Source organism: Candidatus Kuenenia sp., assembly GCF_039794105.1.
Lineage (GTDB): Bacteria > Planctomycetota > Brocadiia > Brocadiales > Brocadiaceae > Kuenenia.
Window position 1 is genome coordinate 1 of the sequence record NZ_JBDIWA010000019.1, and the last position, 56,066, is coordinate 56,066.

Below are 56,066 nucleotides of genomic sequence, written 5' to 3' on the forward strand. Positions count from 1 at the left end.
CATCAGTCTTCTTCTCAATGTCTTTCTCTTCCTCTTCTGCGATTACTGGGCTAATGAATGCTGTGTTTAATCCAAAATAACTAAACATTAACGCCCCTGAAATAACAACACCAATACCTATCTTCTTAAACATTTCGCCATCCTCCTTCAATTTACATCTTTTTTAACAATCTTCCGGAAACACTCCCGAAACAGACTTTTTTCTCAACGCAATACCTACGCAATGCGTTTGCCATTGAAAATTAAAACAATATAATTTTTTTATACTAGCAGTAATAAATTTATAACCTTCAAAGATAAAAGTAGTTATGACTGATAAAATTAACAACGGCATGAGAAGCAGTGATAAAAACAAATCCGGGCAATTTACAAATAGTGTATGCAAATCAATACACCGTATAGTTGATATTTCATAAACTATTAATGCTTAGAGTTGTTATGCTTGTTTTCCACTGTATGCAAATACATACAGCAGATTCTCGTATTAAATTTAGTATTGCATAAGGGATGTGATGCGGCGGTATCACTATTTAATTCATATAGTGAGTACATATTGCGATGGGCTAAGAAATACGTGCGCTTTCACACTATGGATTAACGCGATGATTTAAATGATGGTGAAAAAAAGAGTGAAGACTTTCTCGCCTGTATTGCGGTAAATAAAAACGCGGCTTAATCAACCAGGAACGCGGCTTAATCAACCAGGAACCCGGCTGAATGTTTCTTTTAACTTTGGACGGTTCTAGAGTCATAACACTACGTACTGCAATTATTCTTCAGATGCCTCCAAAGCGTTTAATTCCAACCCCTCAATCTCCTGCAACGTCTTCCCCGCAATACCCTGCAGGTCGCCGTACATGCCAACGGTAGACTGCATCACGCGCCCGATCTGTTCCTCGCGCTTGGCCCATTGCTTCGTAATGACCTTCTTCTCTTTTTCGAGGTCTTCCTGCATAGATGAGAACGCCTCAACGATGGCCTGTACACGCTGTCGGAATCTAGGGCCGGTGAGGTACCGGTAGACCATTTCCATCTTGGTTTGCTGCCCTTCCATAGTCTGCCGGGCTGATGAGACCTCGATGAGGGTGTGGCGGAGCGTGACAGCTACGGGAATTGCCGCCCTGGGGTGCGTTACCCATACGCCGTCAATCAATTCGAATGTCGCCGCGCCCTTCGGGAGCGCCTGGCTGACAATTACGGCAACCTCTGCCTTTGCTGCCCGCTGGTCTTCACGAAGCTTGATAAGCCAGCCGTCGCTCCAGCTCTTTGTCCTTTTGGACTCCCACAAGATAGTACCACAGGATTGGCCGAGGTGGCCAATGACCCGATGCAACACATCGCCGCCATGCTCGCCCTTCGGAACGGGTTCTATCGTATCGCGCGGGAATTTCGAGATCAATAGCGCTTCAAGCTCAAGCTCCTGGACTTCTCCCTGAAGTTGCTGCGACCCCTGATCGGCCTTGCGCTTAAGTTCTTCTATCTGCTTTTGCATTGAGGCGATAGTCTGCTCTTTCTCCAACACCTTGAATTTAAGTTGGTCTTCCGCCTCTTTGTGCGCTTGTTCACGTACCGTGGCAAGCCCTTCCTGTATGCGCTTCTCCACCGTCAAGTCAAATTCTCGTTTTTCGTCATCAAGTTCCCGCTGCCTTCTCAAGACTTCAGCCTGCGCCTTCTGCGCCTCGGCAAGTTTCTCGTCCCTCTGTTTGAGCACTTCCTGAAGATCGGCAAGTTCCTTTCGTTTTTGCTCAAAGTCGGCAGCAAGTGCAAGTTTGGCCTTCCTGGATTCTTCGGCGACTATCCTGTCGCGCTCCTGGCGCAGTTTCTCTGCGACCTGTCCGTCAATAGCCTCTTTTGCCCTGGCAATCTCTTTTTCACGCTCACAAAGCAAGGTTTCGCGCTTGGCGATGTCAGCGTCTTTTTGTGCCAGACGTTGCTCATACTCGCGACGAGCGGACTCGACGATCGGCGCCGCAAGCGATTCTGTCAGCTTAATCGCAGTCTGGCATTTCGGACAAGTAATCATTGGCTCTGTCACACATCTCTCCTTTAGAATATCAACAAACCGATAACACTGTAGGGGCGAAGCATTTGCAATAACTGGCATACATGCATTCATGTCCAAATATGCAAATGATTCGCCCCTACACCCTACACGGGAGCATTCCCGTTTTTTTGTGACTTCCGCCATGTTTTAATGAAACATTAACCCTGACAGCGTTGTTTTACCCCCAATCACATAATCGGTTACAAAAAATCGGGAATGCTTACTCATGTATTTTGTTATTGCTGGAATTTTTCAAAAAACTAAAGTGTTACCCTTTTTTTGAATGTTTTTGATTTTCGTTGTCCTCATATTGAAAATCTATAAATGTAACTTTATCTTCCAACACACAACCCTTCTGCAGAGGCTGGCATGGTTTCTTTAACCGAATACATTCATTATTTTTTTGGTGAGGACACGTCCAACTCATTTTTTCTGCAACTCCAAATGCGCATGCGCATGTACATGTTGTACCTACCACGCGAATAACTTTAACCCCTTTTAAAATACAAAGCAGATACGAATTATCTATCCCTTTAAAGTATCTGCTGAATATGTTCTAATACAACTTCTAAATCAAATGGCTTATTGATGATAAAATTTGCTTTTATTTTATTATCTGGAAAAGTATCTGCGGTATTCAGGAATCCGGTAATTATACCTACCTTCGGTTTTTCTTCTAATATTTCTATTGCATCCATTATCTCCCATCCCGAAACCCCGGGCATCCCAAGATCACAAAGGACAAGGTCATATTTGTATTGTTTGAATTTATCTAATGCCTCTGCGCCATTATTACAATATTCAACAACATACCCTTCCTCTGTAAGAAAATTGCACAATACTTTTCCTATAACCAATTCATCCTCAATCACCAATATCTTATTTCCTCCACCAGACTCCAACACCGCATCGCCGACTGTGTCCGCATCATCAATCATCAATACATTATCTTCCATCATCCCTTTTTTTGTCTCGATTATTTGTGCTTCTTCTGTCGTATTAACCTCTTTTTTTGATGGAAACGACAATAGGAAAACACTTCCCATTCCCACCGTGCTGGAGACGTGTATCACCCCACCATGCCTTTTAACCATTCCGTAAACAACACTCAAACCTAAACCTGTGCCCTTTTCCTTGCTCGTGAAGAAAGGATCAAAGATTTTCGATATCACCTCTTCAGTCATACCGACCCCCGTGTCGGAAATACTCAAATGTACGTTATCTTCATCCTCCCAGGCATTAAAACAAATGGTGCCTCCTTTGGGCATGGCATCCAATGCATTATTGATAATATTCAATACTACTTCCCGTAATTCTGAAGGATTGCCTTTTATATCACTGACTATTTTAAGTCCATCTGTGTTCATGCTATACTTTATCCCTGCCCCCTGAGCCATATCCTGCCATCTGGGCCTGAGAAATTTCACAACATGTTTTGTCAGTTCAGACAGATCAACCGATACATAGCCGGGGAAATCTTCGTTCTTTTTGGTAAATTCATTTAATCTTCTAACAATCTCAGCCCCGTCTTTTACGTATTTGTGAACTATCTTAAGAGAGTCCAGCAGCATCTTCCGGCCTTTATTCTGTCTCATTAACATCTGTATATTGCCGTCAATAGCCGCAAGGATATTATTCACCTCATGTGCAACACCGGAAGTAATTGTTCCCAGTGCCTGCATTTTTTTAGAATGTAAAAGCTCTTTCTCCATGCGTTTTCGTGCAGTAATATCCTGAAAAGTAACAACTGCTCCGATATTTTTATTATTTTTCCGTATCGGGTATGACCTATACTCGACAGGAAAAAACGATCCATCGGCACGCCATGCAATATCATCGATAACGTGAATACTTTCACCTTTCTGATACGCCTGAAAAACACTACATTCCTCTATAGGGAACGGCGTGCCGTCCCGGCGGGAATGATGAATCATTTTATGCATTTGATTCCCGACAAGCTGATGCGGGCTCTCATATCCAAGCAATTTAGTACATGCAATATTTGCAAACGTGCATATACCATGCTCATCTATCCCATAAATACCTTCCCCTGTGGAATCAAGCAACAATTGAATTTTTTCATTACTTTCCTCAAGCGCCGCTATCGCCCTTTTACGTTCCGTAATGTCTTCCACAATTATCATGTAAAAATCAGGTTTCTCACCTATCTTCCACATGGGCGATACCGTCATATTCACCCACACAACAGACCCGTCCCACTGAAAAAACCGCGATTCCATAATAAATTCACGAATCTTGCCGTCGATTAATTTTTGTATATTTACTAAAGTTGCCTGCCGGTCATCGGGATGGGCAAGCGGCGCACTACAAATAATATCATTGTATTTTTTATTGACTAAAATATAATTGCCCGTCTTTACTTCCTGAAGCGCAACACCAACCGCAGCCTGGTCAAACATTACGCGAAAACGCTTTTCACTTTCCCGCAGGGCAGATTCAGTCTTTTTCCGTTCTTTCGATTCCATTGCCAGTTTAATATTCTGTTTTCCCAGCTTTCCCGCATATTCCCTGGCATCCTGTTTGAGAAGTGCATTCATTTTTTTAAGTTCGATCTCCATTTCCTTGCGCTGTGTAATATCCGTCGAAATCCCGCACAGCCCGTAAGGGACGCCATTTGAAGCATATAATGGAAATTTTATTGATAGATAGGTGTGAGGGGCGTCATCCTGGAGAACAATTTCTTCAAATTCCATAGGAGTTTTCGACTCAAGCATTTTTTGATCGTTCTTATGTAATGCCTCCGCCATCTCCCGTGGGAATATATCGTAAACTGTTTTCCCTTTTATCGTATCCCCGGTAATGTGAAACAGCTTTTCATAGTGCTTATTAATAAACAGGTGCTTACCCTCAATATCTTTTATGTAAATACACGCTGCGGCATTATCAAACACTGCCTGTAATTGACTCTGACTTTGTTGCAGTTCATTTTCCGCCTGAAGCCGTTTAATGATTTCATCTTCCAGGCTTTTGTTTGCCCTTTTCAAATCCTCTGTCACCTCAATCATGTACTCATTTGTCATATCCAGTTCAGCCCGGATGGCGGCAGACATTTCTCTTTCGATGAGGTATTTTTTGTGGTAATCAATACTATTTTTATGAAACGGTTTGATGTTTATGCCAGATTCATCATTATTAATGCTTATTCCATTTGAATTCGGTGCGTGCAGACTATTTTTAAATATATTGCCCTCTATTTCAAATGGCAGCATAATCTGCTTTACCACGGGATTGATGGCGAGAAATGATTTTGCGGTATTTTTACGAATTGACTCTTTGGAAAAGATGATAATCGCATAGACATTGCCTGAAGTAAATTTTCCGCCAAACCCGAAAACTGATTTTATGGAATGTGTATTCACAAAATTTGCTTGTTCCTGAATTGACGTCATGTCTCCAGCATCTTCAATATAATATAATCCATAATTTTTATGTTGGTCATTTTTGAGAAAATCTACTCCCGCATTTACTTCACAAAAAGGATGTTCTCCTATTTGCGTTAAAAGCGCAGCGATCATAGGGTATTTATGAGACAATTGCGGATCATCCATGGGAAAGGCAATATGATTCCAGGATTTTTTTCTATCACACCACGCTTCCAAATCACCCCATGTCCCTAGTAAAGTCAAATACCTGTTTTGTGAAGTTATTGATTCCGCTGTTGCCTTGTTTTTTATATAAGACAGAACATCATCCGGAAGTTCCTGATAAGAACATGATTTAAAAATGCGTACTAGTGCAAAAGAACTGCTTCCGTTATCGGTAACAAATGAATGGTAAAAAAGCCTTGTTGCCTCCAGAACAGATTCTTCCATAAATGCATGTCCACTACATTTATCTTTAATGTTTTTGGAGAATCTCTTTATTTCAATTACCGATAATTGACCGAGATTTATATGCATACAATTGCCCGCTTTCAAACTAATATATTTAATTTTTATTGCAAATCATTACATGATAGTAATACTAACACTACTTATTATATATAATATATCAAAATATTTAATTGTAAATTCTGAAAATGAAAGAAACAACCCTGTCAGGGTTAATATACATGCTCGCAAATACAGGACGTATGTTGATGTTAATGTAGAGACGCATTGCATGCGTCTCTCTGTTATGTCTGTAAGTTCTCTTGTATCAACATTCTCTTTACGCTCAACAGTTTCCAGACGCATGCAATGCGTCTCTACAAAAATATGGCAACGAATTTTCTATGAAAACTATTTCGGTTTGAAAGATGTTTGCATAATGACTTGTAATCCTTTCATATATTTCTTTTAAATCAACCGTTGTATTCAATAGGCTTTGCAGGGATGCGACCTTTATCCCGTCAATTCCGCATGGGATTATATATTCAAAAGGAGACAGGTCATTATTAACGTTGAGTGAGAAACCATGCATCGTATAACCCGTGGCAATCCTGACGCCGATAAAACCTATCTTGGCATTATCCGCCCAAACGCCGGTATATTCTTTTCTCCTGTTTACCGTTATCCCATAATCAGATACGACTTGGATCATTACCTCTTCAAGCATCCTCAGATATTCATAATAATCATTCGTATAAGAACGCATTTTTAAGATAGGGTATCCTACTACCTGGCCAGGGCCATGATACGTGGCAAGACCGCCCCTGTCTGTCTTGTAAACAGCAATGCCGATTTTCTCATAGCGCATTTTATTTGAAATAAGATTGGATTCTTTATATCTGCGTCCATAGGTGAATGTGGGAGGATGCTGAAGAAGAAGCAGGCAATCTTCTATTTTTTCAGAGATCCTTAGCTCTAACAGTGTTTTTTGCAACTCCCAGGCTTCACCATATTCCACCATATCCGCCAGGAGGATTAGGTTTTTTCTGTTCATAGAGAGATACTCCCCACGTCTCCAAAATATTCTTTACCTTATGAAGAAATGCATCGGCATGGGCGCCATCCATTACCCGATGGTCAAATGAAAGACTAAGATACACCATTGACCGGACGGCAATGGCGTCAGCATCACCGAGGATAACCGGCCTTTTTACCACAGCCCCAACTCCCAGTATTGCAGACTGGGGTTGCAATATCAATGGAGTCCCAAACAGGCTGCCATTGACGCCGTAATTTGTAATAGTGAATGTCCCGCCCTGGACGTCATCCGGTTTCAATTTTTTTGAGCGGGCATTTACTGCTATTTCCTGAATTTCCCGTGCTAATTGAAACATATCTTTTTTATCCGCATCCTTAATAACGGGAACAACCAGGCCATCCTCAAGGGCAACGGCAATGCCCAGATTAATATAATTCTTCTGCAAAATGCCGTTATCCGTCCACGATGAATTCAAGGCGGCATGTTCTTTTAAAGCCTGTACTACCGCAAATGCAATAAAAGGGAGATAGGTAAGATGTATGCCTTCCCTTTTCATCGCTTCTCTGTTCAGTTCGCGGTATTTTGTCACAGGCGTCATATCCACTTCAAATACGGTAGTTACAAGCGCCGCTGTTTGTCTGCTGAGCGCCATCCTTTCCGCCGTAATTTTGCGTTTTGGATGCAACGGAATAAGCGTCTCCCGCTCCGCTTCTTTGACGATTTTTTCTTTTGAAGCAGTAATCTCCTGCCTTGAAGAGATATATTCCATTATATCCTTTTTGGTTACCCTGCCAAATTCGCCCGAACCTTTTATTTCAGGCAAGCTGACGTTATATTCCTTTGCCAGTTTTTTTACTAAAGGAGAATATCTTTTTTCATGCATATCACGTTCACCGGCAATTGCCGCCGTTTCAGATATTTCAACCCTCTCTTTCTCTTCCTGCTCTTTCCTCACTGTTCCGGCCTGCGCCTTTATTTCGCCCTCTTCAATTTGAGCAATAACGGTTTGAACCGCCAGGACAGCGCCTTCTTTGTAAAGAATCTTCTTTATGATACCGGCAGACGGCGAAGGTATTTCGGTATCAATTTTATCCGTGCTGATTTCTACCAGCGGCTGTTCTTTTTCAACGTAATCACCCTCGTGAACCAGCCATTTAAGAATAGTGCCTTCCGCTACGCTTTCTCCCATTTGCGGCATGATTATATCAATAGTCATATACACTTCTCCGAATTAATAACGTATTATTTTATCTATCGCGTTTACCACATCTTTTGTTTGCGGGATAAATGCTTCTTCCATTAAAGGGCTGTAGGGTACCGGGGTATCCGGGGCAGCAATGCGAATGACCGGGGCATCCAAATCATCAAAACAATATTCGGAAATCAATGCAGATACTTCGGCGCCAACGCCGCCCGTCTTTGTCTGTTCATGCAGAATAATCACCTTGTTTGTCTTCTTAACGGACTCGTAAATTGTTTTTTTATCCAGTGGCAGGAGTGTTCTCAAATCGATAATTTCAACAGAAACACTGTTCGCCTTCACTTCGTTTGCCGCTTCAATAGCCGTATGCACCATGGCTCCATACGTAATAACCGATACATCCGTGCCTTCCTGAACCACCTTTGCCATGCCGATCGGCACGATGTAATCGTCTTCCGGAACCGTATCTTTTATCCGCCGGTAAAGGTACTTATGCTCGCAATAGAGCACGGGGTCATTGTCACGGATGGCAGCCTTCAATAAACCCTTTGCGTCGTACACACTCGATGGCGCCACAATTTTTAATCCAGGTACATTAAAAAAATATCCCTCAATACTCTGTGAGTGAAATGCCCCGCCATGTATATTGCCGCCATAAGGCGCACGAACAACCATAGGCACGGCGGAACCCATGCGATAATGGAATTTTGCCGCCACGTTTATCAACTGGTCAAAAGCGCAGGAAATAAAATCAGCAAACTGCATTTCAACAATCGGCCGCATCCCGACAAGGGCTGCGCCAATTGCGGCTCCGGTAAACCCTGATTCCGATAAAGGGGTATCCAGCGCCCGCCACTCTCCGTATTTCTCATAAAACCCTTCCGTAGCCCGAAACGCCCCGCCATATACCCCTACGTCTTCACCCAATACAAACACGCCCGGATCGCGGGACATCTCTTCATCCATGGCTTCCCTTATTGCTTCAAGATAGGTAATTTGCCCCATCCATGCCTCCTTTTTGACTTTTACATAGTATTTTATATTTGTGTTAGATACACTGATTCATTTTCTTTCCCTGCAAGCTACTCGTCATAACCGTTTGCCTGACCACACAACCCTGCCGACAATCACAATATCACCATTCTCTATCTGAGCCGTTTTTGCTTCAATGGGTTTATAAGCAGCATTGTCGCACAACAGACGAAGACTACCGCCGGGAAGGCGCTGCACCCGTTTAATGAACGCTGCCGCACCTTCGGTACGCAAAAGATACAATCCATCCCGGTCCAGCACATTATTTTTTTTGTCAACGATGACAACATCGCCGTTTTTTAACATAGGTTCCATGGAATCATCTTTTACATAAAATAAATAAAGATTCGCTTTATTAGCGCCGAATTCAGACATTAACCAATCGTTTTTAAACGCCATAAATCCCGCTGTATGTTCCGGTTCTTTTGCCTTTTCCTCCGAAAATATTTTGGCGTTATATATAGGGATACTCACATAATCACTCGTTTTTTCCTGCTCTCCTTTAATAAGCCAGTCAATGGATACCTGGTGTAAGAGGCAAAAACGGACGAGCAATTCGGAGGGAATTTCATTTTGTCTTTTGAAGGAAAGAAATGCCTGTGCTGTTATTTCAAGGCTTCTTGCCAAATCATCTTCCGATTTGGTATTCAGCACTTCCTTAAGCCGCTCTGTAACCTCTGAAAATTTTATATTGTACATTTTTCAGTTTCCAAAAATTTAATACAGCATCCTAAGCTGGCATAGCCAGAACTAAAAAAAGCACGAAATACGAAAGGGGAACCACAGATTACACAGATTAAAAACTTGACTATTCCTATCTTGTTTCTACCGGCGTAGCATAAACACCTTTCAGGCCGTCTGCGGGGTCGGGATACGGGCTCTCTTCTGCAAATGCCTCCGCTTCATCTATTTCCTTTTTTACCCTGGCGTCAATGCCGTCAAGTTCTTCTTTACCTGCGATATTCTTTTCCGTCAAATACCTTTCCATATTTGCGATAGGGTCCTTCTTCTTCCACTCTTCCAGCAATTCCCCTGGTACATATTTGGCGCTATCATGTTCCGAATGACCATGCATACGCATGGTTTTACACTCTATAAACGTAGGACCTCCGCCATTCCTCGCAACTTCATATGCCTCCTTTGCAGCCATGTAGACCTCAACAACATTGTTACCATCCACAATTTTGCCGGGCATGCCGTATGCAGCAGCACGTTCCGCGACGTCTTTGATATTCATTTGAAGCCTCAGCGGCGTCGAATATGCGTACTGATTGTTATTGCAGAAGAAAACAATGGGCAATTTTCTTACCGAAGCAAAGTTCATACCCTCGTGAAAATCACCGCGGCTTGTGCCCCCATCACCGGTACACGCAGCCACAACCTTCTTCTCTCCGCGTATTTTAAAGGCAAGGGCTACACCGGTGCCTACGGGATAATTGTCCGCCAAATGGCTTGGGAACCCGACAACGCCATACTTCATATCACCTATATGCACATTGCCTTCTTTTCCACCGGTAACACCGGTCTTTTTCCCGAAATACTGCGCAATAATGCGTTTCGCAGAAATACCCCGTATCAGGAATACTCCCATGTCCCTGAAATAAGGGGCGGCAATATCATCCTTTTCAAGCGCATATCCGTATCCTACAGAAACCGCCTCTGTGCCGTTGCTCGTCCATGCCCCTCCCATAATTTTCCCCTGATGGTAGAGAGAGGTTACACGATCCTCCAGCCTCCTCGTTAATTTAAGGTAATAGTACATCTGCAATAGATCGTCTTTTTTTATTTCCATATATGCCTCTGCTTTATATGATAAAAATGGTAAAGTTAGCTCAGTCTACAGTCTCCAGTCGGCAGTCCACAATCCACAATCTGCAATTTGCCGATTGTAGACTGCCGACTGCCGACTGTAGATTGCCGATTTCTAAGGTATAATAAAAAAAACCCTGGCCCCTTATATACCGCCGGTAATTGCTCTGTCTATTTCCTTCTGCGCCTTCAGTTCCGCCACATGATGTTGTAGTTCTTCAATATGTGATTTCTCCCATTCTGCAAGTTCAAGCAGCAATTTTTTTGTCGCAGGTTTTGTTGCTTTTAATGAAGCGTTATAATAATATTCATATGATTCCTCTTCTCTTTTTATCGCCTCAGTCAGGATATTCATAATCAATCCCACTTCCAATGGTTGTTTGCTCTCCACAAATTACTCCTTTCTGTTTTAATGAAATTGGTCATTGGTCAACCTCCGACTGTCGACGGTAGATTACCGGTGGAGGAAGAGACAATTATAAGCTTGTGACAATTTTTTAATCTGTGCAATCTGTGAAATCTGTGGTTCCTCTTTCGTATTTCGCGTTTCGCGATTGAAGCGCATTATGTTCCGGGTTTTAACGCACTTAAAGGTTTCAGGCTGGACAAGCATGGATTTTTCACATTCCTGTGCTGAATCAGCGCCTTAAAAACCTCTCCCATGCCTTCAGGCAGAAAGAGGTTTTTTACTTTCAAAACAGTTTCAAGATCGTTCCTCATGTTATTTAACTTCTCCAGTATACCCAAAGCAATTAAATAATGAGATTGCTTGACCAATCCTGTCGCATCTAGCCCCACCCCCTTCCCAACGTCCATCAGGAAAGAAAAGTCAACAGAAGCGGTAATATCCTGTTCTCCCACTCGTTCATAATAATCCTGGTTAACATTGTGCCGGTAATAGCACCTCAATGTGCCTCCCGTTGTGTTGTCCCGATATAGCCGCTGCGCGGTGTCTCCATAATCAATCGTTAGCACAAAACCGCAGTTTAATTTCTGCGCAACGTGATTCAGATAATCACGGGCGGCCAGGTTTATTTCAAGCGCCCTGCCCTCTCTTAATGGCACTTCAGCATTGATGCAATAGTCTTTTAATGCGTGATTACAGACATCACCAACAATTTCATAAAAATCGTCACCATTGTACCCAACATATATCTCTTTTACTTCACCTTCTTTTACTAATAACCGGTGTACAGGCAACGCATCGATAAATTCGTTTGACAAAAAACAGCCCTGAACAGCGTCAAATGAAAACCCATCCTCTCCGTATGAGTGCCACGAAAGTTTTTCGTCAAAAACAGGGTCTCCGCAAAAAAGTTCCTGCTGTTTTTCCCGAAGATAGGGATTCGATTCAACAATAAAGTACTGTATGTTTTTGTAAAACCCGGGATACTCATTTTTTATATAATGCATAATATCAAAACATAACCAACCGGCATTCGCTCCCATTTCCACAACAGTAAATGGAGCACACCCCAATATCCTCCACATCTCTTCCAACTGGACTGCGACAAGTTCTCCAAACATCCGGTGAACAGCGGGACTTGTATAAAAATCCCCTGATTTACCAATTGACACGGCATTCGAGTTGTAATAACCGTATTCAGGGCAATACAATGCCATCTGCATAAATTCGGCAAAGGGAATGTTCCCCTTATTTTTAATACGTTCGATGATTAAGTCCCTGAGGATAGTCATTAAGTCAGTCAGTATATAGCTAAAAGCATCTATTTCCCTAAGCTGGCATAGCCAGAATCAAACAAGCGAGATATAAAAAATACGAAATGCGAAACAAATCCAAGACATACAACAATATGAAGCACGAAATCCGAAAGATGCATTTGTTTAGAATTTCAAATCATTTTGTCATTAGAATTTGCTTCGGATTTCGAATTTCGAGTTTCGGATTTCACAATTAGATATTTTGCCAAAAAGTGCAAAGAAATTACTGCTAAGCACCAAAACGTCCTATAATCAAATACGATGCGCCAACTCCCGAATGTATCGCTTTACCCCTTCAATGCCGGAATAAGAAACTCCCAGTTCCTTTGATTGCGTACTGTCGATCGTATGAATAGATTTTTTTGTCGTGCCACTGATAATTGACCGTGAACCGCAAATTTCCCTGGCAATTTGGGCAACGTTCATATAGTCAATATACATGTCCATCAGATTATATATCTTTCCCGAGGCATCTTTATTGCCAGCCGCCAATTCAATTGCACGGACAACATCTTCAACGTAAACTATTTTTCCCCCGCCGGACACTTCCACATCGCGGCCATGCTTAATATCTTTTACAATATTATACCAGGCGGAATGTGCAAGGTGCGGCGCAATCCCATAAATGCCTACAGGCCTGAATATTGTTATGTCAAAATATTTTGAAAGAAAATAAGAATGGCAAAATGCCTCCACAGACGCCTTGTAGGCCCCATAATTAGACTCCGGCAGCAAAGGGTGCAATTCATCAAGACGGATATAGGGATAAATAAATCCATAAACAGCACAGGAGCTGATAAAGATACATTGTTTCACCCCCTCGCATTTCGCAGCGTCAAGCAGCTCTATGCTCCCCAAAAGGTTCGTTTCCACAAATCGTTTTATATCCTTATTGCCCGCTTCATGAAATGACGCCCCATTTCTTTCGTACGCCATATGAACAACAATATCCGCACCGTACACAAATTTCTTCAACGTTTCTTTATCGTCTAAATTCCCCTGCACATATGTAATGTTTTTTTGAAAATCCTGAAGATGCAACAGATTCGTTGTATTTCGAACAAGCGCCAGGATTTGTATACCCTTCTCAAAAAACCGCTTTGCAAGATAATACCCCAAAAACCCCGTTAAACCCGTTACCGCTATTTTCATATTTATGCCCCTTTTATCGTTTGACTTTATAGAGCAAAACGCCGCCATCGCCACTATTACACTTCCTGACTATCAGATACCATTCCCCTTTATTATATTCGATATGAATTTCATGCCAATATAAAAATACTTAGGGTTTAAGGTTCTGGGTTCTGGGTTCTGGGTTTAACCATTTAACCATTTAACCTTGTTCACGGTTTAGGGTTGATAGCTCACGTATAAAAGCCGTTAAACAGTGAACCGGAAACATCACGTAAATTCTTAGAAGAATGGGGAATACGGCACGGTCTGCAATCGGCAATTTACAGTCGGCAAATTGTGTATTGCAGATTGCAGATTGCAGATTGAGGATTAAGGATTGTGAACTGGAGGTTGAATAGGTGGTTGTCCTTTTGTGTCAATAGCAGCATCCGCCAGGCGAATATACCACTTTTTCGAAAACAGGTCGTAGGAAATCAGGCAGGAAAGGTTATTGTTGACAATTGCATAATATTGTTTTTTAACCTTGCCCTGAATATTCTTGTCCATCCATTCACTTACAATGCCGGTTACATAGAAGATCTTTCCCCGTAAGGTGAAGCGATAGGGGACAACACAACTGATTGTCAGGTCGTTTACCGGCGTCCATACCGAGGAGAATGCCAAATGTGTTATGGTAGAGACAAGCGCATAACCATACACAAGAAGAACGGCAATGTGAAGAAAGTGTGAAAATACTACTATGTATTGTCCGGCAAAAATGCCCGTTAATTGTTTGGTTCCAGCAGCATATAAGGCAAGCGACAGCGCTATCTCCCAATATCCCACAGTAAACACAAAACGGTCATCATCATACGCCTGTTTTTTCAGCGCCATAATACTCAATAATGGCAGCCACCATAGCCCCACAGACCAAAAAAACAATGAAAACCCTTTTAGAAAAGGCAAAAGATCAAGAAATGGCCCCCCTGTGGCTGATATATGCTGAAATAATGCAACACCGGTAAGCGCCGTAAGCGCAGCGGCTCCGGCATGCATCCAATAGGGTGAGAGTTCTGAATTATTGGGGAATGAATAAAAAATGAGCCTAAGTACAATTAACGTCATAAACAAAAGGTATAAAAACGCCCCTATCGACCACAAACCAAAGGAAATCAGGTGGATAAGAAAGAGGTGGCTTGTTGCCTGTTTGGCGGCAATGATACTCATCAATGCGGTTGCCTGAGTACCTATGCAAATAAAAAACCATCCGCCGTGTAATACTTCTTCCAGTTTCCTATCTTCAGATTTGCGGGACAAAAACAAAAAGCTGAAAGATAAAAGGGTAATAATTACCCAAAGGACAAGAGAAACATACCAGAATATCCAGGAAACGGTATGATTGCTCCATAGTTTAGAACAAAAAACACCTGCAAGGCCAATAACCCCCACCACTGAAAAGAGATAGTTGGTTTTTTCCGGGCTATGAATGTCATGTAAAAATTCGCTGTAAAAAAATACGGCCTTTATGGTGATAAAGACCGCCACTGAAAAAAATGCTGCAATTCCGGCGATAAAAAGATAGGGAGCAGCTTCATTATACCCGTAGGATGACGATATGAGCGCCATCATCATTGTCGCCATAGCGGGAATAAACCAGCGAGTATTGGTTGAATAAGTTGCAATCGTTACTATGTTCATACTATCGTCCCACAGCGGGCGCCATTTTATTGCCCTTCTTTGTTATAAAGGTCTTTTCTTCCATAAAGGAGAGGCACACGAGGCACACGAGAGAAACAAAGATGAATCCTAATGAATTATTGTTGGTATAATCCCTGATGGTGCCAAGAATTATGGGAAGAAAAAATCCTCCAAGCCCTCCGGCAGCTCCAACCATGCCGCCTACGGCGCCTGTTTCTTTTGGAAAGTATTCCGCTACCAGTTTAAAGACAACGCCATTGCCGATGCCCAGACAAACCGCCATGCAATAGAAAACAACAAGCGTAAGCGCCAGAGAACTGCTTAGATTCAGATAAATAAGTATGCCAATAAGGAACAAGGAGAGAATTGTTAAAACACGTTTCCCGGGGAAGACATCTCCCAGGTATCCGCCCAAAATCCTTGAAAAAGTCGCCAGAAACACAAATATAGAAGTAAAGCTGCCCGCCTTTACCGGTGTAATGTTGTAAGATTCTTTAAGATAAGAAGGCAGCCAAAGCGAAAAGCATACAAAAAAACCAAACGTCATAAAATAGAAGAGGGAAAATACCCATATTAAATGAGAAGATTTATAAACCTTCAACCTGTCGCTCAAGGTCTTGGGTTTTACCGTTTTAGGTTTTGGCGCATCAGCGGAAAAAAACCAGTAAATAGCAGCCATCAGGAGCAATGGAATGGAATAAAAGATAAACGCCTTGTTCCATCCTATGGATTCAGCAATAAATGGCGCTCCAAATACCGCTGCGGCAGAACCGACATTTCCTATGCCATAAATTCCCAACGCCAGTCCTTGTTTTTCTTTCGGATACCATTGGGAGACCTGTGGAATACCAACGGCAAAAGACGCCCCGATTGTGCCAAAAAACAACCCGCATATCAATAAAAACAGGTAGCTATGCGCAAAGCCTGCGATGAACATAGGGAAAAAACACACCGCCATCAGTGCGCTAAAGACCTTTCTTCCGCCATATTTATCAGTCAAAATACCAATAGGCACTCTGACAATGGAGCCAAGCAACACCGGTGCGGCAAGCAGTAATCCCAATGCGGTGGAAGATAAATTAAATTCCGCTTTTAAATATGAGGCCAAAGGCGCAAACAGTGACCATCCGGCAAAACTTACCGCAAAGGCAAGCGTAGCAAGTATAAGCACCCTTGTGTTCCCTTTTAATTCTTCAGCGGGTGCATTTGCAGAAACATTCATAAAAAAAACCTCCGGTAATGTAATGAATGAAAATTAATCTATACGTTTCCCTAAGTGATTTTAACCCTGACAGGGTTGTTTTACCTATATTCCGTGTGTTTCGTGGTTCCGTTTCAAACCCTGTCAGGGTTAGTGGAAAAGCCTTTGAAAATACTACAGCGTACGGGATATCTCGAAAGAGGTTTGTACCTTTAGCGGCAAATGGTAATACTCATCGGTAATCAGAGTGCTGCTTTGTTTTATAAACACCAGATTGTCGTCCATTCCCTTCATCAGGGTGAAAAAACCGCTTACCTTTCCATCCCTGAACAGCATAGACAACGTCTTTTCATGGTCATAGGGATGCGCATACAATTCATTTATCTTTTTCCCGAGCATGTCATCGGGAGACGAGAAGCCAAGAAGCCTTGCGCCCGCAGTATCGATATTCAAAAGTACGCCGTCGTAAGAGGCCTCATACTCATACCACCCCTTTGTACATTCCACGGTTAAAGCTTTTCTTGTCTTTTCCCTTGGGGATAAAATAACGTTAGTCATAAATAACTCCTTCCAAAAAATTAAGTGTCTTGAAAATGTCCTGTATCATCTACAGTTATTCGAATTTATTTTATTTTCATCTGTGTAAAATCTGTGAAATCTGTGGTTTTAAAGTAAGCTAGGGCGCTTTTTAATGGTAATTTCCGCCTTTTACCAGTTCGCTATCCTTCTTATCATGGTAAAAAGTATTTTCAGATTTTTGAATACGATACTCCTTTCTGAACTTTGAAATGTTATTTTCTATAAAATCTTCTTCTCTCGGTATGGCAATAGATCCCAATACACTAAAGGGATTTGATATTCTATATTCCTGCTCTCTGATATAACCGCTTTCCCTCTTCAACTGATATCCATCCAGAATCGCTATGATAAATCCCACAACAAGAATAAAGGCCGTCCCGAGCAAGGCTTTTTTGGGGAGAGGCATACCCTTTAACATATATCCCAGATTAATTTTTCTGTGTAATAAAAAGGCAAGGACAACTGCGGGGACAATCACTACGATCATGAAAGATTTTATCATGGAGTTAATGTTGTTTATTGTATCGAATGCCTCATCCGCATCTATCTCCACCATTAAACCCATGTTCATATCTTTCAGCCAGCGCCATGTGCCGACGACCTTTATTCCTCCATAATCGTGATATCCTGCGAGATTATAGCCGGATGTCTTTTCCGTGACACAGCTTTTAACCCCCTTTGTCAACATTTTCGTCGTCGGGTCTTCTACTATATGGCACGTTTTGCATGTGTCATTCGTCTCATTTCCATGATGCCTGGAAAATCTTGATTGTGTAACCATAACTCCGTCTTTGTTTATCAAATAGGCTTCGCCTGTTTTCCCAAGCGCAAAACTATCCATTACCGTATCCAGCAGGGAAGTATTCATCCAAAGGAAAACAGCTCCAATGATATCATGACGCTCTCCCTTGATTGGGTATGAAATAAACAGCGAAGGTTCTTCTTCATATTCTTTTCTATCAACCTGGAAATGTGATACGCCGGAAATATATGATTTGCCGTCATACAAAGTCTCCTGAACATCCCTGAATGTATCTTCCTTCATGATATTCATTCCCTTAAGTGATTTTTCGCCTGTGGTTGTTATGTGGACAATACCTGCCGCATCACATACAAAAATCCCCTTATAACCGTAATCTGCCTTCGTACACTCCAGTTGCGTGTTTAATCGTAAATATTCGTGTTCATTTCCTCCGCTTAAAATACCTACAAAATCTTCATCACCATAAATAAACATTGTGCTCTGAATAGCATCAGAAATTGCGCGTGCATGTGATTTTCTTTCTTCCCAAAACAGGGTGAGGCGGTCATTTTGTTTGTACAATGCGTCTTCCATATTTCTTTGAACATGCTGTTCCAACTCTGCTTTCGCATTGGGAAATGCCAACATGCGAAACAACAAAAGCGGAAATAATCCAAAGAATACAAGGGTAATGGCTACGATAAAGATACTTTCCTTAAATAATTTCTTCATGTTTATACCTCTTCCATGTTAAATTTACCGGTCTCTTCCAGCTTCATTAATTCATTAATTCATTAAGACACGACTTGATTTCATCCATACTAAAAGGTTTTCTGATTACTTTTTTTGCTCCCTTACAAATGGCTTCCCTTGCAATATCTTCATACGTATATGCTGTAATAATCACTATTGAAGAAAAAAGTTGTTCCTTTAGAATGCGTTCTAACAGTTCAATTCCATCTATGCCCGGCATCTTCATGTCCAGTAATATCACTGCATAGTTTTTCTTTTTCATCTCTTCCAGTGCATCCATGCCGCTTGCTGCAACTGTTGTCTCAAACCCTAAGTCCGTCAGGGAATTTGATAATACTTTTCTATACCCCTCTTCATCATCAACGATCAGAATTCTTTTCGATAGCATGTGTGTACTCTCTGTTTCCTGCACTAAAATGGTTAAACCTTTTCTCATTGTTCTTGTGCTGCCAGATGTTTTCCTGCGATAGCATTCGTTGTTTTATGAATAAAGCAACCAATGTGCCTGTAAAAAAAACAGGACAGTAAAACATTCATAAGTGCTTTCATTAAGGAGATATAAAATTTTTAAAAACTAAAACAGGTACTCTGTGGAGAAAGAATGTTGTAACCTTTTTGTTTCCTGTTAAATTTATGGCAATAGGCATAACTACATAAAATAACAAGGCATAGAAGCAAAAATACAATAAGGTTGCAGATGGAAACAATTTGGTTGCAGTTTCGTAAAGGTGAGCGGGGCGGCAGGGCAAATATGGGTAACTTCTTAATAAGTTGAGGTTTTTATAATAATTTCTACCTATCTACTACAGCCGGCAGTCCACAGTCGGCAATCGGCAATCGGCAATCGGCAATTTGCCGATTGCCAAAGAGGGAGTGGCAACATCAAAAATTTCTATTTAAACGCTTAGGCATGCTGTATAATGACACTGTCTGTTTTAAAGATATTTTTTGGGAAAAAGCAGACAGGTTAAGGTTTGCAACCGTTCGGCTGAGCGCACGACGAAGCCTGAACCCATAGTTTATTTGACGAATAACGCTCTCTTGTATTACCCTGTAAAAACCTTATTTTTTTGTAAGTTTTTCTTCGTGCCCTTTGTATTCTGTATTCTTTGTACTACTATCCATCAGCTTCTTGTTTTTTATGCTCGTTTTTCAAAATGCATAACCGTCCTTCGGAGTGAAAGATAAAGCCAGAGTGAAAATCTCACTTTCACTTTATCTCTCACTCCGAAAGGCTGTTTCATATTTCGATACTCGTATTTCGAATTTGGTTGCGGCCAAAGGCTGCGCCAGGTGTTCCGTGGTTAAGAGCGTGTTTACTGCGAGGTTGCTTCGGAAAAGACCCTCGCAATGACACGCTGAGACCCTTGTAATGACACGCTTTTGTCATTGCGAGGGTCTTTTCCGACTTGTCATTGCGAGGGCTTTTTCCGAAGCAATCTTTTTCAATAATACCGGATTCAATCAAGGTAAATTGTAATGGATAAATTATACTCTGTTTACATAATGACGAATAAAAATGATACAGTACTCTACACAGGGGTAACGAATAATCTTAAAAGAAGAGTATATGAGCATAGAGAGAAGAGGGTCGATGGATTTACAAAAAAGTATAATGTTACAAAATTAGTATACTACGAGATATTTCGTGACGTAAGAAACGCCATATCCCGTGAGAAGCAAATTAAGGGAGGCTCAAGGGCTAAAAAAATAGAATTAATTAATGGAATGAATGCAGGATGGAAGGATCTCTATGACGGTTTATGAGGTTGCTTCGGAAAAAGCCCTCGCAATGACAAAAGCATGTCATTACAAGGACCACAGCATGTCATTGCGAGGGTCTTTTCCGAAGCAACCTCATAATGACAAGGTGGTTAAACTCTTTTTGGTTGCGGATTTGCTGCGCTATGTATTTATTGGATAAATGTATATTATTTGCAAATAAGAATTCATTAAAAAAGCATGGATTTACTTTAATCGAACTTATTATCGTTATGGCAATTATGGGAATCATTGCCGGTATTTCAATTCCCCGCTATACCGGGTCTCTTGATACCATTAAATTCAGGAAGATTATGTCCGGCATTGTTTTTTCCCTGAGAGAAGCCAGGATTATTGCAATGTCCGGGGGGGCAAAAACGGAAGTAGTGCTTGACCTGCTGGACGGCTATCTATGGTGCGAAGGCATGGAAAAACTGGAAATCCCCTATGAAATACAAATGTTTTCTGATAATTTTGAGGATGCTGACGAACAAATAAGGGTATTTACCTTTTACCCGAACGGCACTGCCCATGGCAGGAAATTGGGGTTTGCATATGGTGAAATGACGGCAGTCTTACACATAGAACCCCTGGGCGGCCTTGCCACGTTTCGCATAGGCGAAGAGATGGAACAGACCGTAAAATATGAAAGAATTATGAGAGAAATTACCGATAAAGAAATTGAACAAAAGATCAATGCATTGAAAGTTTCTGCTGTTTTAACAAGTAGAGGGCCGAGGGAAAAGGCCCCATTAAACGCGGATAACAGAAGCGATTCCTTTGACAATTACGGAGACGATTCCTCTGATGTCGATGATGAGGATGAGGATGAGGATGAGGATGACGAGGATGACGAGGATGACAATTAATGGCATGCGCTAAACGGCCAATGTACTATATTAATACTTTGAAAAGACGAAAGGGGAACCACAGATCACACAGATTTTGAATTTGTTTTGAATTTTATGCTTTGTCATTAGAATTAGTTTCGTATTTAGCATTTCGGATTTTACCATTAAATATTTTGCCAAAAAGAAGTATTGTTACAATTTTACAACCTTTACTACATGGAGTACGGTGAAATGAAAGAATTGAAAATGAGGTCGTATTTGTTGAGAAATGGTGGTTTTACGTTGTTGGAATTGCTCATAGTTATGATTATTATAGGCCTGCTTGCTGCATTGATAGGGCCTAAAATGATTGGCCGTGTGGGTGAATCACGGCAGACAGTGGCAAAACAACAGATCGAAGGGTTCTCAACGGCTCTGGAAATGTTTAAACTCGATACTACCAGATATCCAACGCAGGAGCAGGGTATGGAGGCATTGGTTGTAGCGCCGCACGGAGTGGAAAACTGGAAAGGCCCCTACTTAAAAAAGAAGTTTATTCCCAAAGATCCGTGGGGAAATGAGTACGTATATGTGTATCCGGGAGAAAATGGGGATTATGACATTATTTCGTATGGCGCTGACGGCGCAGAAGGCGGCGATGGTGAAAATGCCGACGTGGTAAGCTGGGAATAGCATTCACAGGCGGGGGCGGCGAATCAACAAATTATAAATGCCGGATTGTAGAGACGCATTGCATGCGTCTGTCTCCGAAACCGCGCAACGAATCAACAATATGAATGCAGGGTTCAAGCCGCAAATTTGAGCCCACAAAGGTGTTTTTACAGGAGAGAGTAATAAAGTATGGTGTTGGCAACGGACAATAATGTCGGAGAGGTACTTCTTGAAATAGGCAAGATAAACCGTCAGGACTTGGAGCGGGCATTTGAAGCGCAGAAGCAGACGGGGCAAAAGCTTGGCCGTATACTAATTGACCTTGGAACCGTTTCAGAAGAAGACCTGCGCCTCGCATACAGCAGGTTGCTGGAAATACCAGTTTGGGAAAAAAAGAAAACCGATACATATCCGATGCTGGAAAATGTGCCGAAGGTGTTTTTGACCACAAACCGGGTACTTCCTTTAAACCTCGACGAAAACGTACTGGATATCGCGCTTGCAGATCCGCAGGATACGCTGCTGATTGAAGCAATTGCATTGTCAACCGGCAGGGAGGTAAGGGTCTTTGCCGGAACAGAAAGAGATATCATTAGTTCTCTGGAAAAACTCTATGAAACCGGGGTGAGCGAAGAAGAGGACTCTATGGCTTCATCTGTTGAGATGATGGAAGACATAGAACAATTGCGTGATATGGCCTCCGAAGCGCCCGTTATCCGCCTGGTAAACAGCATCCTGACAAAGGCGATTGAAGTAGGCGCCAGCGATATACATATTGAAGTTTTTGAGAGAAATACCCGGCTGCGTTATCGTGTGGACGGCGTACTTGGCGAGCTACCCCCCCCTCCCCGCGAGTTGTATAACTCAATTGTTTCACGTATCAAGATTATGGCAAAGTTAAATATTGCCGAGAAACGGCTGCCGCAGGACGGCAGGATAAGAATGAGGGTTGCGGGCAAGGAGATTGATTTGCGTGTTTCCGTTATCCCGATGAGCCATGGCGAAGGTATTGTAATGAGGATTCTGGACCGTACTGCCGTAATGCTGGATCTGGAAACACTGGGATTTCAACCTGAATTTTTAAAGAAATTCCGGAGACTGATCAGCAGGCCGGAAGGCATGTTTCTTGTAACAGGCCCTACAGGAAGCGGAAAGACAACCACGCTGTATGCCGTTCTCAAGGAGATCGTTTCCCCTGAAGTGAAGATAATAACCGTAGAAGATCCGGTAGAATACAGTATGCAGGGCGTAAACCAGATACAGGTAAACCCCCAGATCGACCTGACGTTTGCGTCAGGGCTGCGTTCAATTTTACGCCATGATCCGGATGTTGTTCTGATCGGCGAGATCAGGGATCGCGAAACAGCGTCAATCGCTGTCCAGGCCTCTTTGACCGGACACCTCGTGTTTTCAACACTCCATACAAATGATTCAGCTTCTGCCTTTACCCGGCTGATGGATATGGGGGTAGAGGATTATCTGATTTCATCATGCCTTATTGGCGTGCTTGCCCAAAGGCTTGTTCGCAGGCTATGCCCGAAATGCCGGGAGTTGTATATGCCGGGGCCGGAGATCCGCAAGACGGTTGGGTTAGAAGAAGGCGTTCCTCTGTATGGCCCAAAGGGGTGTGATGATTGTAATAATACGGGGTTGAAGGGAAGAAGGACAATTGCAGAGTTTCTTGTAGTGGATGAAGGCATCCGAAGGCTCGTTTTAGCCCACAAAGACTCAGGTGAAATAATGAAAGAAGCCGTGAAAAAAGGGACAAAAACGTTATGGGATGACGGGCTGGATCTGGTTCGAAAGGGAGAAACCACCATGGAGGAACTACTCAGGGTCTCTTCTGATACAGAAAGCGGGTAGTCGGCAATCCACAGCCCACAGTCCACAATCCACAGCCCACAGTCCACAGTCTACAGTCTACAGTCCACAGTCCACAGTCCACAGTCTACAGTCAGCCATCTGCAATTTGCCGACTGCCGACTGTAGCTCCCGGCGGGTTCAGGTTTTGCAACCTGAACCCATGGGTTTATGCGTATAATGGAGACATGTACTGCGGTAAAATTCCGCGGCCCAAATCACAAAACCCCTGTATGGATCTGGAATTTATTTGTCAGTTGTTCTGTTAATAGAAGGCTGGGTTGAAAGTATAAAACATTTGGTTCAGGTTACAAACCTGAACCCGCGAATGGTTGGTGGTCGGCAATCTACAATCTGCAATTTGCCGACTGCCGATTATAGATTGTAGATTGTGGATTGCCGACTGTAGACTGTGGATTGGTTGAGAACTTACTTTGTCATAAATATTCTTTTAAATATCTTCCGGTATAGGATTCTTTTGTTTCTGCTATTTCTTCCGGCGTTCCTGCCGCAACAATTTCACCTCCTTTTGCACCGCCTTCAGGCCCCAGATCGATAATGTAGTCCGCCGCTTTAATAACCTCATGATTATGTTCTATGACAAGCACGGAATTCCCCAAATCAACAAGCCGGTGCAATATTTTCAGTAATTGTTGTATGTCTGCCATATGCAAACCGGTTGTAGGTTCATCAAGGATATAAAGGGTCTTTCCAGTTTCTCTCCTGGAAAGCTCCGTGGCAAGCTTGATTCTTTGAGCTTCCCCTCCGGAAAGGGACGTGCTTGACTGCCCCAGTTTTATATATCCCAGCCCAACGTCCTTGAGTGTGCGTAAAACCCTTTCTATCCTGGGAACAGCGGCAAAAAAAAGATGCGCATCTTCTATTCTCATCTCAAGCGCCTCGGATATATTTTTCCCTTTATACATGGTTTCCAACGTTGCAGTAGTGTATCGTCTTCCATTGCATTCATCACAGATAACATAGGTATCGGGCAGAAAATGCATTTCCATTTTTTTTGTGCCCTGTCCCTTGCATGCCTCACAGCGCCCCCCGCTGATGTTGAAGCTGTATCTTGCCGCGGTATAACCGCGTATCTTTGCCGACTGTGTTTGCGCAAAGAGGGCGCGAATGGGGTCAAACACCTTTGTATAAGTCGCCGGGTTTGAACGCGGCGTGCGCCCTATGGGAGACTGGTCAATTTCAATAACCTTGTCAATATGCCTGATGCCGGTAATTTTTTCGTGTTTCCCGGGAAGGGCATGGCCGCCGTGCAGGGCTTTTGTAAGGGCGCGGTACAGGACGTCGTGAACAAGTGTGCTCTTGCCTGAACCGGATACGCCGGTGATGCAACAGAAAACCTTTAGCGGAATTTTTACCGAGATTGTCTTCAGGTTATTGGCGCATGCACCTTTTATTTCCAGGGCGTGTTTCAGATTGTATTTTTTTCTTTTCTGCGTAGTGATTGTTTCCGGTGAATGGCACAGATACCGTCCGGTTATGGAGTCAGGATTGTCGAGAATTTCCTTCAACGTCCCTTGCGCTACGATACGCCCGCCCTGCTCTCCCGCTTTTGGCCCAAGGTCGATGATGTAATCTGCATGTCGAATGGTGTATTCGTCATGCTCGACAAGAATTACCGTGTTTCCGTTTTCTTTCAGGGCGTACAGGGTTTTCTGGAGCCGTTCGTTATCTCTCGGATGAAGGCCTATTGTGGGTTCATCCAGCACGTAGCACACACCAACAAGCCCTGTTCCTACCTGTTTTGCCAGTTGGGTTCTTTGCGCTTCTCCCCCGGAAAGGGTATCGCTGCTGCGCCCAAGGGCAAGATAGTGCAGCCCAACCTCCATCATAAACTGAAGCCTGCTTTGAATTTCTTTCAGCAGTTGTTTGGAAATAACGGCCTGTTGTCCTGAGAACTTCAGCGTTTTGAAAAATGCGAGCGCCTCCTCTACGGTGAATGTCATGATTTCATGGATAGAGGTGTTACTGATTTTTACGGCAAGCGCCTCCGGCCTTAATCGTGCGCCATTGCACAGTGAGCACGTTCTGTAGCTCATGTAACCTGAAAGACGCTTCAAAACACGTTCAGAGGTGGTTTTTTTGTATATCCGGTGCAGATTAGGAATAACCCCCTCGAAATCCGCAGACCCGTAAAGCAATGCGTGAGAAACCTTTTCCGGCAGATTGGCGAAAGGTGTAGCAGGTGAAATGGAATACATTTCTGTAAATGTTTTGATGTGATCATCATAAATTGTCTGTGTAAGAGAACCCCAATTGTTCCAGGCATCAATTGCCCCCTCTTTAATGCTCAGATGTTTCGATTTAATAATTAATTCCGGATCAAAATCAAGGGTGTTTCCGAGTCCGTCGCATCCCGGGCATGCGCCATAGGGACTATTAAATGAAAACAGGCGAGGGGCCGGTTCTTCATATCCCTTGCCGCAATTGGGACAGGCGTACCGTTCGCTGAAGATCGTGTCTTTCCAACGTTTCTTCTTTTCTTCGCTTACGACCATTACTCCATTGCCAAGAGTGAGACATGTTTCAATGGAATGGAGAAGCCGTGACTGGACGCCGTCTTTTATAATGAGTTTATCCACAATTGCGTAAATATCATGGGCTTTATAACGTGCCAGTTTCGGGATGACGTCAAGGTCGGTGACCGAGCCGTCAACCCGTGCGCTTACGAACCCCTTTTGTAAGAGCGATTGAAATATTTCCCGATGTTCACCTTTTTTCCCTATAACAAGCGGCGCAAGGAGCATAATCCTTGATTTCTGTGGGACTTCCATGATTTTCTGCTGTATTTGTTCAATACTTTGGCGGGCGATTACGCAGTTGCAGAGACAACAATAAGGGGTTCCTGTTTTTGCGTAGAGCAGGCGCAGATAATCGTAGATTTCCGTTATTGTCGCCACGGTTGAACGCGGGCTTGAGGGACAGGTGCGCTGTTCAATGGCAATCGTTGGCGGCAACCCTTCAATAAGTTCGACGTCGGGTTTTTGAATCTGGTCAAGGAATTGACGGGCATACGAGGAAAGACTCTCGATGTAGCGCCGCTGCCCTTCCGCGTAAATCGTATCAAAGGCAAGGGATGACTTTCCGGAACCGCTTATACCTGTGATAACGGTAATGTGGTCACGCGGTATGTCCACGTTTATACCTTTAAGGTTATGTTCTCTTGCCCCCCGGATGATAATGGAGTTGCCGTTTTCTTCTGTGGTCATTTTTCTTTCGTAAACTTCTTCCAGTCCTTTAATAACTCAAGCATCAGCATAACGCCTACTCCCGTTGCTCCTTTTTGCAGGTATGCGTCATTTTTCTCCGCCCAGGAGGTTCCCGCGATATCAAGGTGTACCCATGGATATTTCTCCGTAAACTTACTTAAAAAACAGGCGGCAGTTATCGTGCCGGCGCCGCTGCCTCCCGTATTTTTAATATCTGCAATATCGCTTTTAATTAATTCCTGGTATTCTTCCCAGAGAGGGAGTTCCCAAACCCTTTCCCATGATTTTTCTCCTGCGGTTTTTATCCTGTTTTTCAGTTCTTCATTATTCCCCAGCATTCCTGTTGCAATGCCGCCCAAAGCGACTACGCATGCCCCGGTAAGCGTTGCGAAATCCACTACTGCGCCGGGATGAAATTTCTCAGCGTAAGCAAGCGCATCGGCAAGGATCAGACGTCCTTCGGCGTCGGTATTTGCCACCTCAGCAGTTTTGCCGGAATAAAATGTGACAATATCACCCGGTTTAATTGCAGAGCCTCCAGGCATGTTTTCCGTACAGGGAATAAGCCCTACAACACGTTGCGTGACCTTAAGTTTGGCAAGGACGCTGAAAACACCCAGTACGGCTGCCCCTCCCGACATATCGCTTTTCATCTGGTCCATGTTTTTTGCCGGTTTCAGGCATATCCCCCCGGAATCAAAGGTGACGCCTTTCCCGACAATCACAATTGTGTCCTGATTTTTGCTTCGCGGATTATACTCCAGTATGATGAATTTCGGGGGCTGTGTGCTGCCCTGGGCAACACCCAGTATACCTCCCATCCTGAGTTTTTTAAGGTCAGGCGTTGATAATATCTTGCATGAGACGCCTTGCTCTTTTGCAATATTTTTTGCAATATTCGACAGTATGGTGGGATTTTTATCCTGTGAGGGAGTGTTCACCAGGTCTCTGGCGAATGAAACTGCATTTGCAATAACCTGTCCGCGTTTTATGCCTTCCTTCACTGGAGTCAGGATTTTCTTATCAGATACCAAAAGGGTAAGCGCCTTGACTTCCTTTACTTCTTCCGGCTTTGTTTGTTTATACTTTTTAAATTGATACAGCCCTAATACAGCGCCTTCGGTAAAGGACTGGCACCATTCTTCCAGCCTTTCTGCCGGGATTTCCAGTGAATCCATTACGCTTGTCACCTTCTTAATACCCATATCACGCGCTGTTTTAACGGAAGTACCGGACGCCTGTCTGATTTTGTCAAAGGTAATATCTTCTTTTTTCCCTAAACCAACAAGCAGGATACGCTGCGAGGGGAATTTACCATAGGTAGGCAAGGCGCGGGTATTGTTAAGCTTTGCGGTAAATTCCTTATTTTTTGATAATTCAGAGATGGCATGGTTGAATGAAACATCGAAGGGTTCTAGTGTCTCGTGTATCTTTTTGCTCTCTTCGTACATATAAAAAACTAACATTTCCGCAGTTTCGTCCGCCGCATGTCCTGTTTTCGCATTGACAATCATAAATAACACCTTTCTTTTCTTTAAGCGCAGTTCAAGAGATATTTTGGCATTGAAAAATTATTGTATCTTAATTTGCAGTAGGCAATCTACAGTCCACAATCGGCAATCAGCAGCCAGCAGTCGGCAGTCGGCAGTCGGCAGATTGTGGATTGCCGATTGCCGACTGATAATAGAAGTTACCTATTTCTCTTTTTTTGTACGAACAGGATGTGTTTTCGGCAATTTTTCCGCAATCTTCATTGCCTCCGGAGAACATTCCGGATGCCCCCAGCCGCTTAGGCTTGTCCCGGCAATTATGTCATGTATTATATTATCGTCGCCGGAAGGGCTGACACCTTTGGGGACATAGTCCAGCATAAGTACATGCCGTACTTTCCATGCAATAATATGGTCGGCACAGGAACTATCCCCGCTCACTCCCAATGCGCCAATCAGCACACCGTCATTATTATAAAGCGCCAAGCCGCCCCCAAACACATTTATACCACCAATCCTCCTGCCAGCCATAGGGTCGTTTTCCTTACCATATTTCTGCGGCGAGCCGCGGTAGGCGGTTTCTGTATCAACCGGATTGCTCAACTGCAGCCCGAACAAACTGCCGCCAGGCTGAACTGCGGAAAAAAGATTCGCAGTCGATAATGCAAATCCTGGCAAACTGAACGCATTAGCAGTGTTTGCCTTTTGTGCGGAAATTACCCTGCTTCCTGGCCACTGATCGCCTCTCTCATTTCCGGAAAAGACCACCGCTCTCACAAAGCCGTCCCGATCTACAACGGTCGCCCACATATTGAAACCAAAGCCGCCGTTGTCTTCTTTTATCACCGCCGATAACGCATCCTTTAATGCCGTATGGGAAGGCAAACCACCGGCAGCATACAAAGAAGAATTCATACCATGAAAAGACACGGCAACAAAAAAGGCAAAAAAAAGTATCTTACGAATGCTCATCATACTACCTCCCAATAATAAATTTTTAGTAATTGAACCATACATGAGGGACGAAGGACGAAGGACGAGGGACGAGGGAAGAGGGAAGAGGGACGTCTATCGTCTATCGTCCCTCGTCTATCGTCTATCGTCCCTCGTCCGTCGTCCAGCGTCCTGACATATCCAATTGAGTGCCTCAGAACCTCAGACGCTATGCAACAGGAACTGACGCATCCAGAATCTGCCGTATTTTATATAACAAACCAACGGGGGAAACCGGTTTGGGAACAAAATGCAAGCCTTTTTCTATTATAATGCCGTCCGTATGCAGGATATCTTCACTATAACCGCTCATAAAAATAGTGTGTATTTTACTCGTTTCCTGCTGCATGATTTCATATACTTCTTTCCCATTTTTCTTAGGCATAACTACATCTAAGACGGCAAGTCTGATACCCGCTTTATGTTTCCGGTATTTTTTAACGGCGTCGTCGCCATCCGCTGCGGCTATAACCTCATATCCATACATTTCCAGATATTTTTCCAGCACATGCCGCAGATCATCCTCATCTTCCGCCAGCAAAATCATTTCTTTTCCGGAAACATTATCGCTGCGTCCCGCCTCCGCTTTCATCAGCCCTTCTTCCTTCTCTGCCGCGGCTTTTCCTTTGTCTTTTAACAGGGGAAGATAGAGGGTAAAGGTGGTTCCTTTCCCGGGTTCGCTTGAACAGGTTACAAAGCCGCCGTGTTGCTCAACCATGCCATGCACCATGGAAAGGCCAAGCCCTGTACCTTTCCCCACTTCCTTCGTAGTAAAAAATGGCTCAAAGATCCTGTCTTTAATATCTTCACGGATTCCTGTTCCAGTATCCGAAATGGAAATTGCCATATATTCGCCCGGCTCCCTGTTGAATCCATGCATTTCCATAAAACAGGCATCTAATGCTTTTCTCTCACTGCTGACGTTTAACGTTCCTCCGTTGGGCATTGCATCTATTGCATTCGAATAAAGATTTATTAAAACCTGTTCAATTTGAGTACGATCCGCCAATACGTAACAATTTTTCCCTTTCACCAATATTTTAAAGCGTATATTTTCCCGGAGTATTCCCGTTAAAAAATTTTCCGTATCGTTTATTATGCTATCCAATGGTATTTCCTGCAGATTAATCGTCTGCCTCCTGCTAAATGCAAGGAGGCTTTGGGTCAAATCCGCTGCCTTGTCCAATGATGAAAGTATGTTTTGTATGTACGTTTGGCATTTGGCGTTTACCACCGTATCCATTTTCAATAAATTTGCATACCCCATAATTGCCATAAGGAGGTTATTAAAATTATGCGCAACACCGCTGGTAAGTCTTCCAACGGTTTCCAGTCTCTGTGCATGGATGAGATGCTCTTTCAGTTTTTCTTTTTCTTCTTCAATACGTTTGTTTTGTGTAATATTTTCTACAATAACAATATGTGAATGCGGGGTTTCTCCCTTTTTCCACATGGGAGAAGCGGTAATATTTACCCAAACAAGAGAACCATCTTTATGGATATAACGCTTTTCCCGCGAAAATTCCTGTAGTTCGCCTTTTTTCAATTTCTCCACATTCTCCAAACCTTCCTGAAGATCATCAGGATGGGTAATATCCTGACATGCTGTGGAAAGCATTGCCTCTTCCGAATAACCCGTTATTGAACAATATTTTTTATTTACTTTGAGGAATTTACCGGTATTGGTATCAATAAGTGCAACACCGACCGCCGCCTGCTCAAATATTGCCCGAAAACGTTCTTCGCTTTCACTTAGGGCACGATTCTTCTCCTGAATCTCCTGCGCCATAGTGTTAAAGCTCTGTGCAAGACTTCCAATCTCATCATTCCGTTTTATCAAAACTCTTTCTGAAAGATTGCCTGAGGCAAATGCCTCTGTTGTCATCTTTAATTTATTAATAGGGCAAGAAACTGATAGGGCAAAAAACACCCCAAAGATAATGGCGGATACTCCGCTTGCCGCGCCCGTTACGAGGGCGATTAACTTTATCGAATTTAAATGGGCAAACAATTCCGCTTTATCCATTTCCGCCAATAATACCCAGCTATATTCCTTTATATACCTACCCGCTCCAACTACCGGCACTCCACGGTAATCAGGATATACACCCGTAATGTCCTTCCCCGATTCCAGTATTTTGCGCACCGGTTCTGTATCCACTGCCTGTCTTATCGCGGCATTCTCAAAAAAACGGGAGTTAGTAATCATGACCTTATTTTTGTTTACCAGATATACTTCTCCTGTACTTCCCGATCCTTCATAACCGGTTGTTACCGTATTCAGTATTCCCACATCATAACAGTTAATGATCGTGCCTATCTTCTCATTGTTTTTTGAACGCCTTGAAGTTAAAGGAGCAGTTATCGAAAGGATATTTTTGTGTCCATACGGACAGAAATGGGCAGGGCCTACATACGCATTGCCGGGAAATAGCTTCATTCCTTCTGAGAAAATTTCCTGTCCGGAAATATCCTGCCCAATCCATTCTTTGTAAGTAGAAGCAACAACCATTCCCTTCATGTTTACAACAGATATCCCTTCGATATGTGAATCCAACGGCTTTTTGTTGTTTGCCAGGTGCCTCGTTAACGATTTTACAAGTAAATCGTGAGAGGATATCCCACGGTTTATTTTTTCAAGATAGTCTCTTATAAACCCATCAGAACTAAAATCGATCGTTCTGCCTTTTTTTGACTCTATAAGCGAGAGTAAATGGATTTTTTTTGATTGTGCCATCGCAGATAGCGCATCTATTTGGCGGGTACGAAGTTTCTCTCTGGCTGTAATATAATATACTGTTGAAATTACGCAGATTGGGATGAGCGATATGCAAAGTCCAAACGTTAATAATTTCCCTTTAATCTTGTCAAAAATCATCATTTTTTTACCAAAAAGGTCTGTAAGAAATTTAAATCAGGTTGCCTTTTTAAAATACAAAAAACCAACGACATTCATTTTTACCCACCCCTCAATCCCCTCCCAGGAGAGGAATTATCAAATTCCCCTCTTGGGAGGGGCAGGGGTGGGTTTGTTTATTGATCAACTAAAAATATTGAAATTCCTATACTTTTAATTATGGAATAAATGCGACCTACTGTACATTTAAGATACTCCCTTGTCAAGAATCGAACAGCAGCTTAAAATAATCCACTTTATTTGTCTCTTCCGCCTTACAACCTGGCGCAGCATTTGGCCGCAACCAAACTCGAAATGCGAATATCGAAATACGAAACAAATTCAAATGACAAAAAACCCAATGCTCCAAACTTGTAGAGACGCACGGCCGTGCGTCTCTACTAATCAATGCCTTACGGTGCTGCATTTTTGAAAAATGCGCATTAAAAACAAGAAGTTGCTGGATAGTAGCACAGATTTATTCCCTCCCGGCTTTGCTCAAAACACGTGTTTTTGTAACACTTTAGTTTTTTCATACATTCAATATCTGATGTTGTATATCACAGAAAAACTACGAAAAAAAGTTGTATTTACCTGTGTGTTTTACTATTATTCTGACTCCTCAAAAAAGAACCTGTTGTGTCACTTTGCAGGCGCATTTCCGATTTTTTATAAAAATGCAATTAGTATGGAAGGTTAATAGTAACTCAAGCTTCCAGCTTGAGGGTAAAATATCGCAAGCAGGATACTTGTGTTGCAAAGGTAAAACTTGTTTTTTAGTGTATATAGCTGAAAGGAGAGTGTATTGTCATGTCCGCAAAATTAATTAAAGGTACAGAGATTGGCGAACAAATATTAGAGGAAATTACCGGTGAAGTAGCGGAAATAAAGAAGAGACACGGCGTTGTTCCAGGCCTGGTAACAATCCTTGTCGGAGAAAACCCGGCATCCATGTCGTATGTAACCTTAAAAATCAAAACCGCTCACCGGGTGGGTTTTAAAGAGGTGCAGGATTCACAACCGGCGGATATTTCAGAAAAGAATCTTCTCGCCCTTATTGAAAAGTACAACCACGACGATTCAATTCACGGCATCCTTGTCCAGCTTCCACTCCCGAAACATATTTATGAAAAGAAGGTGCTTAATGCCATTGATCCGGACAAGGATGTTGATGGGTTTCATCCCGTAAATGTCGGGCGTCTTATGATCGGAGGCAATGAGGTTAAATTCCCGCCCTGCACCCCCGCCGGCATTCAGGAATTGATTGTACGGTCAGGCGTTGAAACCCGCGGCGCGGAGGTGGTTGTGGTTGGGCGTTCTAACATTGTGGGAAAACCAATCGCGAATATGATGCTTCAGAAAGGGAAAGGGGCGGACGCTACGGTAACAATAGTCCATACACAAACAAGAAACATGGCGGAACACTGCAAACGCGCGGACGTCCTTATTGTTGCCGCAGGAGTTCCCGGGCTGGTAAAACCCGAATGGATAAAACCTGGCGCGTGTGTAATTGATGTGGGGGTAAACAGGGTAGGCGAAAAACCCAGCAAGAACGACCCAAACAAAATGGTTGCTCTTTTAAAAGGAGATGTTGATTTTGAAGCGGCGAGTGAAATTGCAGGATTTATTACCCCTGTTCCCGGAGGAGTAGGCCCTATGACCATTACAATGCTTATGAGAAATACCCTCAGGTCTCTGAAGTTTAAACTGGGGATAAAATAGAAAATTACGCTTTCATCCGGAGGTCGGAGGTCCGCGAAAAACACGGATCTCTGACTTCTGACTTCTAACCTTACACTATCGAGTTACTCTTACTTTCACTTTTGCCTTACTATTTGAGTCGCTTGACACAAACCTTGCCGTTGCATTTCCCCTCTTTACGCCCTCAATCGTAAACACAGCCTGTCCATTATCATCTGTGATTGCATTTTCCGGAGATATGGAAATATTGTTTCCTCCCTTAATGATTTCCCATATTACCAGCACACCATAGCGAGGGTCGCCACCCTTACATGCAACTGTTATCGTAACCGGTGCGGAAGAAGTACGGGCAATTTCCGTAATCTGCTGATCTGCAGATACAGTCTCCCTATTACACTGCGCTGACGTTTTGAATGACATTTCACTGCCGTACAACGTCCCCACGCTGTTTTTTGCTACCAGCCGGTAATAATACGTTGTACTGAAACTCAGGCTACTGACACTACTATTTATAGAAATATCATCATATCCGCCAACCGTTAGTTCTTCTGTTGTATTATCATAAGAACCGCTCACCGTTCCATACTCAAACCATGCTATCGTTGACAGTCCGGCGGCATTAATTGTCCCGTGCAATGTAGCCGATTCAACGGTTATATATAACGCCTCTCCCGTAGTTACTTCCCCATTTACCGAAAGTGAGCTGTCGAATCGTGATATAAATGCATTGCCCGACTCACTATTAAAACCGGCGCTATATGCTGCTTCTGTAACCGGGAAATCATTCGAATACGTTGAACCTGCAATATACACACCTCCGGCAGCACCCAAAACCATCGCGAGGGATTTATCATCATCCGCCCCCCCAAGATACGTTGAAGCAAGCAGACTGGTCAGATCGCTGTTGAATTTTGAGAGAAACACATCCGCACTGCCGTTAAATGATTCGTCAAAAACGTTAGCAGTTGTAGGAAAGTCTTCTGATTTGGTAATGCCAGTTACATACACATTATCTTCAGCATCTGTTGCTACTGCATACGCCTCTTCATAATCCGAGCCGCCAAGATAGGTTGATGCAAGCAGACTGGTTAAATCATCATTAAACTTCGATACAAAGACGTCTCCCCCATAATAAGACGAATCATATGCACCGGCAGTTGTGGGAAAATCCGCAGACTCTGTTGAACCTGTATAACCTGTTACATATACGTTTCCGCTTGAATCCAGCGCCAATGAATAAGCGCCGTCATAATCATATCCACCAAGATAGGTTGAAGCAAGCAGGCTGGTCAGATCGCTGTTGAATTTCGAGAGAAACGCATCCGCACTGCCATTAAATGATTCGTCAAAAACGTCGTCAGTCACCGGAAAGTCTTCTGATTTGGTAATGCCCGTTACATACGCATTATTATTTGCATCAAGAGCAAGTGAATAGGCTCCGTCATACTCTGACCCTCCCAGATATGTCGAGGCCAGCAAACTGGTTAGACCATCATCGAATTTTGTGATAAAAACATCTCTGTATAAGCCGGAAGATGACGTATCGTAAGCGCCTTCGGTGGTGGGAAAGTTAGTAGAGGAGGTCATACCCGCTACATATACATTGCCGTTTATATCAATCGCCAGCGAGCGGGCTTCTTCACTATACGACCCGCCCAGATATGTTGACGCCAATAAACTGCCAAGATCACCGCTCAACTTCGACACAAAGGCATCACCGCCGGAATACGAGGCGTCATACGCATCTCCCGTTACAGGAAAATCTTTTGAATAAGTAAAGCCCGCTATGTAGAGGTTATCTCCTGAATCAATCGCCAGTGCATGGGCATCTTCAGTATTAGAACCGCCAAGATATGTTGAAGCAAGAAGACTCGTCAGGTCATTGCTGAATTTTGAGATAAAGACATCTTTATTACCGCTGGAAGAGGTTGCATATGCATCATCTGTCACAGGAAAGTCATCTGACATTGTTACTCCAAGAACAAACACATTATCATTTGAGTCCACTGCCAAAGACCTGCACTCTTCGTCAGAAGAACCTCCCAAAAAAGTAGATGAAATCATAGGGTCAATGATGAGTTCCTTTGACCTGTCAAAATTACCCGTTCGGAAGCCATAGATAAATTTATCACCAATAGCGATTTCCGTTGTATTGTTTGCAAATGCAGGTTTCGCACCCTTACTATTTGCCGTTCTGCGCCATCCGTACTTCTTATTTTCTCCGGTACGACGCCCCCTGTTGTCTGATATCTTTTCACCCTCATGAAGATAATATGCCACAGGCACATCTACTTTTTTGCCGTTGATAATCTGATACGCAACAGGGCGCGAAAATGTTGCCATCCCGGTTTGTGTTTCAACCGCAAGTCCGCCATAATCATTAATTTTTAATGCGCTTCTTTCTGCCGTTTCAAGGAAAACCCTTATTTCGTCGGGGTTTGCCCCTGTTTTTACATAAAACAGCTTTTCTACGGCATTTCCATACGCTTTTAATTTCAATTCTATCCCCTCGTACACCTCTCCCAGACTTACCATCCTGTAGCTTGAAATTGCGGACATCCATTTCCCTGTGTCATCTCCCTTAAAATAATTGATCTTCGTTGCCGCCTCTTCTTCCCCTCGTATTCCGGATACGGTACTGCCCGCAAGTTTTTCCCGGAGAATGAAAAATCCCCTCTTTTCACCGTCAATGCCTTCCTTGCCGGAACTTTTCTCAATTGTTTCGGAGAAATCAGCGGGAGTCGTCTTGTTTTTAGCCTTACACGCACTTAATGCCTGTTTTTTTTGATGCTCCGGCAATACATACACCATCTCTCCGTTTTTTGTGACAAACACTGTGCCGCAGAAGATGTGCGTATAAAATGCCACCCGTTCATCCTGCTGCCCCTTGTTGACAATAAAAGGCATCTCCATTTTCACAATCTTTTCAACGGCTCTTTTGCCCTTTGTTTGCTGTCCGCTCCCGCCAAACAACTCATATTTGGAAACAGGCGTTTGTATATCAGGTTTCTCACCTGCTGAATATGCCTGTTTAAAAGAAAACACCCATAGTGCAATGCATATCAAAAATGCCAACGCAACGTTCCTGTTCTTCATCTCAAAAATTCCCCTCCTCGGGTTCTTGCAAAGATATAGACATGGCATGCCATGTCCCTACTATTATGTTATCGTAAATTAGGAATTTCCTCTGCGGTATAAAATGTGGCTTTAAAAATGGAATTATCAATCACATCTTCTTTATTCGCATAAAAATAAGGACTTACATATTCCCATACCACTTCCTTGTCGGATGTTACCTGAAATATGCGGCCAAAACACCCTTCGGTGATAAGGGTATTCCCGTTTGATAATCTTTGCGCTCCCGATATTGTAGGGCTGAAAAAATTAATTGCCGGCACATCACGGTATCGCCACACAATCTCTTTTGTATCCCGGTTTAGTTCTATTACCCTGGAATAGGGGACGGGTTCAGACTTCCGCTGCTGTCCGTTGTCGAATACAAGTATATTGCCATTTTTAAGGATGCGTGGGTCATGCTGCTGGGCAAAGGTAGAGTGTCCGAGCTTCCAGACAAATTTCCCGGTATTCTTGTCAATAATTCCAACGGTAGAGATATTCCGGAAACTCACCATTACCTGGTTGTCCTCTTCTAACGGAACAACGGCATTTGCGTGCGTCCACTCATCCCTGGGGCAATTTGATTGAATAACATCCGTATCGAAATCAAGGTGATCCTTCGCATGCCACTTCCATACCCGACTTCCATTCGCATCTACCTCTATAATAATATCCGCCCACATATCGCCTTTTTTGCCGGAACCTTCTGTCCCCCCTTGTACCTGGTCTCTTATCTCCGCCGGCAATTTTTCCACCGCCAGGTAAATGGCGCCTCCGGAAGAGGTACGCCTGCCGTCATGGTGATGGTAGGGATTGCGAAGCTCCCATACAATATTTCCTTTCCAGTCCACTTCCATCATAATGCCCCCTTTAAAACTGCTCCAGTTTGGCCACAGATCCCAGGCGCCGTCATCCTCCACCTGCCCGTTATAGAAAAGATTGCCATTCGGCAGTAAATAGCCATATACACCGGGGGCATAAGGCAAATTCCACTGATGCGCCACCTTGCCGTCATTCGTATCAATAAGAAATACTTCGCCGCAGGTATTATTCATTGGAGTAAAAAGAACATATCCCATAGCAGCTTTTTCCCTGTCAATTGCAACAACGCCTGTGCGGCTAACCCTACGGAAGGTTTGCTGGTCTATCGTCAACTTATACGCCAGGTCATCGGCTTGTATGCCTTTACCTTGCCAGCCGCTAATCAATGCCGTGAAACCTAAAATATACATCGCTGTTTTTATTATTTGTTTTGAGCTTTTCATACTCAGTTTTTCCTATAAAATGCCTTTGAGTTTATAATACAATCCTGCGGCAGATACAAAATATCTAGAATGCGAACGCTTTATTTTGACGGTTCAATTTGTAACAACAACCTAATGTTTTCTATTGTTGCCATGCCTCCTTTCCCCCTAAACTGGCATAGCCAGAACATATCAAGCACAAAATGGGAATTTGTTTTGGATTTCTGATTTCACAATTAAGGAAAATGGGATTGGGATGTTTTTGCTATTCTTTTACTATGCCAACACCCTATTTGCAAATAAAAAATGCCATAATACACCATAATGGCACAATGATTATTGCAACAATTTGTAACACTTTAGTTTTTCAAAAAATTCCAATAATAGCGCTGTTTTCCACACGATGCAGGGACGACAGACAACGGACATCCTTCGTCTCTCGTCTCTCGTCTCTCGTCTCTCGTCTCTCGTTTCTCGTCTTTCATCTCCTGTCTCTCATGCTTCGTCTCTCGCTCTTACGTTTTTCAAAAAACTAAAGTGTTACAATCCCACTTGCCTTGTACTATATTGCCGATAACGGCAAGCAGGACCTTGCATCCGCTTTGTCAAATTGATACACTTCCCACGTTGGAGGAGAAAACCTGTTTTTTACAGAGTTTTTCAGAAAATCACCTTATTGCCAATCGCTCAATTTTTTTAAAAGGCCACGTTAAGCAGATGAAAGATAAAAAGAGGTTAAACATACTTATAACTTCAGGACCTACAAGGGGTTATATAGACGACGTCAGATATATAAGCAATAAATCTTCCGGCAGATTGGGGGCTGCAATAGCAACCGAAGCGCTTAAAAGGGGGGCGGACGTCACAATGGCGTATGGCACTGGAAGTATTATTCCTGATATTACTTGCTTAGGAAAAGAAACGGGTAACCGGCTTACCCTCATTGAAATAGAAACTCTACAGGATCTGTCAAAATTATTCCGGGAGGGTTTACAGGGGAAAGTCTTTGCCGCCGTTGTCCACGCCATGGCAGTGCTGGATTATATCCCTGAACAACCGGTCGAAGGAAAAGTGTCTTCCCATAGCAATGAGATTACCGTACGGTTTATAAAAACTCCGAAAATAATAAAGTTAATAAAAGAGCTTTGGCCCCGTTCGCTGCTCATCAGTTTTAAATTAGAAGCGGGGATTCCCCATGATGAACTCATGAAAAGGGCCTATGCCTCCTTGCTGGAAAATAAAGCAGATTTTGTGGTAGCAAATGACCAGCATGAGATTTTAGGGGATAAACACCCCGGTTATATCATTAATTCACATCAGGAACTGGTGGCAACGTGCAATACAAAACAAGATATAGCAGAAAGGCTCATAGACATAATATATAGTCAAACAAATCTGATTTTAGAAATGTAGGGGCGAAACATTTGCCTGTATATAAGATTCGGACGTAAAATGTTGCGGTACACGCGTTAACTCCACTCTAATTGAACGAGTCTACTGTACACAGGCAAATGCTTCGCCCCTACTCTGGTAATTCCCCGGTTGCTAAGGTGAGAAGGCGCAGGGTTGTCCTGGTTGCGGCCATGCACGCAGTGTAATTACCCTTTACGCCTCTCCTATTTGAAAACACGTATGCATGAAACATGAGGCGGAATAGACAAACCTGCAACAAATTAATGGATAATAAAATTCTTGTTTTATCATGATAAAGTGAGTATCATTTTTTCATTGGCCGATTTCATTACGTACTGCAGTATTTTTGCTGAAAAACAACCTTTTTTCCTGTTTGCCGCATAACAGCTCCGCCGAATGGAGTCTGCAAGTGTTGCAGCTTAACGTTAATACATTAAACAGTACATTATTTCACCTGAAATCTTAGTAAAATAAAGAAGGAGCCTTTATAATGAAAAAAATTGTATTTGTATTTGCTTTATCGCTAACAATGTCTTCCGCAATGATCGCCAAAAATACCTTTGCCTATCAAATGAAATCGGTGGACGAACCCTCGCGTGACTATACACATAGTAATTATTCACAGGAACCTTCGCACGAAGCACAAGACGAGGGCGGCTATTTTCTTGCCGGAAAAATTGCAGAAACAATGAACAGTGGCGGCTATACGTATCTCTGCATTGATGACTACGGGAAAAAAACATGGGTAGCCATACCGGAAACAACCGTATCCGTGGGGCAGGAGGTTGTTTTGCAACCAGGTTTCGAAATGACCGGCTTTGAAAGCAAGACATTGAACAGAACATTTGACAAAATCATTTTTTCCAACGGTCTGGCGGATTCAGGGCAAGAAGCTCCTTCATACACTACCAAAGGCAGCAAGGGCATCAGCGTTTCAACAAATGAAAAGATCTCTGTGGAAAAAGCTACAGGGGCAGACGCTTATACCGTAGAGGAACTTTATGAAAACAGTGAGAAGCTTAACAAGAAAAAAGTCATTGTGAAGGGTAAAGTGATTAAAGTTTCTGTTGGCATTATGGGGAAGAACTGGCTGCATCTTCAGGACGGAAGCGGAAGCCAGGATAAGAATAATACAGACCTCGTAGTCACCACAAAAGACCAACCTTCTGTCGGCGACATTGTTACGGTAAGCGGCACTCTCTATAAGGATAAGGATTTCGGCAGCGGTTATAAATACAATGTAATCGTGGAAGAAGCCACAGTGAAGAAATAACGGAGGGGGTAGCCCGGCTTGTTAAAGATGAATTTTAACGATGCACATTTTCTTTTGTGATGTATTCATCGCCCTAACGGGCAAAAAGTTCTTTATTATCTTTTCAGGCTGTCCGGGAATTCAGTGTTTCGCAATTTTCTGCTATAATAAATCACGGTATATTAATAGCTGGATTTTTGCGGGATTCTCTATTCCCGGACAGCCTGTTTTATTTTAAACAGTCGAAAACTATGTCCATAGCTGCTAATGTAAATAAAGCAATCAACCATTCGCCTGAAAATACTTTTTCTCCGTCAGATTTTGCAGATGAGCACAGATAAAAAATTTCAGACAGGTTCAGGCTTCGTCGTGAACTCAGCCGAACGGTTGTAAGCCTGAACCCGCCTGGAGTTTTTCCCTTGCCGCTAATATCCTCCTCCCCTATCCCTGAAACCGATGTTGCCGTAAATAAAAACCCTCTACAATATTCTCCCCCGAAACAAGTTTTGAATTGGTCATTAGTCATTAGTCATTAGTCATTAGTAAATTTGTGATGATTTTTTTAATCTGTTTAATCTGTGGGTTTCCCTTTCGTATTTCGTGCTTCGCGTTTCGTGCTTGTTTGGTTCATTAGGGTTAATGTTTGACTTCATTTTGAAAAATGATTAAAATCCCCAAGCACCCACGGCACCTATGATAGAAACTCAGGTAAAATCCATGCGAAAGAATTTACGGCAAAATGTTAAAAAAAGGAAGGTGTAGTAATTATGGATGGGATGATGAGAAGATATATTTTATGTAACTGACAATGAAGAATTGTATAATCAATGAGTAGAAATTTACCGAATATTTAAAGATGTATAGAATAAAGAATTCTCAAATTACATGAGAATCCTTCAGGTTATTTATGGCAAAAACTGAGCACAAAAACATTCTGAACCGTGAGATAACTTCCCATTAATGGAGATTTAAAACAACTATGCAAAAAACACTTAAGACATTAGAAGACCTTGCAAAAGAAAACAAGATGCTTAAAGAGGAATTGTCCGGACATTTAAGGGCAGAAGAAGACTTGCGCAAATTATCACGCGCAATAGAACAAAGTCCATGCACCGTAGTAATCACCAACGCAAAAGGCATTATTGAATACGTCAACCCCAAGTTTACGCAGTTAACCGGTTATGCGCCTGAAGAGGTAGTTGGGAAAAACCCGAATATTTTAAAACCAGACAATATTCCGGCAGAGGAATTTGACCATTTATGGAAGACAATCACTTCGGGAAAAGAATGGCAGGGAAAATTTCGCAACAAAAAAAAGAACGGCGATTTGTATTGGGAATATGCATATATATCCCCCGTGAAAAACCAATCAAACACCATCACTCATTTTATCGCAGTAAAAGAAGACATCACCGAACGCTTAAAAGCTGAGGAAGAGTTAAGTAAATTTTCACGCGCCATTGAACAAAGTCCCGTTACAACCATTATAACCAATTCCAGGGGTATCATAGAATACGTTAATCCACGGTTCACAGAATCAAGCGGTTACACCGCCAAAGAGGTTATCGGGAAAAACCCCCGCGTTCTCAAGCCGGAAAACATTTCTTCCGAAGAGTTTGCAGAACTGTGGAAGACCCTTCTTTCGGGGAAAGAACTTAATGGAGAATTTTGCTGCAAAAAGAAGAACGGTGAAATGTATTGGGAAAATGTATATCTCTCTCCAATCAGAAACCATGAGGGCAAAATCACCCACTTTATCGTTGTAAAAGAGGATATCACCGAACGTAAACTGATGGAAGAAGAGCGGATTAAGCACATTAAAGAATTGGAAGACCTGATGTCTTTTTCTACAATTATCAACGAAGAAGAGGTACAGGAAGAGGCCCTTTTTAAACATCTTGTCTCTGCACTGCAAAAAAACTTTGCTCCGGACATCGTTGCCGTAATTATGCTTGACAAGGAAAAAAGCATGCTTTACCTGCCGGTCATTGACCCTGTAATGCCAGCCGGGGAATTAATACATAAGGAAGCAATACTTGACCCTTCACTGTGTAAAGTAATGAATACCGGGAAAAAATCAGTCGTAAATGATATTGCCTCCGAATCTCCGTGTGAATGTATTGTAACACGCGAGAAAAGCGGAGGTTATGTTTGTTTTCCCATCATTATTGGAAACAAGACGGCAGGTATGGTGCTCATGATGAAAAAAGAATTCAGCACATGGAAAAACAAAAAAAACCAAAGGCTTATGTCTAATTATACAGAAACGGCGGCGCTCGCTCTGCACAAATTGGAACTTCTTGAGATAGCAAAACATACAAACGTAATGGACGAATTTCAAGGAATATACAATAAACGGTATTTTACAGAACTATTGACAAAGCAACTCGCAGTGGCAAAAAGAAGGGGCGAGAACTTAAGCCTTCTTATATTGGGACCCGACAATTACAAAGCGACAACCGAAACATACGGCTCCAATAATGCGGGGAATCTCCTCCTGCAGCAGATAGCCGGAGTCTTAAGCGACTCGGTCAGTGATTCCGATATTATAGCAAGGTATGATGACGCGGAATTCGCCATTATTATGCCGGCGACATTTGCCACAAGGGCGCTGGTGAAAGCAGACGGAATCAGACAGCGCATAGAATATACCCGTTTTCATGATCCGGCTTCAGGCAATCGGGCAAACATTACTATCAGCATCGGCATCTCCTCATTTCCGGAACACGCATCCGAAGTGGAACCTTTGGTAACGCTCGCAAATAAGGCCTTTTACAAAGCGAAAAACGATGGAGGAAACAGGGTTGAAGCCATGGTTACTTCCCGATAAGTTAATGACACAGGCTACAGTCTGCAATCGGCAGTCCACAGTCGGCAGTCCACAATTTGCAATTTGATGATTGCAGATTGCCGACTGTGGACTGTCGATTAAAAAGTTACAGGCCCGGTCTAAGGAATAATGATTTCCTCTAACGCCCGCTTCGGTACATGGTGTATCATTTCCTTGTCCCTCCAGTATTTTATGTCCCCGTCGCTGCCCACCGGCTCAATAAGCACCTTCTCCTTCGGTTTTCCCAGCGCTAATACAAGAAGGATTTCATACTCACCGGGTATGTTCAATACGTTTCGCAATCCTTCCTTCTGTATTGATCCAATAATACATCCACCAAGCCCCTTTTCCGTTGCCCCAAGGAGAATACTCTGCGCCGCAATGCCATGGTCGCACCAAAAGTTTTTGCTGATAGTGGTATCCCCAAGCATTACTATATATGCAGAAGGCCTCTCCCCTTCGACAGGCCCAGGCCAGTCCTGCAGATAACCCGCCCAGGCAAGATGCGGGAATATTAAGGCATTCTTTTGTGCATCATAAGAAAGCATATATTTCAACGGCTGCATGTTGCCGGCAGATGCAGAAAGTCGTGCGTAATCTACAAGGGTTTCCAATACTTCCATCTCTATCAAAAATTCCTGATAAAATCTCCGGTAACTTCTGTTTTTTATAATCATATCCTTCAGCATTTTCACCCTCCTTCGTAACTTCTCAAAAAGTTTAGGTTTTATAATAATTTCTACCTTCCACAGTCTCTACAGTCTACAGTCGGCAATCTACAATCTGCAATATACCGACTGCCGATTACCGATTGACCAGTATCCGGATTTATTTAACCGGGATCATATTCCGCATGTCTAACGGTAAATACCGGACAATGCGCCTTGCGTACAACAGTCTCTGCAACACTGCCCATAATTGCATGGGATATACCCGTTCTGCCGTGCGTGCCCATTACAATCAGGTCGATAGCATACTCCCTTGCCGCCTTAACGATTTCAACAAATGGAACCCCCTGTACGACGATACTCTCAACGGGCATCTTGCTCCGGACATCTTCTTTTACGCATCTGAGCAATCTATCATTCAATTCTTTGATAGTGCTTTCATCTCCGATATTGAAACGGTAAAGCACCGACTCATTCACACCATGGATACGCGCATCAAGTACGTGTATCAAATAGAGTTTTGATCCATATTTGCCGGCAATCTCTATTGCATAATTTAATGCCTTTTCTGAATATATGGAGTAATCTACCGGACATAGAATGTTTTTTGGTTCAGGCTCAGGGGTACGCGGACGAGTGAGTTGGTAGTCCTTCCTAAGAGCGGTAAACAAGGCAAGGCACATGAAAACCATAATAACTGCGAAGGGCAGGGCAGTGACGATGGAGGCTGTTTGTAATCCGGCCAGGCCGCCGCTGAAAAGCAGTACCGCCGCGATGGAAGACAGTAGAATGCCCCAAATCACTTTGGTCGAAGTGGGAGGGTTTGCACTGCCGTTGGTAGTAAGCATGCCCAGTACGAATGTAGCAGAGTCGGCGGAAGTAACAAAGAAGGTAACGATAAGTAGGGCCGCAAGGGCGCCAAGTACGATGCCCAGGGGGAATTGCTCCAGGGTAATAAAAAGTGCAGAGGTCATGTCGGATTGTACGGCATCGGCAATGCCGCCATCCTGAAAAAGATCAAAATAGAGGGCTGCTCCGCCAAATGCGGCAAACCAGAGGGCGCCTATAACGGACGGAACGAAGAGGACGCCAATTACAAATTCGCGAACAGTCCGACCTTTGGAGATGCGGGCAATAAAGGTACCGACGAAGGGCGCCCAGGCAATCCACCATGACCAGTAGAATAGTGTCCATGACCCAACCCATTCATCACCATGCCTAAAGGGAGTGAGACGGAACGACATCTTCACAAACTCGTGTAAATAGCTGCCGAGAATGGTGGTAAAAGAATCCAGGATGAAAACGGTGGGACCGCAAACCAGGACGAAGGCAAGGAGGAGTCCGGCGATAAGCAGATTAAGGTTGCTAAGATAGAGAATGCCTTTGTTGAGTCCGGTGCTGGCCGAGATAAGATACAAAACCGTAACAATAACTATGATTAGCATTTGGATAGTAGCCGTGTTGGGAACACCAAAAATATGATGTAATCCACCGTTTATTTGTAAGGTACCTAAACCAAGAGAGGTAGCTACTCCACATACAGTAGCAAGGACGGCAAGTATATCAATAAGTTGGCCGATGGGACCGTCCACTTTCCGTCCGATAAGAGGGCGAAAGACTGTACTGATCAATCCGGATTCTCCTCTCCGGAATTGGGCGTAAGCCATGGAGAGGGCAATGACCGCATAAATGGCCCAGGGATGAAGACACCAATGAAAGAAGGAATACCGCAGCGCCATACGGGCAGCTTCAGGCGAATGTGGTTCCGCCAGACCGTGGGGCGGATGTGCGAAATGAGTCATCGGTTCAGCCACGCCGAAGAAAACGAGGCCGATGCCCATCCCGGCGGAGAAGAGCATCGCAAGCCAGGACAAAAAAGAATATTCGGGCGGATCATCCTGTTTGCCGAGTTTAATGCTGGAGTAAGGGCTGAAGATGAGATAGAGGCAAAAGCCGACAAACCCCGCGGTGGACAAGAGATAAAACCAACCGAAATTGTTGATGGTAAAGGTGAGGGCACTTTGGGCAGTATCCGCCAGGTGCTCATGGGCAAAATAACCCCAGAATACCAGCAATGCAGTTAGAACGACAGAAACATAAAAAACCGGCGTATGATGCTTCATGAGATGGCGAAAATGCGCCCCCCCTATCATTGAACCGGTCTGGAGCTTACAAAACTATCATGGGAAACATCCGGTTTTTGGAAAAGGAAGATGCCCCATTTGAGATATCCTTTCTCACCGTTCCTGATCCAGTGACCCAATCCTGTTTTCATTCTCTCAATGTATTCCGGTGTGCACTGCCGGACGATTTCTTTTTCCCGTCCGGTAATTTCCTCAAGAACACGTCCATAATGAATGGGGAGGTGGGAAGACAAATCTTCGAATTTTAGCTCTATCCAACCAAGTTGAGTGGCTATTTGGCGATAAAAACCGGGCGAGCCAAGCGATTCGAGGTGGATTCGCGCCAGCACAGGGGCAAGGGCATCCTTAGGGCATTCGTCACTTTGCATGGGGTCTGTGAAGATGAAGACCCCTCCTGGCTTGAGGACACGATGAACTTCCTCCAGCACCTTTTTGCGGTCGCCGCTGTGAAGGATGGCATCCTGTGACCAGACAACCTCAAAGCTATTCGGGGGAAGCGGGATGCTTTCAAAACTGCCCTCAACTACTTCGATGAGTGAATCCAATCCGGCTTCTTCGGTTTGTTGGCGGTTTTTTTGATTCTGGACGCCGCTGAGGTTGAGGCAAGTAACCGGGCATTGAAACTGCCTGGCCAGGTACCGCGCGGAGCCGCCGTAACCTGCACCGATGTCGAGTACCCGGGTAGATGCGTTCAGCCGCGGAAGGAACGCGCACATGGTTTCGACTGTACGCCTGCTGGCCGTGAATATAGGCTCAGAAGGATACCGATAGATCCCTATATGGATATCTTCACCACCCCATACGGAATAATAAAAATGGTCTGCGCTTTGGTCGTTATAATAATCCCTGGTGGTTGTTTCGAGCTGGGAATACGTCATCGGGCAATTTTCTCTGGTTCGTTTCCGTAGCGTTTCTCAGCGAGATGAATAAAGAAATCGGGATCTGCCTGATGGTAAGTTTCTTCGAAATCACCGATGGTGCGAATTGTCTGGAAACCGACTTCGAACATGAGTCTGCGTGTGTAATCTTTTCGGAGGGGAAACATATTCAGGTGAAAATTGGAACCGTCGTTGAATTCATAGCGAAACCGTGCCAGGCCTTCATCAACATATTCGGGTTCAGCTCTGACGTTTTCGCCGCAGTAATAGTATGTATGTTTGGATTTAAAGCCTTCGTCAAGAATAGCGTCATAATTCCGCTGATCGAGAACAAGAATGCCGTCATGTCGAAGGACGGCGTAAAATTCTGCGAGGGCTTTGCGCCGGTCATGCTCATTGAAGAGATGGGTAAAGGAATTTCCCAGGCAAATCACGGCGTCAAATTTGCCGTGAACATCCCGATTAAGCCAGCGCCAGTCCGCTTGCACCGTGCGGAGAATAAAGCCGTGTTCACGCCCGGTAGCAAAGGCTTTGGCAAGCATTTCAGGGCTTCCGTCAGCACTTACCACTTCAAAACCGGCTTTGAGGAGCCGGATAGAATGAAAGCCGGTACCGGTCGCAACGTCGAGGATTTTACGGGCGCCGCGGCGACGGAGTTCTTCAATAAAAAATTCTCCTTCACTGGACGCACGAGCATCCCAGTCGATCAACTCGTCCCATTTCTCCACAAAACTGTGAACATATTCAGCCTTGTAATGATCGGTTCGCCGGATAGATTGAGGATTTTTGCCGAAATCCTGCTGGTTCTTTTTTGTATTCGTATCCATAATTTGCAGATATCCCTCCTCTGAAGATTTTTCATACGATAAAAGATAAATATGTACGTTTTGCCGATCGGTATTTTTATGCTAACCAGCATGTAAATTTTTGTCAACCATAAAAAATGCTGTTAAAACAACCCTTTCGAGGTATCTCACATTGCCGGTTGCCTGTATCAAGCCTGAGAACGAGGACATAGCATTTTCTAAATCAGTAGTTTTTTTATTTTTTAATAAAGTATTTAATGGTGAAATCCGAAACAAAATAACAAGATGATTTTTTGAAACATTTTAGTTTTTTGAAAAAGTAGAATGCTTTTTTCCCAAGTTCCGCAGACAGGGTCAAATGTTCAATATTCAATTCTCAAATTATTGCTCATTTGAATAATTTTAATTACCTATGCACTTGACGGAACTGACCTTAATTATGTAGTATGCAAACAAAGTATTTTCAGATGAAACAACATAGTCTTTGTAAACTGAGTATATTAACCCTGACGGGGTTCGGAACCCTGTCAGGGTTGCTTCTTTCATTTTCAGGTAAAAATTTGCATGCAATACGGTAAAATGCACATACAATTAATTCAAAATAACGGGGGGGTTTTATTCAAATGGACAAAATTGAAGAGAAGATTCTGGAACAGGCGCTAAAGCATACTGCACACGTTGAAGTTATTTATGAAGAAGGGGAAACACGTTCGGTAAGCTTCGAAAATAATAAACTAAAATACATTAATACTAAATCCGTTCGGGGGGTCGGCCTCCGGGTAATAAAGGATGGAAGGATAGGGTTTTCCTGCACCACCGATTTCAGAAAGCCGGAAAAACTTGTGGCAAATGCGTTGGAGAGCGCAGAATTTGGACAAATTGCCGCGTTTGATTTTCCCCCGCAAAATAATTATCCGCACGTAACCGTTTTTGACAGGGACGTTATTGACTTTCCCATTGAAAAATGTGTAAGTATCGGAAAAGAGGCTATTGAAAGGGCTTTGGCGGTAGATTCCGGCTACGAATGCAGTGCGGGAATAGGGAAAGGCCACGGAAAACAGCGCCTTCTCAATTCAAAAGGCTTAGACATTACCATTGAATCCACCTCGGTGGGCATTGGCATAGAAATCTTACATATTAAAGGACAAAGCCTGCTTTCAATCGGCGAGGGAGAGAGTTCAAAGAGACTTGCAACAGATCTCAATAAACACGTTGATAAAGCGCTCAACGATTTAAAACTAGCAAAGAAGGAAGTAAAATTAAAAACGGGCGACTATCCTGTTGTTGTTACGGCAAAAGCCATGGACGTCTTTCTTTCCACATTTGAAGCAGGATGTAATGGGAAATTATTGCAAAAAGGCGCTTCACCCCTCACCAACAGGCTGGGAGAGAAGATAATAGACGCGAGAGTAAGTATTTATGATGACGCAACTATCGATCTTGCTGATATGAGCTATCCTGTGGACTCCGAAGGGGTGCCTGCACGTCGCACACCATTATTTGAAAAGGGCGTGTTGAAAAACTATATTTTCGATCTACAGACCGCAGGCATTATGAAAACGCAATCAACCGGAAATGGCAACCGCGGGTTTTCTTCCCAACCGTCTCCCGGATACTCCAACATCCTCGTTGAAACGGGTGATATGCCGTTTGACTCAATGGTGAAAGATATTAAATGCGGCATTCTGGTTGACCAGGTGCTTGGCGGAGGACAAAGCAATGTGCTGGCAGGTGAATTTTCCGTAAACATAGATCTCGGATACCTTATCGAAAACGGAGAAATTATTGGCAGGGTAAAGGATTGCATGATTGCAGGGAACGTTTTTGATTTATTTAACAATATCGTTGCGATTGGCGATAGGGCGGAATGGCATGGGTCTACAAAAGTACCGCCATTTTATTTTAAGTCAGTAAATGTGGCGGGAAATGCGGATTGAACTCCTGCTGCATAATCGATTGGCTCAATAGTACATTATCAGTAATTTTTTTGCATTTTGTGGCAAAATAATTAATGGTAAAATCTGAAGCACGAAATCAGAAACAAATTCTACTTACAAAATGATTTGAAATTCTAAACAAGTGCATCTTTCGTATCTCGCGTTTCATGTTTCATATTGTTGCCTGCCTGTGCGTGACCACACGCAGAGGGATGTTTTGGATTTGTTTTGTAATTTTATGCTTTGTTATTCGAATTTGTTTCGTGTTTCGTACTTCGAATTTCTTATTTCCTGCTTGTTTGGTTCCGGCTATGCCAGCTTATGCTTAACTTGTTAGCATCTTTGCGTCAATGCCTCTTTTCCGGAAAACACCGTAGTTCTCCCCTTTAAAAATTTATTGCTTAATCTGAATTTCTATTGTATGTTAATTTGTTTCTACTTTTGATTGAATAGTAAATTAAGTAATTATCATTCTTCACTACACGACCTTATGATACTTGCCATTACCTTTATAATTGTCTCCGTCATAACGGGTTTTCTGGTTACCTACTTTCTGGCAGCAAAATATTCCCTTTTTGAAAGGGGCGCCTATGGAATTGCCATAGGGTTAGGTTTGCAAACATGGCTCGTCTATCTATTCTCTTTAATCTGGAAGCTGCAATTTATATGTATCTATTTTTCCATAGCACTATCATTGTTATTTTGCATCTTATTTTTCATAATAAACCGTAGCGATATAAAACGAAAAATACTCTATGAAGCAACGGACATTAAAAAAGATTTTCTGCTGAATAAAACGTCATATTTTGCACATATTGCCGTTTTTGCCTTTTTTGCCGTGATCTTCTGCCGTCTGTTTTATCGCACCATTATATGGAAAGAAACCGGCATATATGTAGGTTTATCTAACAATTACGGCGACCTGCCTTTACACCTTGCGTACATTACCTCCTTTGCGTGGGGAGAGAACGTTCCGCCTCTCGACCCCGCTTTTGCAGGCAAAAAACTAACCTATCCCATTTTGTCCGATTTCTTATCGGCTATTTTCCTTAAATCGGGCTTAAATTTCAGAGATATATTGTTTATACCCGGTTTTCTATTAACCGTTTCCTTTTACGGCATTCTTTACTATTTTACCTATCGCATAACGAAAAAAAGGCTTGCCGCAACCCTTTCCGCCTTTATTTTCTTTTTATCCGGAGGATTTGGTTTCTACTATTTCTTTCAGGACATTGCGAACACGTCCGGTAGTCTCTGGAAATTTCTTGCCGATTTACCACAAAATTACACAAAAATCCCCCCATTAAATTATCACTGGATTACCCCGTTAACCTGTCTCAATGTGCCGCAGCGGTCTTTCCTTTTCGGATTTCCATTTACTATGCTCATTTTTTTATTCCTCTACACCGGCATACAAAAGAAGCACTGGAAAGAGTTCTTATTTGCAGGCGTCGTTGCCGGGGCATTGCCCTTTTTCCATACCCATAGTTTTCTGGCAATGTTGATGGTAACGATACCATTAGGAATAATTTACTGGGACTGGCGAAAATGGTTTTTATTCTTTTTTCCGGCCTTTATACTCTCACTACCGCAGGTATGGTATTTTTCCAGTCATGTCGACAGTGAACGTTTCTTTAAATTTCAATTCGGATGGATGGCAGGGGATGAAAATTTATTATGGTTCTGGATCAAAAACACGAGCCTGTTCTGGTTTTTTGTAATCGGCGGGGGCATCCTCTTCTTTTTAAAACAAAACACTACTGCATTAAGCCGTTTAAAATATTTTCCGCTCACATTTCTGATACTTTTTTTAATACCAAACATCCTCCTCTTTGCCCCGTGGGCATGGGACAATATAAAAATACTTATTTACTGGCACCTTGGCGTTACCCCGTTGGCGGCGCTCGCATTGACGTATCTCTATGAAAACAAACGTTTGAAGATCCTTTCAAAAACCATTTTTTTCCTTTCGGTGTTTTCCCTCATCGCCGCCGGTTTCATCGATGTTTTTAAATTTGCCATAGTCCCTATAAATGGCTGGAAGGAATTCAGCACGGAAGAAATAGAACTTGCCAAACAGATTGTCAATGAAACTCCTGCCGACGCAATTTTTCTCAACGCAACGGTGCATAACCACCCGGTATTTTTAACAGGACGAAAGGCCCTTATGGGGTTTCCGGGCCATGTTTGGAGTCATGGACACAGCGGTGGCAGGGAACGGGAAGTCGATATTAATGCAATGTTGAGGGGAAAGCCCAATGCCATTTCACTTATTAACAAATACAAAACCGATTACGCGATTATTGGTCCCCATGAAAAAAGAAAATATGCAAACAGGGATTTTTTCAAAAAGAATTATACCTGTATTATCAGTACACGAAGCTATCAGGTATTTGATCTTAACAAGAAAATCACCCCGGATCTTACTTCTGATATAGCAGCCAAAAAAAACGGTTTGTCGGTGCGATATTATGACAACGAAGATTGGAGAGGCGCCCCTGTTTTTGAAGAAATTACTGCCGATATCAATTTCAACTGGGCAAATGATGATGATAAATTTGTGCCAAGTCCATTCAGCATTGTATATGAGGGATACATTATCATTAAGAATACCGGCCAATATACCTTTACATTGGCATCGGACGACGGTTCATGGCTTTATATAAACGAAGATCTCCTTATTGACAATGGCGGAGCCCATAGGGTACAGTCAAAATCCGAAACTATTACACTGAAAAAAGGCGCCCACAAAATGGTCATAAAATACTTTGATAAAGGAGGCGGGGCGGTTTTAAAACTTACATGGAAACCTCTCTCCAGGGGGAGGGAATCAGTTATTCCTGCACGGGCTTTGCTTCCCAAAAAGCCGTTGAACACCCTAAAAAACCGGCAAAATGGGCTGTCTGTTAAATACTATGACACTATAGAGTGGCTAGACGAACCCATTTACGAAGACATTGACGCTGAAATTGAATTTGATTGGACAAGTAATAATACAAAGTTTTTTAACAGTCCCTTTAGTATTATCTGGGAAGGGTTTATCAATATCGATACTGCTGATACTTATACATTTGTATTATCATCAGATGACGGCTCATGGCTTTACATTAACGATGCATTGATAATTGACAACGGCGGTTCCCATATGGTAAAGGAAAAATCCGGTGCTGTTTTTCTCGAAAAAGGCAAACACAAAATTAAGATTAAGTATTTCGATGAAAAAGGCGGAGCGGTGTTCAGATTATTGTGGAAGAATTCTGACGGCAGTGTGGTAAAAATACCTGTTGAAAGATTTTCAGTTCATGAAAATGAATCATCCGAAGCGAACGAAATGTAGCGGTTTTTTATGAATTAGCTGATGGCTCATGACAATCAGCTATCAGCTATCGTTTTAAATCTGTGAAATCTGTGGTTCCCTTAAGCTCCCTGGGATTTAGGAGATCGTTTCTTTAAATTACTATAAAACATCCATGAAAAAACAAACTATACCATTAATCATTGCTTTTTTTGTGCCTGTCTTTATCGCATCACTCTTTCGTTTTTGGGATTTGGATATTCGTCCGCTACATTCCGACGAAGGAGTGAATAGTTTTTTCCTGCGGAATCTGTTTGAGAGGAATCAATATCGTTACGACCCCGCAAACTATCATGGCCCTTTCCTCTACTATATTGGGCTGATCCCTTTTTATGTATTAGGCCAAACAGATTTCTCGTTCCGGCTTATGCCGGTTTTATTTGGGATTATGGTTGTGGCCTCACTTTATCCTTTACGAAAAAGAATGGGGAACATTGGCCTGCTCACTGCCGGGTTACTCATTGCCATCTCTCCCTCTAATTCTTTTTTCTCGAGAGATACTATCCACGAAACGTATTTTATATTTTTTACGCTGACAACTGTTGTCTCTTTTTTTCTCTATTCGGAAACAGGAAAATCCAGATATATCTATTTCGCCGCATCATGCATCGCTTTTATCGTTACAATAAAAGAAACCTACATAATAACATTTACCGTATTTATCATATCATTAATCTGTGCATATGGTTGTGAAGCATTACTTTTTCCCCCCCGTAAGGGAATCAAGTGTATAAAACAAATTTTTAGCGTTTTTGGGAATACCTGCAGGCAAAAATGGCACGTAATCAGCATCAGCATCGGCCTGTTTCTGCTCATTAATTTTTTATTTTATTCATCGTTTTTCACTTACTATGACGGCGTAAAAGGCATTTTAACTACGTTAAAGATATGGACAAAAACCGGCACTCATTCGGCAGGAGGCCACGCAAAACCCTTCTTTTATTATTTTAAATTACTCTATAAATTTGAGCTTCCCATGCTGGTTATGGGAATTGCCGGGGTGTACTATTCATTCAGGTACAGAAACAGATTCGCCATTTTTACCTCCGTATGGGCGGTATTTATCTATGTCATTTACTCATGCATACCATACAAAACTCCCTGGTTGATCATAAATCTTACCCTTCCGATTGCAATCTTAGCCGGCATTTTTATAAACGGATTATTTAAAATTATCACACGCAAATGGCATTACGCAATTTTCTTTGCAATATACACCGGTGTTTTTTGCTTCTTCTGCTATCAATCTATCATGTTAAACTTTGTAAATTATGATGATGAGCGATATGAGCTTGTGTATGTTCAGACAAAAAGAGATGTTTATAATTTAATAGACCGGTTAGAAACGCTTTCAGGCATATGCGGGAAGGACATGGTGATAAACATCGTTTCAAAGGATTACTGGCCGCTACCCTGGTATCTCCGGGAGTACAAACACGCAAATTTCTGGGGGAAAGTGATAGATAATCCCAATGCACCCGTTATTTTAGCGGATAAAAAGGGAGATAATGATTTAAAGGGAAAACTAAAGGGAAATTACAAAAACGAACGGTTTGTTTTGCGTCCGGGCGTATGGATCACCGCATATATACAACAAGGATTATATGATAGTGCCTTTGCTCATGAAACCGGGAGAGAAACGTTTACGCGATTGCCTTTGAATGTCTCCGCAGAGGAGCTTGATCCGGGATTAAAGGCTCAGTACTACTATAACATTGAATGCATTGGAAAACCTTTTTCCTCGTCCATTGAAAAAGGCTCTATTTCTTTCACGTATAATGATGAGACCAAAAAACCTTACCGGTCTCCTTTTGGAATAGCATGGGAAGGCTATCTGCATATTCAAAAAAGCGGGGTTTATCAATTTGCCACAAGGTCAGACGACGGGTCTTTTGTCTACCTTGATGAAAACCTTGTGGTAGATAATGGAGAGCCGCATGCCGTGCGGTATATTTCGGGAACGATGTTCCTCGAAGAAGGGTATCATGCTATACGGATTCAATATTTTGATATTGGAGGCGGGGCCATTATGGCGTTATTATGGAAACCGCCTGGCGGGCAAGAAACGTTGATTCCCAGCAATATATTCTTTCACAAAAAACCGGACTAGCCGTAATAGCCTTTCAAATCATTTATTTTTATCATTATAATATCCTTCAGCATTTGCAGTGAATGCCTTACAGGACTTACCTTGCTTAGCGTGGAATTTCGCCATTTGATCGGTATTTC

Annotated in this window: 39 protein-coding genes; 12 read left to right on the forward strand and 27 right to left on the reverse strand. The window is 42.9% G+C overall.

The genetic code is table 11. The features are described 5' to 3' along the window. Positions 1–769 precede the first annotated feature (769 nt). The 15 genes from ABJL82_RS10300 to ABJL82_RS10370 all read right to left on the reverse strand — a co-directional run bounded on the left by ABJL82_RS10300 (position 770) and on the right by ABJL82_RS10370 (position 19,199). Positions 770–2,035 carry a DUF2130 domain-containing protein gene (locus ABJL82_RS10300; protein ID WP_347274187.1) on the reverse strand — a complete coding sequence of 422 codons (1,266 nt, stop codon included), beginning with the start codon at positions 2,033–2,035 and terminating at the stop codon, positions 770–772. Between the two features lie 542 nt (positions 2,036–2,577). Continuing rightward, positions 2,578–5,964: a PAS domain S-box protein gene (locus ABJL82_RS10305; protein ID WP_347274188.1), complete on the reverse strand. Its 3,387-nt coding sequence runs from the start codon at positions 5,962–5,964 to the stop codon at positions 2,578–2,580. Between the two features lie 256 nt (positions 5,965–6,220). Beyond that, complete coding sequence (lipB, locus tag ABJL82_RS10310) at positions 6,221–6,928, reverse strand: lipoyl(octanoyl) transferase LipB (RefSeq protein WP_347274189.1); 708 nt, start codon at positions 6,926–6,928, stop codon at positions 6,221–6,223. Further along, the gene (locus ABJL82_RS10315; RefSeq protein WP_347274190.1) at positions 6,879–8,129 is read right to left on the reverse strand and encodes a dihydrolipoamide acetyltransferase family protein; all 1,251 of its coding nucleotides are present in this window, start codon (positions 8,127–8,129) and stop codon (positions 6,879–6,881) included. The genes lipB and ABJL82_RS10315 overlap by 50 nt, the downstream gene beginning before the upstream one ends. Positions 8,130–8,144: 15 nt before the next feature. Further along, positions 8,145–9,119, reverse strand: a complete 975-nt coding sequence (locus ABJL82_RS10320; protein WP_347274191.1) for an alpha-ketoacid dehydrogenase subunit beta — start codon at positions 9,117–9,119, stop codon at positions 8,145–8,147. Positions 9,120–9,203: 84 nt separating this feature from the next. Then, positions 9,204–9,845 carry a LexA family transcriptional regulator gene (locus ABJL82_RS10325; protein ID WP_347274192.1) on the reverse strand — a complete coding sequence of 214 codons (642 nt, stop codon included), beginning with the start codon at positions 9,843–9,845 and terminating at the stop codon, positions 9,204–9,206. Between the two features lie 115 nt (positions 9,846–9,960). Beyond that, positions 9,961–10,938, reverse strand: coding sequence for a thiamine pyrophosphate-dependent dehydrogenase E1 component subunit alpha (locus ABJL82_RS10330; protein ID WP_347274193.1), 978 nt, complete (start codon positions 10,936–10,938; stop codon positions 9,961–9,963). Between the two features lie 162 nt (positions 10,939–11,100). Further along, positions 11,101–11,346, reverse strand: coding sequence for a ferritin family protein (locus ABJL82_RS10335; protein WP_099326317.1), 246 nt, complete (start codon positions 11,344–11,346; stop codon positions 11,101–11,103). Positions 11,347–11,519: 173 nt separating this feature from the next. Continuing rightward, positions 11,520–12,653, reverse strand: a complete 1,134-nt coding sequence (locus tag ABJL82_RS10340) for an SAM-dependent methyltransferase (protein WP_347274194.1) — start codon at positions 12,651–12,653, stop codon at positions 11,520–11,522. A 276-nt stretch (positions 12,654–12,929) separates the two neighbouring features. After that, a complete protein-coding gene (locus tag ABJL82_RS10345) occupies positions 12,930–13,829 on the reverse strand; it encodes an NAD(P)-dependent oxidoreductase (protein ID WP_347274195.1) in 900 nt (299 codons plus the stop codon). 351 nt (positions 13,830–14,180) lie between these two features. Continuing rightward, positions 14,181–15,488 (reverse strand): hypothetical protein, encoded by a 1,308-nt coding sequence (locus ABJL82_RS10350; RefSeq protein WP_347274196.1) that lies wholly within the window; start codon positions 15,486–15,488, stop codon positions 14,181–14,183. Position 15,489: 1 nt separating this feature from the next. Further along, positions 15,490–16,710: an MFS transporter gene (locus tag ABJL82_RS10355; protein WP_347274197.1), complete on the reverse strand. Its 1,221-nt coding sequence runs from the start codon at positions 16,708–16,710 to the stop codon at positions 15,490–15,492. Between the two features lie 153 nt (positions 16,711–16,863). Then, entirely contained in the window at positions 16,864–17,247 is a 384-nt protein-coding gene (locus tag ABJL82_RS10360) for a hypothetical protein (RefSeq protein WP_347274198.1), read from the reverse strand. A 130-nt stretch (positions 17,248–17,377) separates the two neighbouring features. Next, positions 17,378–18,742 (reverse strand): cache domain-containing protein, encoded by a 1,365-nt coding sequence (locus ABJL82_RS10365; RefSeq protein ID WP_347274199.1) that lies wholly within the window; start codon positions 18,740–18,742, stop codon positions 17,378–17,380. 46 nt (positions 18,743–18,788) lie between these two features. Beyond that, on the reverse strand, positions 18,789–19,199 hold the full coding sequence (locus ABJL82_RS10370; protein WP_347274200.1) for a response regulator: 411 nt from the start codon (positions 19,197–19,199) through the stop codon (positions 18,789–18,791). A 1,043-nt stretch (positions 19,200–20,242) separates the two neighbouring features. Here ABJL82_RS10370 and ABJL82_RS10375 point away from each other — a divergent pair. The 5 genes from ABJL82_RS10375 to gspE all read left to right on the forward strand — a co-directional run bounded on the left by ABJL82_RS10375 (position 20,243) and on the right by gspE (position 23,889). After that, positions 20,243–20,530, forward strand: coding sequence for a GIY-YIG nuclease family protein (locus ABJL82_RS10375; RefSeq protein ID WP_347274201.1), 288 nt, complete (start codon positions 20,243–20,245; stop codon positions 20,528–20,530). Then, positions 20,517–20,687 carry a hypothetical protein gene (locus ABJL82_RS10380; protein ID WP_347274202.1) on the forward strand — a complete coding sequence of 57 codons (171 nt, stop codon included), beginning with the start codon at positions 20,517–20,519 and terminating at the stop codon, positions 20,685–20,687. Before ABJL82_RS10375 ends, ABJL82_RS10380 begins: the two co-directional genes overlap by 14 nt. Beyond that, complete coding sequence (locus ABJL82_RS10385) at positions 20,671–21,393, forward strand: prepilin-type N-terminal cleavage/methylation domain-containing protein (RefSeq protein WP_347274203.1); 723 nt, start codon at positions 20,671–20,673, stop codon at positions 21,391–21,393. Before ABJL82_RS10380 ends, ABJL82_RS10385 begins: the two co-directional genes overlap by 17 nt. A 213-nt stretch (positions 21,394–21,606) precedes the next feature. Then, a complete protein-coding gene (gspG, locus tag ABJL82_RS10390) occupies positions 21,607–22,047 on the forward strand; it encodes a type II secretion system major pseudopilin GspG (RefSeq protein ID WP_347274204.1) in 441 nt (146 codons plus the stop codon). A 168-nt stretch (positions 22,048–22,215) separates the two neighbouring features. Then, positions 22,216–23,889 carry a type II secretion system ATPase GspE gene (gene gspE, locus ABJL82_RS10395; protein WP_347274205.1) on the forward strand — a complete coding sequence of 558 codons (1,674 nt, stop codon included), beginning with the start codon at positions 22,216–22,218 and terminating at the stop codon, positions 23,887–23,889. Positions 23,890–24,323: 434 nt separating this feature from the next. On the opposite strand, the gene uvrA is transcribed toward gspE, so the two are convergent. From uvrA to ABJL82_RS10415, 4 genes are all read right to left on the reverse strand, one after another. Then, positions 24,324–27,113: an excinuclease ABC subunit UvrA gene (uvrA, locus tag ABJL82_RS10400; protein ID WP_347274206.1), complete on the reverse strand. Its 2,790-nt coding sequence runs from the start codon at positions 27,111–27,113 to the stop codon at positions 24,324–24,326. After that, the gene (locus ABJL82_RS10405) at positions 27,110–28,627 is read right to left on the reverse strand and encodes a leucyl aminopeptidase (RefSeq protein WP_347274207.1); all 1,518 of its coding nucleotides are present in this window, start codon (positions 28,625–28,627) and stop codon (positions 27,110–27,112) included. The genes uvrA and ABJL82_RS10405 overlap by 4 nt, the downstream gene beginning before the upstream one ends. 180 nt (positions 28,628–28,807) lie before the next feature. Further along, positions 28,808–29,518 carry a heme-binding protein gene (locus ABJL82_RS10410; protein WP_347274252.1) on the reverse strand — a complete coding sequence of 237 codons (711 nt, stop codon included), beginning with the start codon at positions 29,516–29,518 and terminating at the stop codon, positions 28,808–28,810. Positions 29,519–29,765: 247 nt separating this feature from the next. Continuing rightward, complete coding sequence (locus ABJL82_RS10415; protein ID WP_347274208.1) at positions 29,766–32,477, reverse strand: PAS domain S-box protein; 2,712 nt, start codon at positions 32,475–32,477, stop codon at positions 29,766–29,768. 825 nt (positions 32,478–33,302) lie between these two features. On the opposite strand from ABJL82_RS10415, the gene folD reads away from it, so the two are divergent. Continuing rightward, the gene (gene folD, locus ABJL82_RS10420) at positions 33,303–34,214 is read left to right on the forward strand and encodes a bifunctional methylenetetrahydrofolate dehydrogenase/methenyltetrahydrofolate cyclohydrolase FolD (RefSeq protein WP_347274209.1); all 912 of its coding nucleotides are present in this window, start codon (positions 33,303–33,305) and stop codon (positions 34,212–34,214) included. Between the two features lie 75 nt (positions 34,215–34,289). Here the strand turns inward: folD and ABJL82_RS10425 are convergent, their stop codons facing one another. From ABJL82_RS10425 to ABJL82_RS10435, 3 genes are all read right to left on the reverse strand, one after another. Beyond that, a complete protein-coding gene (locus ABJL82_RS10425) occupies positions 34,290–37,289 on the reverse strand; it encodes an SBBP repeat-containing protein (RefSeq protein WP_347274210.1) in 3,000 nt (999 codons plus the stop codon). A 68-nt stretch (positions 37,290–37,357) separates the two neighbouring features. Beyond that, positions 37,358–38,575 (reverse strand): aryl-sulfate sulfotransferase, encoded by a 1,218-nt coding sequence (locus ABJL82_RS10430; protein WP_347274211.1) that lies wholly within the window; start codon positions 38,573–38,575, stop codon positions 37,358–37,360. Positions 38,576–38,913: 338 nt separating this feature from the next. Continuing rightward, a complete protein-coding gene (locus tag ABJL82_RS10435) occupies positions 38,914–39,039 on the reverse strand; it encodes a hypothetical protein (protein WP_347274212.1) in 126 nt (41 codons plus the stop codon). 232 nt (positions 39,040–39,271) lie between these two features. Here ABJL82_RS10435 and ABJL82_RS10440 point away from each other — a divergent pair, with 232 nt between their 5' ends. Then, entirely contained in the window at positions 39,272–39,967 is a 696-nt protein-coding gene (locus tag ABJL82_RS10440) for a phosphopantothenoylcysteine decarboxylase (RefSeq protein WP_347274213.1), read from the forward strand. A 490-nt stretch (positions 39,968–40,457) separates the two neighbouring features. Then, the gene (locus tag ABJL82_RS10445) at positions 40,458–41,240 is read left to right on the forward strand and encodes a DNA-binding protein (RefSeq protein WP_347274214.1); all 783 of its coding nucleotides are present in this window, start codon (positions 40,458–40,460) and stop codon (positions 41,238–41,240) included. Between the two features lie 208 nt (positions 41,241–41,448). Here ABJL82_RS10445 and ABJL82_RS10450 read toward each other — a convergent pair whose 3' ends face one another. Continuing rightward, entirely contained in the window at positions 41,449–41,745 is a 297-nt protein-coding gene (locus ABJL82_RS10450; RefSeq protein WP_347274215.1) for a hypothetical protein, read from the reverse strand. 453 nt (positions 41,746–42,198) lie between these two features. Between ABJL82_RS10450 and ABJL82_RS10455 the strand changes: the two genes are divergently transcribed. Next, entirely contained in the window at positions 42,199–44,049 is a 1,851-nt protein-coding gene (locus tag ABJL82_RS10455) for a PAS domain S-box protein (RefSeq protein ID WP_347274216.1), read from the forward strand. 119 nt (positions 44,050–44,168) lie between these two features. Here ABJL82_RS10455 and ABJL82_RS10460 read toward each other — a convergent pair whose 3' ends face one another. The 4 genes from ABJL82_RS10460 to ABJL82_RS10475 all read right to left on the reverse strand — a co-directional run bounded on the left by ABJL82_RS10460 (position 44,169) and on the right by ABJL82_RS10475 (position 48,566). After that, positions 44,169–44,738: a nitroreductase family protein gene (locus ABJL82_RS10460; protein ID WP_347274217.1), complete on the reverse strand. Its 570-nt coding sequence runs from the start codon at positions 44,736–44,738 to the stop codon at positions 44,169–44,171. A 143-nt stretch (positions 44,739–44,881) separates the two neighbouring features. Continuing rightward, entirely contained in the window at positions 44,882–46,840 is a 1,959-nt protein-coding gene (locus ABJL82_RS10465; RefSeq protein WP_347274218.1) for a BCCT family transporter, read from the reverse strand. 26 nt (positions 46,841–46,866) lie between these two features. Further along, entirely contained in the window at positions 46,867–47,739 is an 873-nt protein-coding gene (locus ABJL82_RS10470; RefSeq protein WP_347274219.1) for a methyltransferase domain-containing protein, read from the reverse strand. Then, positions 47,736–48,566 carry a class I SAM-dependent methyltransferase gene (locus ABJL82_RS10475; protein WP_347274220.1) on the reverse strand — a complete coding sequence of 277 codons (831 nt, stop codon included), beginning with the start codon at positions 48,564–48,566 and terminating at the stop codon, positions 47,736–47,738. Before ABJL82_RS10475 ends, ABJL82_RS10470 begins: the two co-directional genes overlap by 4 nt. A 602-nt stretch (positions 48,567–49,168) precedes the next feature. Between ABJL82_RS10475 and ABJL82_RS10480 the strand changes: the two genes are divergently transcribed. From ABJL82_RS10480 to ABJL82_RS10490, 3 genes are all read left to right on the forward strand, one after another. Then, entirely contained in the window at positions 49,169–50,482 is a 1,314-nt protein-coding gene (locus ABJL82_RS10480) for a TldD/PmbA family protein (protein ID WP_347274221.1), read from the forward strand. 490 nt (positions 50,483–50,972) lie between these two features. After that, positions 50,973–53,819: a PA14 domain-containing protein gene (locus tag ABJL82_RS10485; RefSeq protein ID WP_347274222.1), complete on the forward strand. Its 2,847-nt coding sequence runs from the start codon at positions 50,973–50,975 to the stop codon at positions 53,817–53,819. A 133-nt stretch (positions 53,820–53,952) separates the two neighbouring features. Beyond that, positions 53,953–55,947 carry a flippase activity-associated protein Agl23 gene (locus tag ABJL82_RS10490; protein ID WP_347274646.1) on the forward strand — a complete coding sequence of 665 codons (1,995 nt, stop codon included), beginning with the start codon at positions 53,953–53,955 and terminating at the stop codon, positions 55,945–55,947. Positions 55,948–56,066: the final 119 nt, after the last annotated feature.

Bases quoted from the DNA above. Each gene is read 5' to 3' on its own strand.
- ABJL82_RS10410 (WP_347274252.1), bottom strand. From the start codon at position 29,518: ATGAATTCTTCTTTGTATGCTGCCGGTGGTTTGCCTTCCCATACGGCA.
- ABJL82_RS10490 (WP_347274646.1), top strand. From the start codon at position 53,953: ATGAAAAAACAAACTATACCATTAATCATTGCTTTTTTTGTGCCTGTC.
- ABJL82_RS10475 (WP_347274220.1), bottom strand. From the start codon at position 48,566: ATGGATACGAATACAAAAAAGAACCAGCAGGATTTCGGCAAAAATCCT.
- ABJL82_RS10425 (WP_347274210.1), bottom strand. From the start codon at position 37,289: ATGAAGAACAGGAACGTTGCGTTGGCATTTTTGATATGCATTGCACTA.
- ABJL82_RS10450 (WP_347274215.1), bottom strand. From the start codon at position 41,745: ATGACTAATGACCAATTCAAAACTTGTTTCGGGGGAGAATATTGTAGA.
- uvrA (WP_347274206.1), bottom strand. From the start codon at position 27,113: ATGACCACAGAAGAAAACGGCAACTCCATTATCATCCGGGGGGCAAGA.
- ABJL82_RS10375 (WP_347274201.1), top strand. From the start codon at position 20,243: ATGGATAAATTATACTCTGTTTACATAATGACGAATAAAAATGATACA.
- ABJL82_RS10460 (WP_347274217.1), bottom strand. From the start codon at position 44,738: ATGCTGAAGGATATGATTATAAAAAACAGAAGTTACCGGAGATTTTAT.
- ABJL82_RS10405 (WP_347274207.1), bottom strand. From the start codon at position 28,627: ATGATTGTCAATGCGAAAACAGGACATGCGGCGGACGAAACTGCGGAA.
- gspG (WP_347274204.1), top strand. From the start codon at position 21,607: ATGAAAGAATTGAAAATGAGGTCGTATTTGTTGAGAAATGGTGGTTTT.
- lipB (WP_347274189.1), bottom strand. From the start codon at position 6,928: ATGAACAGAAAAAACCTAATCCTCCTGGCGGATATGGTGGAATATGGT.
- ABJL82_RS10350 (WP_347274196.1), bottom strand. From the start codon at position 15,488: ATGAACATAGTAACGATTGCAACTTATTCAACCAATACTCGCTGGTTT.
- ABJL82_RS10445 (WP_347274214.1), top strand. From the start codon at position 40,458: ATGAAAAAAATTGTATTTGTATTTGCTTTATCGCTAACAATGTCTTCC.
- ABJL82_RS10360 (WP_347274198.1), bottom strand. From the start codon at position 17,247: ATGACTAACGTTATTTTATCCCCAAGGGAAAAGACAAGAAAAGCTTTA.
- ABJL82_RS10485 (WP_347274222.1), top strand. From the start codon at position 50,973: ATGATACTTGCCATTACCTTTATAATTGTCTCCGTCATAACGGGTTTT.
- ABJL82_RS10340 (WP_347274194.1), bottom strand. From the start codon at position 12,653: ATGACTATCCTCAGGGACTTAATCATCGAACGTATTAAAAATAAGGGG.
- folD (WP_347274209.1), top strand. From the start codon at position 33,303: ATGTCCGCAAAATTAATTAAAGGTACAGAGATTGGCGAACAAATATTA.
- ABJL82_RS10380 (WP_347274202.1), top strand. From the start codon at position 20,517: ATGACGGTTTATGAGGTTGCTTCGGAAAAAGCCCTCGCAATGACAAAA.
- ABJL82_RS10470 (WP_347274219.1), bottom strand. From the start codon at position 47,739: ATGACGTATTCCCAGCTCGAAACAACCACCAGGGATTATTATAACGAC.
- ABJL82_RS10315 (WP_347274190.1), bottom strand. From the start codon at position 8,129: ATGACTATTGATATAATCATGCCGCAAATGGGAGAAAGCGTAGCGGAA.
- ABJL82_RS10330 (WP_347274193.1), bottom strand. From the start codon at position 10,938: ATGGAAATAAAAAAAGACGATCTATTGCAGATGTACTATTACCTTAAA.
- gspE (WP_347274205.1), top strand. From the start codon at position 22,216: ATGGTGTTGGCAACGGACAATAATGTCGGAGAGGTACTTCTTGAAATA.
- ABJL82_RS10320 (WP_347274191.1), bottom strand. From the start codon at position 9,119: ATGGGGCAAATTACCTATCTTGAAGCAATAAGGGAAGCCATGGATGAA.
- ABJL82_RS10435 (WP_347274212.1), bottom strand. From the start codon at position 39,039: ATGAAAGACGAGAAACGAGAGACGAGAGACGAGAGACGAGAGACGAGA.
- ABJL82_RS10480 (WP_347274221.1), top strand. From the start codon at position 49,169: ATGGACAAAATTGAAGAGAAGATTCTGGAACAGGCGCTAAAGCATACT.
- ABJL82_RS10430 (WP_347274211.1), bottom strand. From the start codon at position 38,575: ATGAAAAGCTCAAAACAAATAATAAAAACAGCGATGTATATTTTAGGT.
- ABJL82_RS10465 (WP_347274218.1), bottom strand. From the start codon at position 46,840: ATGAAGCATCATACGCCGGTTTTTTATGTTTCTGTCGTTCTAACTGCA.
- ABJL82_RS10370 (WP_347274200.1), bottom strand. From the start codon at position 19,199: ATGAGAAAAGGTTTAACCATTTTAGTGCAGGAAACAGAGAGTACACAC.
- ABJL82_RS10325 (WP_347274192.1), bottom strand. From the start codon at position 9,845: ATGTACAATATAAAATTTTCAGAGGTTACAGAGCGGCTTAAGGAAGTG.
- ABJL82_RS10345 (WP_347274195.1), bottom strand. From the start codon at position 13,829: ATGAAAATAGCGGTAACGGGTTTAACGGGGTTTTTGGGGTATTATCTT.
- ABJL82_RS10355 (WP_347274197.1), bottom strand. From the start codon at position 16,710: ATGAATGTTTCTGCAAATGCACCCGCTGAAGAATTAAAAGGGAACACA.
- ABJL82_RS10305 (WP_347274188.1), bottom strand. From the start codon at position 5,964: ATGCATATAAATCTCGGTCAATTATCGGTAATTGAAATAAAGAGATTC.
- ABJL82_RS10440 (WP_347274213.1), top strand. From the start codon at position 39,272: ATGAAAGATAAAAAGAGGTTAAACATACTTATAACTTCAGGACCTACA.
- ABJL82_RS10385 (WP_347274203.1), top strand. From the start codon at position 20,671: ATGTATTTATTGGATAAATGTATATTATTTGCAAATAAGAATTCATTA.
- ABJL82_RS10365 (WP_347274199.1), bottom strand. From the start codon at position 18,742: ATGAAGAAATTATTTAAGGAAAGTATCTTTATCGTAGCCATTACCCTT.
- ABJL82_RS10455 (WP_347274216.1), top strand. From the start codon at position 42,199: ATGCAAAAAACACTTAAGACATTAGAAGACCTTGCAAAAGAAAACAAG.
- ABJL82_RS10415 (WP_347274208.1), bottom strand. From the start codon at position 32,477: ATGATGATTTTTGACAAGATTAAAGGGAAATTATTAACGTTTGGACTT.